The following is a 56980-nucleotide window of genomic DNA, read 5'->3' on the forward strand; positions in this document are numbered from 1 at the left end:
GTGCTCCTCGGCGTACGACTGCTGCACCGTCCCGAGCCAGCGGATCGAGAGCGCGGTCCACACCTCGATGCCCAGGCCCTCCCACGTGTGCAGCAGCACGCTGTTGCCCGAAGCCCGTACCAACTCGCGGTGGAAGCCCACCGTGTGGCGGGTCTGGGCCTCGCCGTCGCCGTCCCTGTCCGCCTCGTACAGGGCCTCGACGTGCGGACGGAGCGCGGAGACGTCGTCCGCCAGCCGCGGCGCCGCCAGCTCCGCGGCGATCTGCTCCAGACCGGCCCGCACCGGATAGATCTCCTCCAGGTCGGCCGCGGTCAACTCCCGCACCCGCACGCCCTTGTTGGGCGCCGACTCGATGATCCGCATCGCCTCCAGCTCGCGCAGCGCCTCGCGTACCGGCGTCTGGCTCACCTGCATCTCGACCGCGATCCGCCGCTCCACGATGCGCTCACCCGGCTTCCAGCGGCCGCTGACGATGCCGTCCACGATGTGCTCGTGGATCTGCTCGCGCAGCGAGTGGACAACGGTCGGAGTCATGCGCGCTCCTCGGAGGCAGGAAAAAGAGGGTGTCTCGACAATAACGGCGCGGCGGAACGACGAAGCCCCCACCCGGAGTTACCGGGCGGGGGCTCCGCGTCACGCCGATGGCCGGGGCACTTACAGTCCCAGCTCGCCCTCGAACTCGCCGGCCTCCAGGCGGGCCTTGACGTCGTTCAGGTAGCGGGCGGCGTCCGCGCCGTCCACGAGCTGGTGGTCGTAGGACAGGGTCAGGTAGACCATGTCGCGCACGGCGATGGTCTCGCCCAGCTCGGGGTGGTTGATGACGACCGGGCGGCGCACGGTGGCGCCGATGCCCAGCTCGGCCACCTGCGGGTAGTTCACGATGATCGTGTCGAACAGGGCGCCGCGGGAGCCCGTGTTGCTGATCGTGAACGTGCCGCCGGACATGTCGTCCGGGCCCAGGCCGCCGTCGCGGACCTTGCCGGCCAGCTCGGCGGTCTTGCGGGCGATGCCCGCGAGGTTGAGGTTCCCGGCCTCCTTGATGACCGGGACCATCAGGCCCTTCTCGGAGTCCACCGCGATGCCGATGTTCTCGACGTCGTGGTAGGTGATCGTGCCGTCGTCGTTCAGACGGGCGTTGACCGACGGGTGGGCCTTCAGGGCCTCGGCCGCGGCCTGCACGAAGAACGGCATCGGCGAGAGCTTGACGCCCTCACGCGACTGGAAGCCCGCCTTGGCGCGCTCGCGCAGCCGCATGATGTTGGTGACGTCCACCTCGACCACGGTGGAGAGCTGCGCCTGGTTGTGCAGCGCCTTCATCATGTTCTCGGCGATGACCTTGCGGATGCGGGGCATCTTCACGGTCTGGCCGCGCAGCGGCGAAGCCTCCAGCTTGGGGGACTTCGGCGCCGAGGAGGCGGCGGGGGCCGAGGGCGCGGCCTGCGCCTGCGACTTGGCGGCCTCGGCCGCGGCGGTGACGTCCTGCTTGCGGATGCGGCCGCCGACGCCGGTGCCCTTGACCGCGGACAGGTCCACGCCCTGCTCGTTGGCCAGCTTGCGGACCAGCGGCGTGACGTACGCGCCGTCGGACTCGCCGACCTGGGCCGGGGCCTGCGGCTGCGGGGCCGGCTGCGCCGGGGCAGCGGTGGCCTGGGCCGCCGGGGCCGGTGCGGCGGGCGCCGCCTGCGGCTGCGGCTGCGGCTCGGGCGCGGGCTGGGCCTGCGCGGCGGGCTGCGGGGCCGGGGCCGGCTCGGGCTGCGGCTGCGGCTCGGGCTGGGCGGCCGGGGCCGGGGCCTCCTGCGCGGGGGCGGCGGCCGGGGCGGCACCGGCGGCGCCGATGACGGCGAGCTTGGCGCCGACCTCGGCGGTCTCGTCCTCGCCGACCACGATCTCCAGCAGGGTGCCGGCGGTCGGAGCGGGGATCTCGGTGTCGACCTTGTCGGTGGAGACCTCGAGCAGCGGCTCGTCCTCGGCCACCTCCTCGCCGACCTGCTTCAGCCAGCGGGTGACGGTGCCCTCGGTGACGGACTCGCCGAGCGCCGGCAGGGTCACGTCGGTGCCCTCGGCGGAACCGGAGGCGGCGGGGGCCTCCTGGGCCGCGGGCTGCGGGGCGGCGGCCGCGGGCTCCGGCTGCGGCTCGGGCTCCGGCTGCGCGGCCGGAGCCTCGGCCTGCGCCGGGGCCTCCTGCGCCGCGGGGGCGCCGGAGCCGTCGTCGATGAGCGCCAGCTCGGCGCCGACCTCGACGGTCTCGTCCTCGGCGACCTTGATGTTGGCCAGGGTGCCGGACGCCGGGGCCGGGATCTCGGTGTCGACCTTGTCGGTCGACACCTCGAGCAGCGGCTCGTCGGCCTCTACGTGCTCACCCTCGGCCTTCAGCCAGCGGGTGACGGTGCCCTCGGTGACGCTCTCGCCGAGCGCGGGAAGGGTTACGGAAACCGCCATGGTTTCTGGTGCTCCTTATTGCGAAGTGCGGAAATGGTCGTGCGTCGCGCCCGACGTACGGTCAGTCGTGGGAGTGCAGGGGCTTCCCCGCGAGGGCCAGGTGGGCCTCGCCGAGCGCCTCGTTCTGCGTCGGGTGGGCGTGGATGAGCTGCGCGACCTCGGCCGGCAGTGCCTCCCAGTTGTAGACCAGCTGGGCCTCACCGACCTGTTCGCCCATGCGGTCACCGACCATGTGGACGCCGACCACGGCACCATCGCGTACCTGGACGAGCTTGATCTCGCCCGTGGTCTTGAGGATCTTGCTCCGGCCGTTGCCCGCCAGGTTGTACTTCAGCGTGACGACCTTGTCCGCGCCGTACACCTCCTTGGCCTTGGCCTCGGTCAGACCGACGGAGGCGACCTCGGGGTGGCAGTAGGTGACGCGCGGAACGCCGTCGTAGTCGACCGGCACCGGGTTCAGGCCCGCGAGCCGCTCGGCGACGAGGATGCCCTCGGCGAAGCCCACGTGGGCCAGCTGGAGGGTGGGGATCAGGTCACCGACGGCCGAGATGGTCGGCACGTTGGTGCGGCAGTACTCGTCGGCCAGGACGAAGCCGCGGTCGGTGGCGACCCCGGCCTCCTCGTAGCCCAGGCCCTGCGAGACCGGGCCGCGGCCGATGGCCACGAGCAGCACCTCGGCCTCGTACTCCTTGCCGTTGGCGAGGGTGACCTTGACGCCGTTCTCGGTGTACTCGGCCTTCTCGAAGAAGGAGCCGAGCTGGAACTTGATGCCGCGCTTGCGGAAGGCGCGCTCCAGCAGCTTGGAGCTGCTCTCGTCCTCGGCGGGGACCAGGTGCGGCAGGCCCTCGACGATGGTCACGTCGGTGCCGAAGGACTTCCACGCGGAGGCGAACTCGACGCCGATGACGCCGCCGCCCAGCACGATCGCGGACTCCGGGACGCGGTCCAGGGTCAGCGCGTGGTCCGAGGAGATGATGCGGTTGCCGTCGATCTCCAGGCCGGGCAGCGACTTCGGGACCGAACCGGTCGCCAGCAGGATGTGGCGGCCCTCGTAGCGCTGGCCGTTCACGTCCACCGAGGTGGGGGAGGACAGCTTGCCCTCGCCCTCGACGTACGTCACCTTGCGGGAGGCGACCAGGCCCTGGAGACCCTTGTACAGGCCCGAGACGACCTCGTCCTTGTACTTGTGGACGCCCTGGATGTCGATGCCCTCGAAGGTGGTCTTCACGCCGAACTCGGCGCCCTCGCGGGCCTGGTCGGCCAGCTCACCGGCGTGCAGCAGCGCCTTGGTGGGGATGCAGCCGTTGTGCAGGCAGGTACCGCCCAGCTTGTTCTTCTCGATCAGGGCGACGTCGAGACCCAGCTGCGCGCCGCGCAGCGCCGCGGCGTAGCCGCCGCTGCCGCCACCGAGGATCACTAGGTCGAAAACGGTGCTGGCGTCGTTCGCCACGTCACGTCCTCCATGCATGGGTACGCCGGAGCCGGTCTGCTGTGACCGGGCGGCTGTAGGTTCGGCCGCTGTTCTTCCTCGGCCCTGGACTCGGCTTGTGGTGAAGCCGCGCGCTGGGGCCCTGTCCTGCCGGTCATCCATCTTGTCACTTGTCGCTCGCGGGCGGGACGCCGGGCCGGTCTACCGCGAGGTACGGCCCCGTTCGCCGGTAGCGATCGGGGCCGTACGGTGTTGCGCGGCTCACACGTGCCGTGCTGTGCCGCGCGAGGGCTCGGGCCTGTCGGCCGGGCCCGTCAGCGGTGGCCGCTCAGGCCAGGCCGCCGTCGGCCGCGCGCTCGGCGAGTCCCACCAGGGTGCGCACGCCGGAGCCGGTGCCGCCCTTGGGGGTGTAGCCGTACGCGGCCGAGTCGTTGTAGCCGGGGCCCGCGATGTCCAGGTGGGCCCAGTTCGTACCCGCCGGCACGAACTCCTCCAGGAAGAGGCCGGCGACCAGGCCGCCGCCCATCCGCTCGCCGATGTTGGCGATGTCGGCGGTCGGCGACTCCATGCCCTTGCGCAGGTGCGCGGGCGCCGGCATCGGCCAGGAGTCCTCGCCCGCGGCGGTGGCCAGCTCGTGCACCGTGCCGCGGAATCCCTCGTCGTTGCCCATGATCCCGAAGGTACGGAGGCCGAGCGCGACCATCATGGCGCCGGTCAGGGTCGCCACGTCCACGATCGCGTCCGGCGACTCCTCGCCGGCCCGGGTGATCGCGTCGGCCAGCACCAGGCGGCCCTCGGCGTCGGTGTTCAGCACCTCGACGGTCTTGCCGCTGTACATCGACAGCACGTCGCCCGGGCGGGTCGCGGAGCCCGAGGGCATGTTCTCGGCGAGCGCCAGCCAGCCGGTGACGTTGACCTTGAGCCCGAGCCGCGCGGCGGCCGTGACCGCGGAGAACACCGCGGCGGCGCCGCCCATGTCGCACTTCATGGTCTCGTTGTGGCCCGCGGGCTTCAGCGAGATGCCGCCCGAGTCGTAGGTGATGCCCTTGCCCACGTACGCCAGCGAGGCCTTCGCCTTGGGGTGGGTGTAGGCGACGCGGACCAGCCGCGGCGGGTTCGAGGAGCCCTGGCCGACGCCGATGATGCCGCCGTAGCCGCCCTTGGCGAGCGCCTTCTCGTCCAGCACCTCGACCTTGAGGCCGTGCTCCTTGGCCGCCGCCTGCACGCGGGTGACGAAGGTGGCCGGATTCAGCGCGTTGGAGGGCGTGTTGACCAGGTCGCGCGCCCGGTGCACCTCCTCGGCCAGCACCTGGGCGCGCTCGGCGGCTGCCTTGTGCTCCTTGTCCCGGGGCTTGGCGCCGAGCAGCGCGACCTCGGCGAGCGGCGCCGACTTGTCCTTCTTCTCCTTGCCGGCCTTCTCGCCCTTGTCGCCCTTCTTGGCGCCGTTCTTCGCGGCCTCGCCCTCGGTGCCGCGGAACTCGGTGAAGGCGTACGCGCCGAGCAGCGCGCCCTCGGCGACAGCGGCGACGGCCCCGGCGTCCGCGACCGGCAGCGCGAAGGCGGCCTTCTTGGAGCCGGCCAGCGCGCGGGCGGCGGAGCCCGCGGCACGGCGCAGCGCCTCCGCCTCGTACCCGGCGTTCTTCCCCGGCGCCTCGCCCAGCCCCGCCGCGACCACCACCGGTGCCTTCACGCCGCTCGCCGGTGCCGGGAGCTTGGTGACCTCGCCCTCAGCGCCGCTCGCGCCGAGCGCCTCCAGCGTCGCGGCGAGCTTGCCGCCGTACGCCTTGTCCACTGCCTCGCCGCCGGGCGCGACGACGGGCCCCTTCTCGCCCTTGGCGACGCCCACGACGACGGCGTCCGCGCGCAGCGTGGCGGCGGACGAGGAACTGAGAGTCAGAGCAGACACGTTGGGTGCGACCTTCTTCCGTTGCGGGTCCAGATGGCGTCCGGAGGGCCCGGGCCGCGGGGTGTGCGCGCCGCGGGGCCGGTTTCCGGACAGGCTTCGGGGCATCGTATGCCCCGCTTCGTACGGACGGGCGTGCGGCGCGGATTCGGGTATGCGCCGGGTCGGCCGCTCAGTGGAGCGAGAGCACCACGAGGGCCGCGGTCGCCGCGGTCTCCGCGAGGGCGCCGAAGACGTCGCCTGTGACGCCGCCGAATCTGCGGCGGCAGTGGTGGAGCAGCAACTCGCTTGCGCAGAGCCCGAGTACGACGGCCGCTGCGGCGTACGCGGCTGCCGCGGGGGACAGGGGTACGGCGACGAGCGCGGCCAGCACGGCGACGGCGGCGGCGACTGCGTACGCGGCGCGCACCGGAACCGTTCCGGCCACGGCGGCGCCCAACCCCTCGGGGCGGGCAGCCGGTACGCCGTGCCGGGAGGCGAGGGTCAGCGCGGTGCGGGCGGTGACCGCGGACACCGCGATGCCGAGCGCGCCGTACGCCCAGCCGTCGGGGCGCGCGAACAGTCCTGCCACGGCGGCGACTTGGCCCAGCAGCACGAGCAGCAGCGTCACCACGCCGAACGGGCCGATGTCCGAGCGCTTCATGATGCGCAGCGCGTCCTCGGCCGGCTTGCCGCTGCCGAGGCCGTCGGCGACGTCCGCGATCCCGTCCAGGTGCAGGCCGCGGGTGAGCACGGCGGGCACGGCCACCGCCGCGACGGCCGCCAGCAGGGGGCCGGCGCCGAGCAGTTGGAGCAGCACGCCCAGCACGGCGGCGGCCGCGCCCACGGCGAGGCCCGCGAAGGGGGCGCTCAGCATGCCCTTGCGCGCGGCCGCCCGGTCCCAGCGGTGCACGGTCACGGGCAGCACGGTGAGGGTGCCGAGCGCGAAGCGGAGGCCGTCGGAGGCGGAGCCCTTCTCATCCGGAGCGGTGTTCCCGGTGTCCTCGGTGTTCCCGGTGTTGTCGCTCATCAGGTGGCGTCGTCGAGGTTGTCCTCGACGTGCTCCTCGGTTTTCGCCTCCGGCTCGGACACCGGGAGGTCGGCGGCCAGGCGCGCCGCGCCGCGGATGAGGGGGAGGGCGAGCAGGGCGCCCGCGCCGCCGCCGACGGCGAGGCCCTGTTCCACGAGCGGTTCGAGCGCCATCCGGTCCAGCGCCTTGGCCTGCGCGGGCTCGCCGCTCAGGTGCCCGGCGACCCACCAGTCGGGCGCGCGGAACGCGGCCCGCTGCGCCACCAGCGCGCAGGCCGCCGAGACCACGCCGTCGAGGACGACCGGGGTACGCCGCACCGCTGACTGGAGCAGGAAGCCGGTGATCGCGGTGAGGTCGGCGCCGCCCACGGCGGCCAGGAGCTGGAGCTGGTCGCCGAGTACGGGCCGTGCGCGACGCAGGCCGTCCCGTACGGCCGCGCACTTGCGCATCCACGCCAGGTCGTCGATGTTGCCGCCGCCGCGGCCCGTGACCACGGAGGCGTCGGTGCCGCAGAGCGCCGCGATCAGCGTGGCCGCGGCCGTCGTGCCGCCCACCGACAGGTCGCCGAGCACCACGAGATCCGTACCCGAGTCGGCCTCCTCGTCGGCCACCGCGACCCCGGCGCGGAAGGCGCGCTCGGCCTCTTCCGCGGTCAGGCTGTCCTCGGTGTCCAGCTTCCCGGAGGAGCGGCGCACCCTGTGCCTGGTGACGTCCTCCGGGAGCAGGTCCGGGTCGCAGTCGAGCGACATGTCGACAACGCGGAGCGGGACGCCGTGCGTTGCGGCGAGGATCGCCGCGGGGGAGGCGCCGTCCAGTGCCTCGCGTACGAGGGTGTACGCGGAGCCCGGTGCGTACGCCGACACCTGCTGCTCCGCGATGCCGTGGTCCCCGGCGAACACCACCATCCGCGGCTGCGCGACCGGGCTGACCGGCAGCTTCCCCTGGGCGGCCGCCAGCCACTCGCCGAGCTCGTCGAGCTTGCCGAGGGCCCCTTCCGGCAGCCCCGTACGGGCCCGCCGCTCCTCGGCGTCCCGCCGGAGTCCTCCGTGCGGCCGCTCGATGAGATCGGAGAAGTCATCCAGGTCCAGCGTGCGGTCACTCATGCTCGCGAAGCGTACGGCACAGGGTTCCGCCACGGCGGGACAGGGGCTACTCGCCGCTCACCTCTCGTCCGCCGCGGAATGAGTGCGGCTGCCCCTGGCGCCAGAACCCCCTGTCCGCCGGAGCGGCGAGCAGTCCAGCGGGTCTGGTCGGCGGTTGGAGCGCGGCTGGCGCTGCCACCGCCGACGGCTCCCGCTGGACGGGCGTTCCGCCGCGGCGGGACAGGGGGTTGCTGACCGCCGCTGCGGCGGGGGAGGGGTGTTGGCCGCTGCGGCGGCGACCCCACCGCCAGGTGGGCAGCGTGGCCGCCCGGTGCCAGAACCCCTTGTCCGCCGGAGCAGTGAGCAGCCCAGTGGGGCCGGCCGGCGGTTGGAGCGCTACCCGTGCCGGGCGCAGCCGCGGGGCCGGTGGTGCGACGCGCGGCGTCAGTGCAGCGCGAAGGCGGGGGCGCCCAAAGGTTCAGCGCAGAGGCTGGACCAGGCCCGCTGTCGTCAGGAGCACGGACTCGCATTCCGATGCGAACTCCGCGTTCACCCGGCCCAGTTCGTCGCGGAAGCGGCGGCCCGCGGGGGTCGAGGGGACCACCCCGGAGCCCACCTCGTTGCTGACCGCCACCACCGTGCGGGACGTCGTCCGCAGCGCCCCCACCAGACCCGACACCCGCTCCCGCAGCGCCCGCGGCGCCTCGCCTGCCCGCCACTTCGCGTCGTCCCACGCGCCGACCTCGTCCATGACGTGGGTCAGCCACAGGGAGAGGCAGTCGATCAGGAGCGGCGGGCCCTCCCCGGCGAGCAGCGGCACCAGGTCGCAGGTCTCCTTCGTGCGCCAGGACGGCGGCCGCCGCTCGCGGTGCGCGGCGACACGTTCCGCCCACTCCGGGTCCCCCTCCCGCGTACCCCCGGTCGCCACGTACAGCACCCCGGGGAACGCGGCGAGCCGCCGCTCCGCCTCCGCCGACTTGCCCGAACGCGCCCCGCCCAGCACCAGCGTGCGGCGCGGCACCTCGGGCACCTCGTGGTACTCGCCCACGCCGAGCGAGGCCCCGTCGGGCACGGCGCGCGCCCCGGCCGCCGCCAGCCGCCGGTGCAGCTCGGCACCCGGGTGCACGTCGTGCCCGATGTGCACGGCCAGCACATCGGTCGCCGCGCCCACCGCACCCGAACTCCGCAGCCTGGCCAGCGCGTCGGGCCGCCCCACCACGTCCAGCGCGACCACGTCGTACGGACCCTCGTCCGCCGCGCTCTCCTCGAGACCGGCCGCAGAGGCCCCGGGCGGCAGATACAGCAGCCGCTCCCCGCCGGGCCCGGTCACCAGGTAGCCGGTGCCGGGCGCGTCCAGCGGCACTGCGCGCAGCCGGTGGCCGCTGATCAGGGCCAGTTCCTGGCCGTCGGGCACCCGTACGGGAGCGGGCAGCCCGGCCGGCACCTCCAGCGCCGGGCCCTCGTGCGGGTGGGAGAGCGCGACCTGCCGTACCCCTTGCAGGGTCTGCCCCGCGCGGGCCGCGGCGAAGGCCGGGCCCGGCGTGAGGTCGAGCAGCAGCGCACCGTCGATCAGCAGCGCCGTGGCGGCGCGCGCCTCATCGCCGACGGCGGAGGCGCAGGCCGCGCAGGGGCAGCCGGGGCGGGGGAGACCGGCGGGCGCGCCGGTGCCGAGCAGAGTGAGTTCCACACCACGATCGTCTCGTGTGCGGTCGCCGGGCGCGCACCCAGGACTACTCTGCGGACAGCAGCCACAGCAGCAGTCGATGTCGGGAGGCGCAGATGGCGTGGACGTGGCGGTTCGAGAAGTCCGACGGTACGGAGACGGAACCGGCCGTCCAGCCCGAGGAGTTCCCCACCCAGGGCGACGCCGAGTCGTGGGTCGGCGAGGTCTGGAAGGAGCTCCAGGAGGGCGGCACCGACCAGGTGACCCTGCTGGACGACGGAGCGGTGGTGTACGGCCCGATGAGCCTCCACGCGGAGGAGCCGGCGGAGAGCTGAGGCACCCCGCCGCCCGCACGTGCAGAAAGGTGCCCCCTCCCGGGAGGAGGGGGCACCTTCTTGCTGCGCGCGTACGCCAGGAGGCCGCGGCCGCCTTGCGTGCGTCAGGACGCCGCGGCCGCGGCCTGCCGGGAAGCACAGAGGTGCAGCATCGGGGCCACAGCCCGGTACGGGTCCGTGCGCCCGGCCTGCAACTCCGCCTCCATCTCGGCCTCCTGGAGCCGTTCGTCCCGGTCGTCCCCGGCGGCCCGCGCCTCCTGCGGCGCGGAACCGGAGAAGACCTGCACCCCGTACCACTGCCGCAGCGGCACCCCCAGCCGCGAGAGCAGCGAGGCCAGGTCGTCGAGCCGGAAGGTGCGCTCGGTGAAGCCCAGCGCCGCCAGCGTCGCGTCCCAGTCGCCGGCCCGCGCGGGGATCAGGGCCAGCGCGTCGTCGTTGCGTACGAGCAGGGACAGGAGCCCGCCCGCGTCCAGCACGCGCGCCAGCCCGGCGAGCGTGTTGGAGGGGTCCTGGGCCTCCATGAGGTCGCCGTGCGAGAGCACCAGGTCGAAGCTGCCCGGCAGGAAGTGCGCTCCGGTGGCCTCGCTGCCGCCGGGCACGACCCGTATGCGGCGCCGTATCTCCTTCGGCTCGGCGTCGACCGACTCGCGCGCCAGCTCCAGCAGATCGGGGTCGGATTCCAGGGCGGTCACCCGGTGACCCTCGCGGGCGAAACGTATCGCCCTGTCGGCGCGGTCACGGCCGAGCGAGGTGTCGAGCACGCGCAACTCGCGGCCCACGGGAAAGTGGGCCGCGAGCTGTTCGTCGAGCTGCCGGGAGACCAGCCGCTGCGGCTTCAGGGCCTCTCGCCGCGCTTGACCTGCGGCTTCGGCAGGCGCATGCGGCGCAGCTGGAGGGTGCGCATGAGGGCGTAGCGGACGACCCCGCGGCGGTTCTCCTTCGGGAAGCGCTCGGCCAGGGTGCTCCGCAGCCGCATGCCGGTGACCACCGAGTCGATCACGATCATGACGATCACGAAGACCCAGAGCAGCAGCGAGATGTTCTTCAGCTGGAGCGAGGGCATCATGCTCAGCACCAGGATGATCACCGCGATGGGCAGGAAGAACTCCGCGACGCACCAGCGCGAGTCCACGTAGTCCCGCGCGAAGCGGCGCATCGGGCCCTTGTCGCGCGCGGGCAGATACCGCTCGTCGCCGTTGGCCAGCGCCTCGCGCTGGCGCGCCATGTCGGCGCGCCGCGTCTCGCGCTGGCGCTGGGCCGCCTCCTTGCGGCTGGAGGGCGCCTTCACGGCGGTGCGGCGCTGCGACTGCGCCTCGCTCCGCTTCGGCGTCGGGCGGCCCTTGGGGGCCTGCGGATCGCGGGTCTGCTTGGGCTCGGCCTCGGTCACCGCTGAGGTGTGGGCCTGCCCTTCCTTCGAACGGCTTCGGAACACAACCCCAAGAGTACGGTGTGCGCCCCCGGACCCGGCAGTCCCTCCCCTCGGCCTTTTCGCCGGGGCCCGCGCCGGGGCCCCGCTCCGCACCCCTCCCCGGCACCCGCCACCCGCGCCCCTCCTCCGTACGGCTCCCCGGTACGGCTCCTCCGTGCCGCTCCTCCCTGCGCGGGAGACTCCGCCGCACGATCGTTCTCCAGGAGGACCGCATCCGGTTCCGAACGGTGCGGTAATGGAACCGGGCCCCGTAGGCTGGGGTCTGTACATGTGCGTAAGGCCCAGTCCGTTACGAAAAAGGGGGCGCGCGAGGCCCATGAGCGGTGTCATGAAGCGTATGGGGATGATCTTCCGCGCGAAGGCCAACAAGGCCCTGGACCGGGCCGAGGACCCGCGCGAAACGCTCGACTACTCGTACCAGAAGCAGTTGGAGCTGCTGCAGAAGGTGCGCCGCGGCGTCGCCGACGTGGCCACCTCGCGCAAGCGCCTGGAGCTCCAGCTCAGCCAGCTCCAGGGCCAGTCCTCCAAGCTGGAGGACCAGGGCAAGAAGGCGCTGGCGCTCGGCCGCGAGGACCTGGCGCGCGAGGCGATCTCCCGCCGCGCCGCGCTCCAGCAGCAGGTCTCCGACCTGGAGACGCAGCACCAGACCCTGCAGGGCGAGGAGGAGAAGCTGACGCTCGCCGCGCAGCGCCTCCAGGCCAAGGTGGACGCCTTCCGTACGAAGAAGGAGACCATCAAGGCCACCTACACCGCCGCCCAGGCGCAGACCCAGATCGGCGAGGCCTTCTCCGGCATCAACGAGGAGATGGGCGACGTCGGCATGGCGATCCAGCGCGCCGAGGACAAGACGGCGCAGATGCAGGCCCGTTCCGGCGCCATCGACGAGCTGCTCGCCTCCGGCGCCCTGGACGACCCGTCCGGCATGGCCAAGGACGACATCACCGCCGAGCTCGACCGCCTCTCCGGCGGCGGCGACGTGGAGCTGGAGCTCCAGCGGATGAAGGCCGAGCTGGCCGGGGGCTCATCCGACCAGGGCAGGCAGGCCATCGAGGGCGGCCAGCAGGGGACGCAGCAGGGCCAGGGCGAGTCGGCGGGGCAGCAGAGCCCGGAGACGCCTAGGTTCGACAAGCAGTGAGCCGCGCGCGGCCCACTGCCACACCAGGACGTGAGCCGCAGGGACGAGCCGCACGCCGTGACGCGCATGCCGTGACCCGCACGCCGTGACCCGCGCAGGACCGCCGGACCGGCTCCCCGCCGGAAGGAGAGCGACATGATCGTACGGATCATGGGCGAAGGCCAGGTGAAGCTGGAGGACAGCCACTTCGCCGAGCTGAACAAGCTGGACGACGAGCTGCTCGCCGAGATGGAGGGCGGGGACGAGGCCGGTTTCCGGCGCACCCTCACGGCGCTGCTCGACGCCGTGCGCACGCTGGGCACCGCGCTGCCCGACGACGCGCTGGAGCCCTCGGAGCTGATCCTGCCAGCGCCGGACGCGTCCCTCGGCGAGGTGCGGGAGATGCTCAGCGAGGACGGCCTGATCCCGGGCTGACCCCGGGCCCTCACGGGGCCTGCGCGGTCCCGCGCCCGGGCCGGGGCTCCGTGCGGGACGGGGCACGCGCCAGGACCGGGCCCGCCTCGCGGGTACCGGCTCCCGCGCCCGCACCGGGGAGCCGTAACGTGCCTGAGGTGACGAACAGTTCCGTGACGAACGGTTCAGCGGCGAGCCGTCCGGCCGCCGCGCGGGAGTGGCTGCGGGCGCACCCGTACCTGGTGGACGTGCTGATCGCGCTGGGCGCCCTCGCCGCGGTGCTGGTCGGCGCCTCCACCGAGCCGCACGGCGCGCACGGCGGCCCCGCCGTCGGCCAGCGGCCGCTGACCCCGCACACCGTGGTGCCCGCGCTGCTCGCCTGCGGCGCGCTGGTGCTGCGCCGCAGGGCCGCGCTCCCGGTGCTCTGCTTCACCGTGCTGGTCTGCGTCGTCTCCCTCGTGCTCGACCCGCGCAGCGGCGTGCAGGCCGACCGCCGCGCGCCCGTCGTGGCCGCCGCGGTCATCGCGCTCTACACGGTCACCAACTCAACGGACCGGCTGACCAGTTGGCGGGTGGGCGCGGCCACGGTCGCCGTGCTGACGGCAGCCGGCATGCTCTTCGGCTCGGGCCCCTGGTACGCGCAGGAGAACCTGGGCATCTTCGCCTGGACCGGACTGGCCGCCGCCGCGGGTGAGGCCGTACGCAGCCGCCGGGCCTTCATCGACGCCATGCGGGAGCGCGCCGAACGCGCCGAGCGCACCCGCGAGGAGGAGGCCGGGCGCCGCGTCGCCGAGGAGCGGATGCGCATCGCGCGGGAGCTCCACGACGTGGTCGCCCACCACATCGCGCTGGTCAACGTGCAGGCCGGGGTCGCCTCGCACGTCATGGACCAGCGCCCGGACCAGGCGCGGCAGGCGCTCGCGCACGTACGGGAGGCGAGCAGGCACGCGCTGGACGAGCTGCAGACCACGGTGGGGCTGCTCCGGCAGTCCGGCGAGAGCAGCGCCCCCACCGAACCGGCCCCGGGCCTCGGCGTGCTGGACGAGCTGGTGGACGGCTTCGTACGGGCCGGGCTGACCGTGACCGTGGAGCGCGACGGCCGACCCGGGGACGGCCAATCCGGGGACGGTCAACCCGCCGCCGGGGGAGCGCAGTTGCCCTCCGCCGTGGACCTCACCGCGTACCGGGTCGTCCAGGAGGCGCTGACCAATGTGCAGAAGCACGTGGGCACCGGTGCGCGGGCCGAGGTGCGCATCGCGCGGCAGGCGGCGGACCCGGCGGCCGGGGGCGAGGTCCTGGAGGTGACCGTCACCGACGACGGCGCCGGGGTCGCGGCGCCGGCCGACGCGGGGCCGGGGGAGGGGCGCGGCGGCCACGGGCTGCTGGGCATGCGGGAGCGCGCCGCGGCGCTGGGCGGACGCTGCGAGACGGGGCCCGTCGCGGGCGGCGGCTTCCGCGTACAGGTGCGGCTGCCGCTCCAGCCGCCGCGCACCGCGCCGCCGGCCGGTGCGGACGAGACGGAGACGAAGGAGCCCGCGCAGTGATCAGAGTGGTGCTCGCCGACGACCAGGCCCTGCTGCGCAGCGCCTTCCGCGTCCTGGTGGAGTCCGAGGCGGACATGGAGGTCGTGGGGGAGGCGGCCGACGGCGACGAGGCGGTGCGCCTCACCCGCGAACGGGCCGCCGACGTCGTGCTGATGGACATCAGGATGCCCGGCAGCGACGGCCTCTCGGCGACCCGCGCGATCACGGCCGACCCGCAGCTCGCCGGGGTGAAGGTGGTGATCCTCACGACCTTCGAGGTGGACGAGTACGTGGTGCAGGCGCTGCGCGCGGGCGCCACGGGCTTCCTCGGCAAGGGAGCCGAGCCGGAGGAGCTGCTGAACGCGATCCGCGTCGCGGTGCACGGCGAGGCCCTGCTGTCCCCTGCCGCGACCAAGGGGCTGATCGCCAGCTTCCTCGCGGGCGGCGGCGGCGCGGGCGCGTCCGGGCCGCCGGAGGAGGACGCGCGGCTGGCCGCGCTGACAGGGCGGGAGCGCGAGGTGCTGGCCCAGGTCGCGCAGGGCCGCTCGAACGACGAGATCGCCGAGCGGCTGGCCGTCAGCCCCCTGACCGTGAAGACCCACGTCAACCGCACCATGTCCAAGCTGGGCGCCCGCGACAGGGCGCAGCTCGTGGTCCTCGCGTACGAGACCGGTCTGGTGCGGCCGGGAAGCTGACGGCCGCCCGCGCGGCTGCTTCTACGGCAGCGCGAGCATCCGCTCCAGTGCCTGCTTGGCGAACTTCTCGGTCTCCGCGTCGACTTCGATGCGGTTCACGACCGTGCCCTCGGCCAGCGATTCCAGGGCCCAGACCAGGTGCGGCAGGTCGATGCGGTTCATGGTGGAGCAGAAGCACACGGTGCGGTCCAGGAAGACGATCTCCTTGTCCTGCTCCGCGTACCGGTTCGCCAGCCGCCGTACGAGGTTGAGCTCGGTGCCTATCGCCCACTTCGAGCCGGCCGGCGCCTCGTCGAGCGCCTTGATGATGTACTCCGTCGAGCCCACGTAGTCAGCGGCCTCCACCACCTCGTTCTTGCACTCGGGGTGGACCAGCACGTTCACGCCGGGGATGCGCTCGCGGACCTCGTTCACGGAGTCCAGCGAGAAGCGGCCGTGCACGGAGCAGTGCCCGCGCCACAGGATCATCCTCGCGTCGCGGAGCTGCTCGCGGGTCAGCCCGCCGTTCGGCTTGTGCGGGTTGTAGACGACGCAGTCGTCGAGGGACATGCCCATGTCCCGCACCGCGGTGTTCCGCCCGAGGTGCTGGTCGGGGAGGAAGAGCACCTTCTCGCCCTGCGAAAAGGCCCAGTCCAGCGCCCGTTTCGCGTTGGAGGACGTGCAGATCGTGCCGCCGTGCCTGCCGGTGAACGCCTTGATGTCGGCCGAGGAGTTCATGTACGAGACCGGCACGGTGGTCTCCGCGACCCCCGCCTCGGTCAGCACGTCCCAGCACTCGGCGACCTGCTCGGCGTTGGCCATGTCCGCCATGGAGCAGCCCGCGGCGAGATCGGGAAGGACCACCTGCTGTGCGTCGCTGGTCAGAATGTCGGCCGACTCCGCCATGAAGTGCACGCCGCAGAACACGATGTACTCGGCGTCGGGCCGCGCCGCCGCCTCCCTGGCCAGCTTGAAGGAGTCACCGGTCACATCGGCGAACTCGATGACCTCGTCCCGCTGGTAGTGGTGGCCCAGCACGAAGAGGCGGTCTCCGAGCTTCTCCTTCGCGGCGCGTGCGCGCTCCACCAGATCCGGGTCTGAGGGAGCCGGCAGGTCCCCGGGGCAGTCCACGCCGCGCTCGCTCTTCGGGTCGGCGTCCCGCCCGAGAAGCAGCAGCGCAAGGGGCGTGGGCTGTACGTCGAGTGGCTGGGCGGTCACGGCACCCACCCTTTCTGTAGCGCCGTACCGGCTGGCCGCCGCACGGCTTTTCGTCTAACTGACGTTATCTATCATAGCCGCTTCACGTCAGATTGACGATGGGCATCGCGTCAATGTGACGCACTCCCCGCCGCCGCCTCCGGTGTGCGAGCATGTGGGACGAGAAAGCCGTAAAGACGTGCCAAGCCTGGAATGAATCCGGGAGGCCTCCGGTTGACCCCGGTGGCAGAGCAGTCCGTACAACCCGGGAGAGAAGCAGATGTCCGTTTCGGACGAGACCGCTGTGAGCGAGGGCATCATCCTGTCCGACACCGCCACGGCGAAGGTCAAGAGCCTGCTCGAGCAGGAAGGCCGCGACGACCTGGCGCTGCGCGTCGCCGTCCAGCCGGGTGGCTGCTCCGGCCTGCGGTACCAGCTCTTCTTCGACGAGCGCTCGCTCGACGGCGACGTGGTGAAGGACTTCGACGGCGTGAAGGTCGTCACCGACCGCATGAGCGCCCCCTACCTCGGCGGCGCCTCCATCGACTTCGTCGACACCATCGAGAAGCAGGGCTTCACGATCGACAACCCCAACGCCTCGGGCTCCTGCGCCTGCGGCGACTCCTTCAGCTGAGCCCTCCACCGGGCATCGGCGGTACGGCCTCGCCGTACGACTGAACGGCACGACGGCGGCGGATCCTGCGCGGATCCGCCGCCGTCGTTTCCGTATGCGCGCCCGCTGATCTCCGCCGGCGCGTGCCGCCTGATCAACTGCCGGGCAGCGCCTTGTCGTTGCGCGCGTCCACGACCTTGCGGTCGCCGAGCGGCTTGTCGAGCTCGACCTCGACGGTCTGCTTCTTCGCCATCTTCACGCAGATCTTCTTGGCGTCCGGGTGCTTCGGCTGCACGGTGACCTTCACCTCGTCACCGCTCTCCTCGGCCGTGCCCTTGTACGTGTCGCAGACGCCGCCCCAGAAGGTCAGCTTCAGCGTGCGGCCGTCCGCCTTGTACGTGTTGACCGCCTGCTTCACGGCCTTGCCGATCCCGGCGCCCGCATCGCCCCTGCCGCCGTCGCCGCCCTTGCCGGGCTCGGCGGGCTTCGCGCCGCCGCTCGGCTCGTCGGGCTTGGCGGGGTGCGGGAGCATCGGGCCCTGGCCGGGCGCCGACTCCAGGAACTTCGGCTGGATGGCGGGCTGCGCGACCGGCTCCGCGTTGTCGGAGGCGTCCTTCACCTCGTACAGCCAGGACGGCACCAGGACCGGCTTGCCGTGCGAGCGCTCGACCGCCAGGCCGAGTCGGGCCTTGGACACCTCGGCCGGCTTGGGCTCGTCGGCGCCCTTGGGGAGCTTGGGCCGCTGCTCGTTGAGCTGCTTCAGGGTGTCCTCGGCCGAGAGCAGCGGATAGCTGTCGCCCTTCTCGGTCTGCGCCAGATTGCCGTGCCCGCGCAGCAGTTCGCCCTTCGGGCCGACCGTGAACACGCTGTCCCAGCCCTGCACCGGCAGCCCCTTGATGTGCGGCTGCGCCTCGACCACGCGCTGGCCGCCCATCGTGGCGTCCGCCGAGGTCTTCGCGCCGGGCAGGCCGAGCGCCTCGAGCGCGGGGGCCGCCGCGTCCTCGGCCTTCTTCGCCGAGAGCGGCTCGCCCTCGGTGGAGTCCGCCGCCCTGCCGCCCTTCTCGTACGTCCAGTTGCCCGCCGAGGAGCCGGTGTCCACCGTGAGCGAGGGCTCCTCGCCCTTGCCCGGGGCGCCGACCGTCCAGCGGTCCTGCTCCTTCTTCGGCGTGCCCTTCACCTCGAGCGCCTTGGCCAGCGCGGCGACCTGGCCCTCGCTGATCTTCCCGGACGGGCGGTACACCGCCGCCTTGCCGGGGCCGTCGGGGAGCGCGCCCGGCGCCGCCTTGAAGGGCCGCGCGTTGGTCGGCTCGCCGGGCGCGATGCCGGTCTGTGCGCCTCCGTTCACGCCTCCGTTGACCCCGCCGTTCACGCCGCCCGCGCCCTTGCCGGGGGCCGCGGGGCCGCTCTTGCCGCCCGCGGCGAGGCCGTCGAGGGCGAGCCGGGGCGGCCCGCCGGAAGCGGAAGTGTTCTCGTCACTGCCGGCACCCGCGGCCCAGTACGCGCCTCCGCCGCCGGCCACCAGGACCGCCAGGGCCACGGCCAGTACGGTCCTGCGCTGCCTGCGCCGCTGCTGCGGGTGCCGCTCGTCGGGGGCGTCTGCATCCCCGCCCAGAGCAGGGGACGGTTCCGTGCTCACCTCATCGCTCCTTCTTCGGCTCCGCTCACCATGTGAGGCCCGCCGTGGGAAGGCCGTGCCCCTCATGTGCTGACGCCGATGTGACGGAGCGCCGGAGCGGGCGGTTCCCCGCAGGTGGGCCCGCGGATTTACGGGGTGGCTGCCGCGAAGGGTGTGCGCGCTCGGACCTCGTACCGCTGCGCCGTGCAGTGCCCGGGCCGCGCCGTACGTGGCCCGGTCCGGGTGCCCGCGGTCTCCGTTCCCTCAGTCCCCGTACTCGGACATTCCGTCCAGCAGGCGGGCAGAACGGGCCGGTACGCGCACGCCGTGCAGCTCCTCGGGCCGCGCGGGGACCGCGGGGAGCTCGGCCGCCGAGTCGGTCACCCTCCAGTGCGGGGTCATCAGCGCACAGTCACCCAGAAGTTGCTCGAGGGAATCGTGCTCGGCGCCGTGAAGCGCGGTGTTCTCCATGGATTTGACGCTACGCAGCCGGTGACCTGCCGGGAAGGCCCTACTATCAGGTAGTTCCGTCCTGTTCGTATCTGGGGCCCAAGCGGGTAGCGTGCGCCTGTGCCCTCGGGAAACGAGGGCTGCCCACTAACCGTCTCCTCCCAGGAGCAGATTTAGTCGTGCGTATCGCAGTTGCAGGCTCTATCGCGAACGACCACCTGATGACCTTCCCGGGTCGGATCACCGACCAGCTGGTCGCCGACCAACTCCACACGGTCTCGCTGTCGTTCCTCGTCGACGCCCTCGACGTCCGTCGAGGAGGTGTCGGAGCCAACATCGCCTTCGGCATGGGCCAGCTCGGGGTCACCCCGATCCTGGTCGGCGCGGCGGGCGAAGACTTCGACGATTACCGGGCCTGGCTCGACCGGCACGGTGTGGACACCCAGTCGGTGCACATCTCGGAGACCGCCCACACCGCCCGGTTCACGTGCACCACGGACTCGGAGCACAACCAGATCGGCTCCTTCTACGTCGGTGCCATGGCCGAGGCCAGGAACATCGAGCTGAAGACGGTCGCGGACCGCACCGGCGCCCTCGACCTGGTGCTCATCGGCGCGGACGACCCCGAGGCGATGCTGCGGCACACCGAGGAGTGCCGCTCGCTCGGCATCCCGTTCGCCGCCGACTACTCGCAGCAGATCGCCCGCATGGAGGGCGAGGACATCCGCACCCTGACCAAGGGCGCGAAGTACCTCTTCTCCAACGAGTACGAGCGCGAGCTCATCCTCACCAAGACCGGCTGGACCGAGGAGGAGCTCCTCGAGCAGGTCGAGATGCGGGTCACCACCCTCGGCAAGAACGGTGTGCGCATCGAGCGCAAGGGCGAGGAGCCCATCACCGTCGGCGTCCCGCAGGAGGAGGCCCGCGTCGAGCCGACCGGCGTCGGCGACGCCTTCCGCGCCGGCTTCCTCTCCGGCCTCTCCTGGAACGTGAGCCTGGAGCGCGCGGCCCAGATCGGCTGCATGCTGGCCACCCTGGTGATCGAGACCGTCGGCACCCAGGAGTACGAGCTGCACCGCAGCCACTTCCTGGAGCGCTTCGAGAAGGCGTACGGCCACGACGCCGCCACCGAGGTGCAGGCGCACCTGCCCGCCTGATCCGGCAGGACGAGTACGACGGACGAAGGGGTGCCCCGCACGGGGCACCCCTTCGGCGTGCGGGCCAGTTGTGTGCGCCGGCCGTGCGGGCTACTCCTCTGCGGCTTCGTCCTCCGGGGCCTCGCGCCGGACCCGGTACGCCGTGCCCTCGTGCCCCAGATAGGTGTGCCCGCGCATATGGCACCAGGCGGCGATGTCAAGACCGGCCACCTCGTCGTCGGAGAGCACCGTGACGGTGCCGCCCACCGGCACGTCGCCGATCACCTTCGCCAGCTCGATCACCGGAACGGGGCAGGCCTCGCCCAGCACGTCCACGGTGATCCCCTCCCCGCCGGCCCCGGCCGGCGTGCCGCGCGCGGGCCGGGCGCCGAGCTGCGCCCGCACGCCGCGCACCGCGTCCGGCAGCACGGCGAGGAACCGCTCCACGTCTTCTTCGGCCGTACCGGGCGGCAGGGACACCCGGACGTTCCCCTCCGAGAGCACGCCCATCGCCCGCAGCACATGACTCGGCGTCAGGGTGCTGGACGTGCAGGAGGACCCGGAGGACACCGAGAAGCCCTCGCGGTCCAGCGCGTGCAGCAGGGCCTCGCCGTCCACGTACAGGCAGGAGAAGGTGACCACGTGCGGCAGCCGTCGTGCGGGGTCGCCCGCGACCACCACGTCGGGGACCAGCTCGGGAACCCCCGTCCTGATCCGGTCCACCAGGGCGCGCAGCCGGGCGTCCTCGGCGTCCGCCTCGGCGCGCACCGCGCGCAGCGAGGCCGCGGCCGCGACCACGGCCGGCAGGTTCCCGAAGCCGGGGGAGCGGCCCGACTCCCGTTCGTCCGAGGGCGCGGGCGGCGCGAACCTCGTGCCCTTGCGCACCGCGAGCAGCCCGACGCCCGGGGGACCGCCCCATTTGTGGGCGCTCCCGGTCAGCACCGACCAGCCCGCCTCGGGGGTGCGCCAGGCCAGCGTCTGGGCGGCGTCCACCAGGAGGGGCACCCCCTTCTCCGCGCACACCTCGGCGACCTCGCCGGCCGGCTGCACGGTGCCGACCTCGTGGTTGGCCGACTGGAGGCAGGCCAGCGCGGTGCCGCCCTCCGCCAGTGCCTCCGCGTACGCCGCAGCCGTCACCCTCCCCGTACGGTCCACCGGCACCTCGGCCGCCCTGCCGCCGCGGTCGGTGTGCGCCCCGGCGGCGTGCAGCACGGCCGAATGCTCGACGGCGGAGTGCACCAGGCGGTCGCCCGCACGGCGGCGCCCGGCGAGCGCGCCGGCAATTCCCGTGTGCAGGGCGTGGGTTCCCGAGGGGGTGAAGACCAGCTCGTCCGGGCGGCAGCCCACCGCCTCGGCCGCGGTCTCGCGCGCGGCGTCCAGCAGCATCCGGGCCCGCCGCCCCTCGCGGTGCAGCCGCGCGGGGTCGGCCCAGCCCTCGTCCAGCGAGGCGAGCAGCGCCTGCCGCGCGACGGGGTGGAGGGGGAGCGCTGACGCGGCGTCGAAGTACGGCACGCCCTCACGCTAGCGCGCGGCCTGACACGCCCGGACGGCCCAGTGGGCCAGGCGTTCTCCGCGTACGGGAGGGGCCGGGTGCAGCGAGCGGCGCGCCGCCGTGCGTCGAAGCGTCATATCCCGTGCCGGAACCGGGGGTTCCACCCCTTCGGAGCTGCGCGCGGCGCGTTGGGGACCCTCCTCGCGCGGCCCAAAATCGAGTCCAGTAGGGTTTGGTCCGCATAAACATCCAAACCCCTGCCCGCCGCCAGGGCCCGCGCCCGAGCAGCATCAAGGCCGAGCCCGGGAGGGCGGGCGAGAAGACTCTCGGGAAGGCGCTACGTGAGTCCCAACGGCCCCGACCGCTCGTCGCGGCGCCCGATGCGGCGGAAGCTGCACCAGGCGCTTGCCGCGGGCCTGGTCCTGGCGACCGCGACCGGTTGCACATATAAGGACTTCCCCCGCCTTGGTATGCCCACCCCGACCACGGAAGAGGCTCCGCGGATCCTCTCCCTGTGGCAGGGCTCGTGGGCGGCAGCGCTCGCCGTGGGCGTGCTGGTCTGGGGTCTGATCCTGTGGAGCGTTTTCTTCCACCGGCGTTCCAAGACCAAGGTCGAGGTCCCTCCGCAGACGCGGTACAACATGCCCATCGAGGCGCTGTACACCGTGGTCCCCATCATCATCGTGGCGGTGCTCTTCTACTTCACCGCGCGCGATGAGTCGAAGCTCCTCGAGACCTCCAAGAAGCCGGACCACGTGGTCAACGTGGTCGGCTATCAGTGGAGCTGGGGCTTCAACTACATCGAGGACGTGGACGGGAAGCCCTCGACCTCGAACACCAAGAGCAAGGAACTCGACGCCATCCCGGACCGGATGACGAAGGCGTTCCCCAAGGGCGCGGAGGGTGTCCACGACGTCGGCACCCCCGGCGAGCGGAACCCGCAGAACAACAACCCGGGTCCGACGCTGTGGCTGCCCAAGGGCGAGACGGTGCAGTTCGTGCTGACCTCGCGCGATGTCATCCACTCGTTCTGGGTACTGCCGTTCCTGATGAAGCAGGACGTCATCCCCGGCCATGTGAACCGCTTCGAGGTGACCCCCAACAAGGAGGGCACCTTCAGGGGTAAGTGCGCCGAGCTCTGCGGCGCCGACCACTCCCGGATGCTCTTCAACGTGAAGGTCGTCTCCCCGGAGCGCTACCAGAAGCACCTGGAGGACCTGGCGAAGAAGGGCCAGACCGGATACATCCCGGCGGGTACCGCCACCACGGGCGGCGCCAAGAATGCGGAGACGAATAACCCGTGAGCATCCAAGACGAAACCAGGGGTGCCGCCGCAGCGAAAGCCGAGGCAGCACCCAGCTATCCAAAGAAGAGCCCCGGTGCCGCCGTCGTCGACTGGCTGACGACCACCGACCACAAGAAGATCGGGACGCTCTACTTCGTCACGTCCTTCGCGTTCTTCTGCCTCGGCGGGGTCATGGCGCTCCTCATGCGCGCCGAACTCGCCCGCCCGGGTACGCAGGTGATGTCGAACGAGCAGTTCAACCAGGCGTTCACCATGCATGGCACGATCATGCTGCTGATGTTCGCCACTCCGCTGTTCTCCGGCTTCGCCAACTGGATCATGCCGCTCCAGATCGGCTCGCCCGATGTGGCCTTCCCGCGGCTGAACATGTTCGCGTACTGGCTGTACCTCTTCGGTTCGCTGATCGCCGTGGGCGGGTTCCTCACCCCGAACGGCGCGGCCGACTTCGGCTGGTTCGCCTACTCGCCGCTCTCCGACGCGGTGCACTCGCCGGGCGTCGGCGGCGACATGTGGATCATGGGTCTCGCGCTCTCCGGATTCGGCACGATCCTCGGCTCGGTCAACTTCATCACCACCATCATCTGCATGCGCGCTCCCGGCATGACGATGTTCCGCATGCCGATCTTCACGTGGAACGTGCTGCTCACCGGTGTGCTGGTGCTGCTGGCCTTCCCGGTTCTCGCCGCCGCGCTCTTCGCGCTGGAGGCGGACCGGAAATTCGGGGCGCACGTCTTCGATTCGGCGAACGGAGGGGCGTTGCTGTGGCAGCACCTCTTCTGGTTCTTCGGGCACCCCGAGGTCTACATCATCGCCCTGCCGTTCTTCGGCATCATTTCCGAGGTCATTCCGGTCTTCAGCCGTAAGCCGATGTTCGGCTACATCGGCCTGATCGCCGCCACGATCTCGATCGCGGGCCTCTCGGTCACCGTCTGGGCGCACCACATGTACGTGACGGGCGGCGTGCTCCTGCCGTTCTTCTCGTTCATGACGTTCCTCATCGCGGTGCCGACGGGTGTGAAGTTCTTCAACTGGATCGGCACGATGTGGAAGGGCTCCTTGTCCTTCGAGACGCCGATGCTGTGGACGATCGGCTTCCTGATCACCTTCACCTTCGGTGGTCTGACCGGCGTCATCCTGGCCTCGCCCCCGATGGACTTCCACGTCTCGGACTCGTACTTCGTCGTGGCGCACTTCCACTACGTGGTCTTCGGCACCGTCGTCTTCGCGATGTTCGCCGGATTCCACTTCTGGTGGCCGAAGTTCACCGGCAAGATGCTGGACGAGCGGCTCGGCAAGATCTGCTTCTGGACGCTGTTCATCGGCTTCCACGGCACCTTCCTGGTGCAGCACTGGCTGGGCGCCGAGGGCATGCCGCGCCGGTACGCCGACTACCTGGCTGCCGACGGGTTCACCGCCCTGAACACCATCTCGACGATCAGCTCCTTCCTGCTGGGCCTGTCGATCCTGCCGTTCCTCTACAACGTCTGGAAGACGGCCAAGCACGGCAAGAAGGTCGAGGTCGACGACCCCTGGGGCTACGGCCGTTCGCTGGAGTGGGCGACCTCCTGCCCGCCCCCGCGGCACAACTTCCTCACGCTGCCGCGCATCCGGTCCGAATCCCCGGCGTTCGACCTCCACCACCCGGAGATCGCCGCCCTCGACCAGCTCGGCCACGGTGAGGCCGCCGAGAAGTCGCTGGCCGGCAGCAAGGAGGCCGGAAAGTGAAGATCCAGGGCAAGATGTTCCTCTGGCTGGCGGTCTTCCTGCTGGCCATGGCCATCGTCTACGGGGTCTGGTCCAAGGAGCCGGTGGGCACCACCGGGCTGTTCCTGGCCTTCGGCCTGGCCGTGATGATCGGCTACTACCTGGCGTTCACCGCTCGCCGCGTGGACGCCGGGGCCCAGGACAACAAGGAAGCGGACGTCGCGGACGACGCCGGCGAGCTGGGCTTCTTCAGCCCGCACAGCTGGCAGCCGCTCGCGCTGGGCGCCGGTGGCGCCTTCGCCTTCCTCGGTGTGGCAGTCGGCTGGTGGTTCGTGTACGTCTCGGCGCCGCTGCTGCTCATCGGCCTGTTCGGCTGGGTCTTCGAGTACTACCACGGGGAGAACAGGACCCAGTAGGTCCGCGCTCCCGCAGCTCGCAAGGGTCGGCCCCCGGAAACGCTTCCGGGGGCCGACCCTTTTGCATGCGCTCAACGGGCCCGCGCTGATGGCTCTTCATATTTTGGGCCTCATGAACCACTGGTCGAACACATCGCGCCGCCGGATCGCGCTGAGCGGCGCCCTGGTACTCGCTCCCCTCGCGGGGCTCACCGGGTGCGGCGGCACCGACGCCGACCCGCTGGCCTCCCCTCCGTACGACGCGAGCAACGCGGTCGCGGTCAGTGCCGGCTCGGACGCCAAGTCCGTCGATCCCGCCAAGCCCCTCCAGGTCTCGGCCAAGGGCGAGGGCGAGAAGCTCACCGATGTGATCGCCGTGGACGCCGCGGGCCGCTTCGTGAACGGCGAGCTGTCGGCCGACGGCAGCAGATGGCACTCCACCAGCCCCCTGGCGGCCGGCGTGGAGTACACGGTGCGCGCCAGCACCGAGAACGAGGACGGCGAGCCCGGAAGGCGCACCCTCAACTTCCGCACCAAGCCCGCCGACCAGAAGAAGCTCTCGGTCACCTTCGGCCCCGACAGCGGGACGTACGGGGTCGGCCAGCCCCTCACGGCCGAGCTGAGCCACAAGGTGAAGGACCCGGCGCAGCGGCGGCTGGTGGAGCGCGGGCTGCGGGTGGAGTCACAGCCGCAGGCCGAGGGCTCCTGGTACTGGGTGGACAGCCAGAAGCTGCACTTCCGCCCGAAGGCGTACTGGCCCGCACACGCCACTGTGCGGGTCAGCTCGAAGCTCGCCGGGATGAAGATCCGGGACGGGCTCTACGCGGCGCCCAGCAAGCCGCTGAAGCTGCGCACGGGCGACCGTGTGGAGGCCCTCGCGGACGCCGGGACGCACCAGCTGACCCTGAAGCGGAACGGCAAGGTCGTACAGACCGATCCGATCACCACGGGCAAGGCCGGATTCAGCACCCGCACCGGAACCAAGGTGGTGCTGGGCCAGGAGTCGTTCGTGCGGATGCGCAGCTCTACGATCGGCGTCGCCGAGAGCGGCTCGGAGGGCTACAACCTGCCCGTGCACTGGGCCACACGGCTGACGGACAGCGGCGAATACGTGCACGCCGCGCCCTGGTCGGTGGGTTCGCAGGGCTCGGCGAACGTGAGCCACGGCTGCACCGGCATGAGCACCGGCAACGCGCACGCCTTCTTCAGCGCCGTACGGCCCGGCGACCTGGTCACCCACACCAACACCGGCGGCGAGAAGATGCCCACATTCGGCAACGGCTTCGGCGACTGGAACATGAGCTGGAAGGAGTGGCAGAAGGGGAGTGCGCTCTACTCGGGCGAGAACGGCAGCGAGATGGACAAGTCCGGGCGCACGAACCAGACGCAGCAGGCCGCTCAGGCCAGGCTGCGTCCGGAACTGTAGGGCCGCGTGTCCCCAGGGGCGTGCCGGGCGTGCGGGGTGCGCGGGTGTGAGCGGCGCCTCAGCGGCTCACGCCTGCGCGGGCTCGCGGCTGCCGTTCCGCAGCAGCCCGGCCAGCGCGTCGGCCAGCGCCACCGGGTCCACCGGGTGCGAGACCGTCGCCTCGGCGCGGCTCCAGGTCGCCAGCCAGGCGTCCTGCGGGCGGCCGATCAGGAGCAGCACCGGCGGGCACTCGAAGATCTCGTCCTTGATCTGCCGGCACACGCCCATGCCCCCGGCCGGGGCCGACTCGCCGTCCAGGACGCAGACGTCGACCTCGTACTCCTCCAGAGTGCTGAGGACCGCGGGGAGCGTCGCGCACTCGATGTACTGGATCTTCGGGGCATCCGCGGCCGGCCGCCTGCCCGCCGCGAGCCGCACCTGCTCGCGGGTGTCGGCGTTGTCGCTGTACACCAGCACCGTGGCCGTGCGCTCCATCGTTCCTCCGCGTCGTCGCATCGAGGTCGGGAGCCCGGATGCTACTCCTTCCGACGCCCCGTCAACACCGGTTCGTACGCCTTCGGGAGGAGCCGTTTGAGCTGGACACCGGGCCAGACACACCGAACGGGACCCCCCGAAGTGAGGCCGGGATAAGCGACCGACATAATGTCGGTCGTGGCGACAGCAACAGCAGTAGAAACCGGGCACGCGCACCCGTCGGTCAATAGGCCGAACCTCACCAGCGTCGGAACCATCATCTGGCTGAGTTCCGAGCTGATGTTCTTCGCGGCCCTCTTCGCGATGTACTTCACCCTGCGATCGGTGACCGGCGCCGATTACTGGAAGGAGCACGCCGATGCGCTGAATCTTCCGTTCTCGGCGACGAACACCACGATCCTGGTGCTCTCCTCTCTCACCTGCCAGCTCGGCGTCTTCGCCGCCGAGCGCGGTGATGTGAAGAAGCTCCGGGGCTGGTTCATCCTCACCTTCGTCATGGGTGCGATCTTCATCGGCGGCCAGGTCTTCGAGTACACGGAGCTGGTCACGGGTGAGGGCCTCTCGCTCTCCTCGGACCCGTACGGATCGGTGTTCTACCTGACCACCGGCTTCCACGGGCTCCATGTGACGGGCGGTCTGATCGCGTTCCTGCTCGTACTCGGCAGGACGTACGCGGCAAAGAGGTTCACTCACCAGCAGGCCACTGCGGCCATCGTCGTGTCCTACTACTGGCACTTCGTCGATGTCGTCTGGATCGGCCTCTTCGCCACGATCTACCTGATCAGGTAACTGATCGGGCGTCGGCCGACCGCCACGCGCGGCCGGACGCCGGAGAAGACCAAAGCCAGAAGCATCGACGCAGAAGATCCTGACACCGGGGTAATCCGTGAAAAAGCTCTCCGCACGACGGCGCCATCCGCTGGCGGCGCTCGTCGTCCTCATCTTCGCGCTGGCGGCCACCGGGGGGCTGTACGCCGCGCTCGCCCCTGCGGGCGAGGCGAAGGCCGACCCGGAGAAGTCGAGCCAGTCCCTCGCCATCGAGGAGGGCAAGAAGCTCTACGACGTCGGCTGCTCCTCCTGCCACGGCACCGGGGGGCAGGGCTCCAGTGACGGTCCGAGCCTCGTCGGCGTCGGCGCGGCCGCCGTCGACTTCCAGGTCGGCACCGGCCGCATGCCCATGCAGCAGCAGGGCGCCCAGGCACCGCGCAAGAAGCAGGCGTACAGCCAGGACGAGATCAACCAGCTCGCGGCGTACGTCGCCTCGCTGGGCTCGGGCCCGGCCCAGCCGACCAAGGAGCAGTACGACCCCAACGGGGCCGACATCGCCAACGGCGGCGAGCTGTTCCGCACGAACTGCGCCCAGTGCCACAATTTCACCGGCAAGGGCGGCGCTCTGACGCACGGCAAGTTCGCGCCCACCCTTGAGGACGTGGATCCGAAGCACGTCTACGAGGCCATGCAGACCGGCCCGCAGAACATGCCTTCCTTCCCCGACAGCACGCTGACGGCGGAGGACAAGAAGGACATCGTCGCCTACATGAAGACGGTGAACAGCAAGGACACGAAGCACCCCGGTGGCTTCAACCTCGGTGGCTTCGGCCCGGTGGCCGAGGGCATGTTCGCCTGGGTCTTCGGCATCGGTGCGCTGGTGGGCGTCGCCGTGTGGGTCGCCGCTCGGACCGCAAAGGCCAAGAAGTCATGAGTAGCCAGACTGGATCACACGAGAACGTGTCAGACGAGAACCTGCCCAAAGAGCAGGCAGACGCGCACGGCGCGGTGACGGCGCACGACGATCCGTTCGCCGACCCGGGAGTGCCCCCGCACGAGCACCGGGTGCAGGACATCGACGAGAAGGCCGCACGGCGCTCCGAGCGCACCGTGGCCCTGCTCTTCACGGTCTCCATGCTGGCCACCATCGGCTTCATCGCCTGCTACGTGGCCTTCCCGGTGGACAAGTTCATCACCGTCTGGCCGCTGGGGCACATCAGCGCGCTGAACTTCACGCTGGGCGTCACGCTCGGCATCGCCCTCTTCTGCATCGGCGCCGGCGCGGTCCACTGGGCCCGCACGCTGATGTCGGACGAGGAGATGGTGGACGAGCGGCACGCCGTCGAGGCGGAGCCCGAGGTCCGCGAGAAGGTCATGGCGGACTTCCGGCAGGGCGCGAAGGAGTCGCAGCTCGGCCGCCGCAAGCTGATCCGCAACACGATGTTCGGCGCGATGGCCATGGTGCCGCTCTCCGGCGTGGTGCTGCTTCGCGACCTCGGGCCGCTGCCCGAGAAGAAGCTCACGCACACGCTGTGGGGCAAGGGCAAGATGCTCATCAACGAGAACACGAAGCAGCCGCTGCGTCCCGAGGACATCCAGGTCGGCTCGCTGACGTTCGCGTGGCCCGAGGGTCTGGACGAGAACGACGAGGAGTTCCAGACCGAGATCGCCAAGGCCGCCCTGATGCTGGTGCGTCTCGAGCCCAAGGACATCAAGGACAAGCGCGAGCTCGACTGGTCGCACGAGGGCATCGTCGCGTACTCGAAGATCTGCACGCACGTGGGCTGCCCCGTCAGCCTCTACGAGCAGCAGACCCACCACGTGCTCTGCCCGTGCCACCAGTCGACGTTCGACCTGTCGGACGGCGCGCGCGTCATCTTCGGTCCCGCCGGCCACCCGCTGCCGCAGCTCAACATCAGCGTCAACAAGGACGGTTACCTCGAGGCGCTCGGCGACTTCGAGGAGCCCGTCGGCCCGGCTTACTGGGAGCGCTCCGCATGAGTACTTCAACAGACACCACCGCTGCGAAGCGGAAAGCGCCCGCGGGCGAGCGGGTAGCCGACTGGGCCGACGGCCGGCTGGGCATCTACAGCCTCGCCAAGGCCAACATGCGCAAGATCTTCCCGGACCACTGGTCCTTCATGCTGGGTGAGGTCGCGCTCTACAGCTTCATCATCATCATCCTGACGGGTGTCTACCTGACGCTGTTCTTCCACCCGTCGATGAACGAGATCGAGTACCACGGCTCGTACGTGCCGATGCAGGGCATCAAGATGTCCGAGGCGTACGCGTCCACGCTCGACATCAGCTTCGATGTGCGCGGTGGTCTGCTCGTGCGGCAGATCCACCACTGGGCCGCGCTGATCTTCCTCGCGGCGATGTTCGTGCACATGATGCGCGTGTTCTTCACCGGCGCGTTCCGCAAGCCGCGCGAGGTCAACTGGATCTTCGGCTTCCTGCTGTTCGTGCTCGGCATGTTCACCGGCTTCACCGGCTACTCGCTCCCGGACGACCTGCTCTCCGGCACCGGTGTGCGGTTCATGGAGGGCGCGATCCTGTCGGTGCCGATCGTGGGCACCTACCTGTCGATGTTCCTCTTCGGCGGGGAGTTCCCGGGGCACGACTTCGTGGCGCGGTTCTTCTCGATCCACGTACTGCTGCTGCCCGGCATCATGCTGGGCCTGCTGGTGGCGCACCTGATCCTGGTCTTCTACCACAAGCACACGCAGTTCGCGGGCCCTGGCCGTACGAACAAGAACGTGGTCGGCATGCCGCTGCTGCCGGTCTACATGGCCAAGGCCGGAGGCTTCTTCTTCCTGGTCTTCGGCGTCATCGCGGTCATCTCGGCGGCGTTCACGCTGAACCCGATCTGGGACATCGGCCCCTACCGGCCCGACCAGGTCTCCACCAACGCGCAGCCCGACTGGTACATGGGCTTCTCCGAGGGACTCATCCGGTTCATGCCGGGCTGGGAGATCCATCTGTGGGGCCACACGCTGGTGATGGGCGTGTTCGTGCCACTGATCATCTTCCCGCTGGTGCTGGTGGCCATCGCGGTCTACCCGTTCATCGAGTCCTGGGTCACCGGCGACAAGCGCGAGCACCACATCGCCGACCGCCCGCGGAACGCGCCGACCCGTACGGCGTTCGGCGCGGCCTGGATCAGCTGGTACTTCGTACTGCTGGTCGGCGGCGGCAACGACCTGTGGGCCACGCACTTCCACCTGTCGATCAACGCGATCACGTACTTCGTCCGCATCGGCTTCTTCGTGGTGCCGATCCTGACGTTCATCGTGACCCGGCGGATCTGCATGGGCCTGCAGCGGCGGGACAAGGAGAAGGTGCTGCACGGGCGCGAGTCCGGCATCATCAAGCGGCTCCCGCACGGTGAGTTCATCGAGGTGCACGAGCCCCTGTCGCAGGAGCAGCTGCACACCCTCACCGCGCACGAGCAGGTCAAGCCGCACGAGATCGGCCCGGCGACGGACGCCAACGGCGTCAAGCGCAAGATCTCGCGCATGGAGAAGCTGCGCGCCAAGCTCTCCAAGGGCATGTACGGCTCGAACGCGCAGGTCGAGAAGGCCTCCGCCGAGGAGTACAAGGAGATCAGCAGCGGCCACGGGCACCACTGACCCGACCCGCGAGCTGAGCTGACGCCACACAGCAGCAGAGCGCGCTGCCGCACGAGGGCCCCGTCCACACCGAGTGGGCGGGGCCCTTCGGCGTGTCCGGCCCCGATAGGGTTGGAGCCGATTCCCGTCCGATTGCCAGGAGTGATTCCCATGAGCGCTGCGTTCCCCGCCGGAGGCGACACCACGGCAGCGCGCACCTGGCCGGATGTCCTGGGCACGCTGCTCGCGGGGGAGGACCTGAGCGCGGAGGCGACCGCCTGGGCGATGGACCGGATCATGCGGGGCGAGGCCAGCGACGCGCAGGTCGCCGGGTTCGCGGTGGCGCTGCGGGCCAAGGGCGAGACCGTCGAGGAGATCTCCGGGCTCGTCGACGCGATGTACGCGCACGCCAACACCATCGAGGTGCCGGGCCCCTCGGTGGACATCGTCGGCACCGGCGGTGACCGGGCCAAGACGGTCAACATCTCCACCATGTCCTCGATCGTGGTGGCCGGCACCGGCGCCAAGGTCGTCAAGCACGGCAACAGGGCTTCATCGAGCGCGAGCGGCGCCTCCGACGTGCTGGAGCGGCTCGGGGTGAATCTGGAGCTCACGCCCGCGCGGGTGGCCGAGGTCGCGGCCGAGGCCGGGATCACCTTCTGCTTCGCGGTGAAGTTCCACCCCTCGCTGCGCCATGTGGCCAACGCGCGCAGGGAGTTGGGCGTGCCCACCCCGTTCAACTTCCTGGGGCCGCTGACCAATCCCGCGCGGGTGCGGGCGCAGGCCACCGGCGTGGCCGACGCGCGGATGGCGCCGATCATCGCGGGCGTGCTGGCCAAGCGCGGTTCCTCGGCCCTGGTGTTCCGCGGCGACGACGGGCTCGACGAGCTGACCACGACCGCCACGTCCACGGTGTGGGTGGTGCGGGACGGCACGGTGCGCGAGGAGTCCTTCGACCCGCGGGACGTGGGGCTCGACCTCGTACCCGTGGAGGCGCTGCGCGGGCAGGACGCCGGGTTCAACGCGGAGGTGGCGCGGCGGCTGCTGGAGGGCGAGCACGGTCCCGTACGGGACGCGGTGCTGCTCAACTCGGCCGCGGCGCTGGTCGCGCTGGCGCCGACGGACGCGCCGCTGCCCGAGCAGATCCGCGCGGCGATGGCGCGCGCGGCCGACTCGGTGGACTCCGGCGCGGCGCGTGCGGCGCTGGAGCGGTGGGTGAAGGCCAGCGCGGTCTGAGGCGTCCGCCGGTCCCCTCCGGGCCGTACCCGGTCCCTTCAGGGCTATACGCAGCAGGGTTCTGCTTGAAAGGCTCTGCTGCGTACCGGCGTTGGAGAGAGGGACAGGGATGACTGAGGCGTCGTCGAAGGTGGCCGTGGTGACCGGGGCCAGCAGCGGGATCGGCGCGGCCACCGCGGTCCGGCTCGCCGAGCAGGGCTACCGGGTGGTGCTCGGCGCGCGGCGCGCCGAGCGCCTGGAGCAGGTCGCGGACAAGTGCGGCGGCCGCGCCGAGTCGCTGGACGTGACGGACCCGGCCTCCGTCGAGGCGTTCTGCGCCACCGTGGAGCGCTGCGACCTGCTGGTGAACAACGCGGGCGGCGCGCTGGGCACCGACCCGGTGGCGGAGGCCGACGAGGACGACTGGCTCGCGATGTACGAGTCGAACGTGCTGGGCACGCTGCGGATGACCAAGGCGCTGCTGCCCAAGCTGATCGCCTCCGGCGACGGCCAGGTGATCACGATCGGCTCGATCGCGGGCCAGGAGCCGTATCCCGGGGGCGCGGGCTACAACGCGGCGAAGCACGCGGTGACCGCGCTGACGAAGGTGCTGCGCAAGGAGATGCTGGGGCAGCCGGTGCGGGTGTGCCAGATCGATCCGGGGCTCGTGCACACGGAGTTCGCCAAGGTGCGCTTCGGCGGGGACGAGGAGCGCGCGGAGAAGGTCTACGAGGGCATGACCCCGCTCTCCGCCGAGGACATCGCGGACTGCGTGGGCTGGGTGGCGGCCCGGCCCGCGCACGTGAACATCGACTCCATGCTGGTGCTCGCCAGGGACCAGTCCTCCGCGCAGGTGGTGCACCGCAGGCAGCAGGACTGAGTCAGCGGGACTGAGTCAGCGGAACGGCCCCGGTGAGAGGGCCGGGGCAACACGACTGACGTACGGCCGCAATGTGGCGCAACGTCATGTCAACACTCCTCTGGAATCGTCGCCTCCGGGGTGCGGACGGCACCCCGGAGCTGCGATGAGGACGAGGTAGTGGCGGTAGAGGAGAAGGCGGCCGAGCCCGCGCGGGAATCCGCCGAGGGCGCGAACGGGCTGCGCACGGGGCTCAAGCGGCGCCATATGAACCTGATCGCGCTGGGCGGGGTGATCGGCGCCGGGCTCTTCGTGGGCAGCGGGGTCGTGATCGGCTCGACCGGTCCGGCCGCCGTGGTCTCCTTCCTGGTGGCGGGCGCGCTCACGGTGCTGATCATGCGGATGCTCGCGGAGATGACCGTGGCGCGCCCGGTGCAGGGCTCCTTCTACGTACACGTGCGGGAGGAACTGGGGCGCCGGGCCGGCTTCCTGACCGGGTGGCTCTACTGGTACTTCTTCGTGATCGTGGTCGCCGTGGAGGCGGTGGCCGGGGGACGGATCATCCAATTGTGGCTGCCGGGCGCCCCGTTGTGGGCCGTCAGCCTGGTGCTGATGGTGCTCCTCACGGCCACGAACATGGTCTCGGCGCGTGCGTACGGGGAGTTCGAGTACTGGTTCTCCTCGGTGAAGGTCGCGGCGATCGTGGTGTTCCTCTTCGCCGGCGTGCTCTGGCTCGCGGGGGTGCTGCCCGGCGGGGGCGGCGCGTCGGAGGCGGCCGGGAACCTGGTGGGGCACGGCGGATTCGCGCCGGCGGGGGCGGCGGCCGTACTGGCGGCGGTGGTGCCCTGCATCGGCTTCTTCACCGGCGCGGAGATCGTCACCATCGCGGCCGCCGAGTCGGAGGAGCCCGAGCGCGCGGTGGCCGACGCCATGCGCTCCATCATCCTGCGGGTGGTCGCCTTCTACGTGCTGTCGGTCGCCGTGGTCGTCTCGGTGGTGCCGTGGAACTCGCACGCCGTGCAGGTCAGCCCGTACGGGGCCGTGCTGGGGGCGATGGGGGTCCCGGCGGTGTCCACGGTGATGAACGCCGTGGTGCTGACGGCCGTGCTGTCCTGCCTCAACTCCGCGCTCTACACGTCCTCCAGGATGCTGTTCGCGCTGACCGGCAACGGGGACGCGCCGCGCGGGCTCGCGAAGATCGGGCGGGGCGGGGTGCCGCGCCGCGCGCTGCTGGCCGGGACGGTGGTCGGCTTCGCCTCCACGGTGGCCGCGTGGGCCTCGCCCGACGGGATCTTCCAGTTCCTGATCAACTCCTACGGCGCGGTCGCGCTGTTCGTGTACCTCCTGGTGGGACTGGCGCAGATCAGGATGCGGCGGCGCCTGGAGCGGGAGGACCCCGACCGGCTGCGGCTGCCCATGTGGGGCTATCCGTGGCTGAGTTGGCTCGCCGTCGCGGGGATGGCCGCGGTGCTGCTGGCCATGGCGGTGCTGCCGGACAGCAGGGCGCAGTTCTGGATGAGCGCGGTCACGCTGGCGGTGGTGCTGGCCGGGTACGAGGTGCGGCGGAGGGTGCGCGCCGAGGGCTGAACTCCCGCCCGTACGCGGCCGGACCCCTGCCCGTACACGGCCGAAGTCCCGACCGTACGCGGCCGAGAAGCGCCGCTCCTCGTAACGCGCCGTCAACCTTTACCCGACAATGTGTGGCCGGGGGAGTGGTGTTGCCACACAGGGGAGGGGACTGGCACATGGAGGATCACCTCAGTTCGCTGGATGCGGCCTTCTGGGGCATGGAGTCGCGGGAGGCGCCGCTGCGGCTGGGGGCGCTGGCCGTGTTCGGCGCCGGGGCGCGGACGCGCACGGCTGAGGAGCTGGCGGCGCTGCTCGCCCAACGGGCCTCCGCGCTGCCGCGGTTGCGCCAGGTGGTGCGGCAGGGGTGGAACCCGCTGGAGGCGCCGCGCTGGCACGAGGTGCCCTGGTTCGACGCGCGGGCCCACGTGGAGGTGCGCCACCTTCCGGCCGCCGCACGGGGATTGGAGGCCGCGGCCCTGGAACGTGAGGCGGCGCGGGCCGCCTGCGGGGCGCTGCCGGAGGGGGCGCCGCCGTGGCGGCTGCACCTGTTCACCGGGCGGCGGCCGGAGGAGGGCTTCGCGCTGCTCGCCGAGTTCCACCACGCCTCGGTCGACGGGCTGCGGGCGATGGAGCTGGGCGCCGCGCTCTTCGACCCGATGGAGGTGCGCGGGCGGACGTTCGGCGGCCCGCCCGAGGAGGGCCGGGAGGGCGGCGGCGGGGAGCCCGTCGGGGGAGTGCTGCGGTACGCCGATCCGCGCCGCGCCGTGGACGCCGTACGGGCCATCGCGGGGCTGCCGGGGCGGATACCCGGTCAGGTGGCGAGGACCCGCAGGGCCGCCGAGATCGCCGCGTCCGTCGCGGCCACCGCGGCGGGCAACGCGCTGCATCCGCAGGCCAGTCCGCTGCACGCGGCGGTGGGCCCGGCCGCCTGCGGCCGGGCCTTCGCGTTCCCCGTGCTGCCGCTGGACGCGGTGCACCGGATACGCAAGGCGCACGGCGGCACCGTCAACGACGTGCTGCTCGCGCTGTGCGCCGCCGCGCTGCGCCACCGCATCCAGGCCGCGGGGCACGATCCGGCGGCCCGCCCCGTACGGGTGCTGGTGCCGGTCAGCAGCAGGCGCCGCCCCGGCGACCCCCGGCTCGGGAACCAGCTCTCCGGGCACCTCCTGCGCCTCCCGCTCGGCGAGTCCGACCCGCTGGAGCGGCTGCGCCTGGTGCGCGAGGCGATGCGCGCGCACAAGGAGCGCGGCCCCCGCCGAGGCCCCGGCGCCTTCGCGCTGCTCACCGACCTGGTGCCGCCCGCCGCGCACCGGCTGGCCGGGCCGCTGCTGCGGGAGTCGGCGCCGCTGCTGTTCGACGCGCTGGCCACGAGTGTGCCGTTGCCTGACATCCCGTTCACGCTCGACGGGGCGCCGCTGCGCGCCCTGCACCCGCTCGCCCCGCTGGCCGGAGGACACCAGCTCGCGGTGGCGATGACCCCGTACCGGGGCGCGGTCCACTTCGGGCTGCACGGCTCGGCCGACGGCGCCCTGCCGCCCGCCGCGCTCGCGGGGGCGCTGCACGGGGCGCTGCGGGAGCTGTGCGCACTGTCGTAGCCGCGGGGCTGCGAACCGCGAGCGTGAGCCGTGAGCCGTGAGCCACGAGCCGTGAGCCACGGGCCGCGCGGGACCGGTGGCGTGCGTGCCGCCGGTCCCGCCATACGGACACCCTTGCGGAACGGGCGATCACCTGTGCCATACTCCTGCCCAGGTCACGAGCGACAGCGAAGAAGGCCCCGGCCCGCTGTCCGGCAACCCTCCTGCCGTGGTGGGGTGCCCCGGGTGATGACCAGGCCGCACGACAGCAAGGTCTGCGGCAAGCACGGATCCCTCAGCCAGGGGTCCTGGTCTTCGAGGGAGCTTTCTCGTGAGTCAGCGAATGCGATAGGGCCGCGCCGGTCTCTCCGGTAGCGCCGGCCCTTCTCCGGTTCTCCGCATCCTCAAGCACCGCGTTCCGCGCGCCCGTCGCCCGGGCCGTGCGTCGCCACGCGTGTGTCTCGCCTGCCTTCGTACGGGAGTTTTCCGCCATGTCGTACCTGTCCTCCGCCCAGTCCGCGCCCTCCGCCGTCTCCGCGCCCACCGGCTCCGCCGCGGCCGGGACCGCCGATGCGGAGCCCGCCTGCGCGCCGCTTCCCCTGCCCGTCCTCGGCCGCGACGTCAGCGTCCCGCTGGTCACCGGCGGCGAGGTCAGCTACGCCGCGCTCGACTACGCGGCGAGCGCCCCCGCGCTCCAGCGGGTGTGGGACGACGTGGCCGCCTACGCCCCGTACTACGGCAGCGTGCACCGCGGCGCGGGCTACCTCTCGCAGCTCTCCACCGAGCTGTTCGAGCAGAGCAGGCGCACGGTCGCGGAGTTCACCGGGTGCCGCGAGGGCGACGAGGTGATCTTCACCCGCGCCACGACGGACTCCCTCAACCTGCTCGCCTCCGTACTGCCGCAGGGCACCCGGGTGTTCGTCTTCGAGACCGAGCACCACGCCTCGCTGCTGCCCTGGCGCGGGCACGACACCACGTTCCTCGACGCGCCCCGCTCGCCCGAACAGGCCGTGCACACCCTGGAGGAGGCGCTGCACCAGGCGCCGAAGGGTCCCAAGCTGGTGTGCGTGACCGGCGCATCGAACGTGACCGGCGAGATCTGGCCGGTGCGCGAGCTCGCCGAGGCGGCGCACCGGCACGGCGCGCGCATCGTGGTGGACGCCGCGCAGCTCGCCCCCCACCACCCGGTGAGCCTGGCCGAGTCGGGCGCCGACTGGATCGCCTTCTCCGGGCACAAGCTGTACGCGCCGTTCGGCGCCGGGGTGCTCGCCGGTCGCGCCGACTGGCTGCGCGAGGCCGAGCCCTACCTCGCGGGCGGCGGCGCCAGCCGCAAGGTGTCGCGCACCGCCGAGGGCGGCGTGGAGGTCGAGTGGCACACCACCGCCGCGCGCCACGAGGCCGGTTCGCCGAACGTCATCGGCGCGTACGCCGTCGCCTCCGCCTGCCGCGCGCTGACAGCCGCCGGTTTCGACCGCCTGGTGGAGCGCGAGCGCGAGCTGCTGGAGAAGCTGGAGTCGGGCCTGGCGGGAGTCGAGCAGGTGCGGGTGCTCTCGCTGTTCGGCGAGGGCACCGACAGGGTCGGGGTGCTCTCCTTCGTCGTGGACGGCTGGAACAGCTCGCACTTCGCCGCCGCGCTCTCCGCCGAGTACGGAATCGGCGTACGGGACGGGCTGTTCTGCGCGCACCCGCTGCTGCGCACCCTGCTCGGCGGCGAGGAGAGCGACCCCGGCGAGTGCGGAGCCCCCGAGGCGGCGCCCGGCGAGAAGTCGCTGAACGCGATCCGGGTCAGCTTCGGCGCCGGTACGCCGGACGAGCACGTCGAGCGCTTCGTGCGGGCCGTGCGCGAACTGGTCACCGACGGCGCGCGCTGGACCTACCGCACCGAGGACGGGCGCTGCGTGCCGGACAGGACCGGCGCGGGCTCGGGCTCCTCCGGCTCCGAGGGCTGAGCGGCCTGGGCGCCCGCCGGCCTGAGGCGGGTGCCCAGCAGGACCATGCGCAGGGCGTGTTCGGCGGCGTCGGCGAGGTATTCGGCGCCGCGGTCCAGGGCCTCGGCGAGACCGACGGGCGCGGGCAGTATCGACCGGTAGGCGTCGATGCCCGCGGCCCGCGCCTCGTGCGCGCCCTCGCCGAGGGTTCCGGCCAGCGCGAGTACGGGGCGTCCGTACCGCTTCGCCCTGCGCGCCACCTCGGCCGGCACCTTGCCGCGCGGGGTCTGCCCGTCGAGCGAGCCCTCCGCGGTGATCACCAGATCGGCGCGTGCCAGCCGCGCGTCCAGGCCGAGGCCGTCGAGCCCGAGCCCGTCGAGCAGCACCTCGAAGCGGGGGAGCAGCCGGGCGCCCAGCGCCGCGAGGCCCGCGCCGAGCCCGCCGGAGGCGCCGGTCCCTGGCCCGTACCGCAGGTCGGTCACCGCGCGCGGCCACCCGCGCAGGTCCCGCTCCAGCACCCGGGCCCAGCGCTCGAGCCCGTACGAGAGCCGCTCCGTCTGCGCGGCGGTCGCGCCCTTCTGCGGGCCGAAGACGCGGGCGACGCCGCGGGGGCCGCACAGGACGTTGAACGGGTTGCAGGCGACGAGCAGTCCGGCCTCGCGCAGCCGCGGGTCGAGTCCCGCCGTGTCGATGCGGTCGAGCCGGGCCAGGGCCGCGCCGCCGGGCGGGAGCCGCGCTCCCGAGGCGTCCAGCAGGCGCGCGCCGAGCGCCTCCAGCGCGCCCGCGCCGCCGTCCGAGGTGCCCGAGTCGCCGCAGCCGACCAGGATGCGGCGGGCGCCCGAGTCCAGTGCGGAGCGCAGGAGTTCGCCGACGCCGTACGTGGTCGTCGCGCCGGGATCGCGGAGTTCGCGGGGTACGAGGGAGAGCCCGGCGACGGCCGCCATCTCGACCACGGCGGTGCGGCCCGCCGCGGACGCGCCGCCGCCGAGCAGCGCGAAGTGGGTGTCCACCGGGGCGCCGACCGGGCCCGTCGCGGTGCGCCGCAGGAGCCGCCCGCCGGTCGCCGCCGCCAGCGTCTCGGCGGTGCCCTCGCCGCCGTCCACCAGGGGTACGAGGTCGATGGTCGCGCCCGGTTCGACCCGGCGCAGCCCCTCGGCGATGGCCTCGGCGGCACCCTGGGCCGACAGCGACTCCTTGAAGCCGCTGGGGGCGACGGTGAAGTGGTGCGCGTGCACGGGGAGTTGGGGCGTGAGGTGAGGCATGACGTACTCCTTCGTCCAAAGGGGTGGCGTGCGGCGGTCAGATCACCGGGACGCCGAGCAGCGGCCACACGGCGAGCGCGAACAGCAGCACCAACAGCGCGCTGACCGGCGCCAGCACGGCGGACAGCCGCAGCAGGTCGCGCGGCGCGTAGGTGGGGGTGCCGGGGACGTCGGCGAAGAGGGCGACCGGCTTCGCGGAGGCGGGGAGGGTGTGGCAGAAACCGGCCGCGGCGGTCGAGGCGAGGCCGGCGGCGACGGGGTTGACGCCCGCGCCCGCGGCGGCGGCCACCACCAGCGGCACCAGCACGCTGGACCGCGCCGAACGGGACTGGAGCAGCAGATGCGCCGCCGTGCTCACGCCGACGACCACGGCGAGGAAGGCCCAGGGCGGCAGCGCCTCGCCGGGCAGCCCGGCCACCAGCCAGCGCGCCGCGCCGGATTCCATGAGCGCGACGCCCATCGCCATGGTCGCCGCCATGAACAGGAGCAGCGCCCAGGGGACGGTCTTGAGCGCGTCCTTGAGCGGCACCGTTCCCAGGGCCGGTGAGGCCGCGACGACGGCGCCGATCAGCGCGACGAGTGCGGGGGACACCCCGTGGACGGGCTCGCTGCACCACAGCACGACGACGGTGGCCAGCAGCAGCGCGGCCCGTGCCTCGTGCGGGGTCAGCGGCCCGGTGACCGGGGTGTCGGTGTGCTGCTCGATGTCCTGTGCGGTGACGCGTACGGGGCCGCGGCGGTCGGCGCGCTTCGTGGTGGTCAACAGGACGGCCTCCGCCGCCGCGTGGGAGGTCGCCACTGCGAGGGGCAGGCCGAGGAGCAGCCACTTCGTGAAGCCGATCTGTTCGCCCGTGGTCTCCAGCAGCACCGCGACGGTGATCAGGTGGGCGCCGGCGCCGATCAGCGTGGCCACGGCGGAGAGCAGGATGACGGTGGGGAAGAGGAGCGCGAGCATCACCACCACGCGGGTGCGCCCCGCGAGCGCCTTCGCCAGCGCGAGGAACACCGGGAGGGCCAGCGCGGCCCTGCCGGAGGTCGCCGGGATGGCGAACGCCGAGACCACGAGCGCCGCGGTACTGAGGTGCGCGAGCTGCCGTACGCTGCGGGCCCCGCTCACCAGGAAGGCCGCCGCGCGGGCCGCGAGTCCTGTGCGGGAGACCGCGGCTGCCAGTACGAAGGCGCAGATCAGCAGCCATACGGTGGGGTCGCCGAGCGTCCCGAAGAGCTGCTCGCTGCTGATCACGCCGGTCGCGGCGAGGGCCAGTCCCGCGCCGAGGGCGATGTAGGTGTCGTCGATCGGGGTGCCGATCCAGGCGCAGGTGGCGCAGGCGAAGACGGCGAGGGTCAGCCGTGCGTCGGTGCCGAGGGTGGGGAGGACGCCGGGGACGGCGAGGAGTGCGCACAGGGTGAGCGCGGTGCAGAGTGCGGCGGCGTGGCGTATCGGCATGGTGCCGAGCCTCTTTGGGCGCGGTGAGGGCCCAATGAGCCGTTTATGAAGGTGAGTTCACCTTGTCCGGGGCTGGGCCCCGGGCCCCGTTGGGAGCGGGGTTGCGTGGGAGCAGGGGGCGCGAGTCCGGTTGTGCCCACCCGTTCCGCCCCAGCGGAACGAATGCCCACAACCTCAAAGGGACGCCGATACGGAAGTCGACCACAGGCTTGTGCGGAGCAAGGCTCGGCCGGAGGCGCGGAGCGTCGTAGGGCGGGCCGGAAGGCACAAAGTCGGGCGCAACCACAACCCACATCCCGCCGCAGCGGGAGGCGACCAGAAGCGCACCCGACCGGCGGTCCAAGCGGGACGCTAAGGCAGGCGATACCCCATCCCGCGCACGGTCTCCAGACAGTGCGCACCCAGCTTCTTGCGCAGCGCCCGCACGTACACATCCACGATGTTCGAGCCGGGGTCGAAGTCGTACCCCCACACATGCGACAGGATCTGCTCGCGGGAGAGCACCTGGCCCGGGTGGCGCAGGAACAGTTCCAGCAGGACGAACTCGCGTGCTGTCAGGTCCACCGTCCGCCCGCCCGCACGCGCGCGCCGCGTGCGCAGGTCCAGCGTGAGGTCCCCGTTCCGCAGCACCGTCACCTCCGGCGCGCGGGCCGCGGTGCGCAGCCGCAGCCGTACGCGCGCCAGCAGCTCCTCGAAGCGGAACGGCTTCGTCATCCAGTCGTCGGCCCCGCCCTCCAGGCCCGCCACGGTGTCGCGTACCGAATCCCGCGCGGTCAGCACGATCACCGGCATCGTCACCCGCGCCTCGCGCAGCTCCCGCAGCACGCTGAACCCGTCCCTGCCCGGCAGCCCGATGTCCAGCACGGTCAGGTCGAAGCCGCCGGTGCACGCGTAGTCGAAGGCGGTGTCGCCGTCGGCGGCGACGGTCGTGGTGAACCCGTTGGCCCGCAGGCCCTTCTCGACGAAGGCGGCGATCCGCTCCTCGTCCTCGGCGATCAGGATGCGGTTCAACTCTCTCCCTCTGTCCCTGTCTCCTCGTCGGCGTGCCCCGGATCGCCCTCCACCGGCAGGACCAGCGCGAACGTCGCGCCCCCGCCCTCCGTCGCGCGCAGCTCGGCCCTGCCGCCGTGGCCCTCCACGATGGCCTTCACGATCGACAGCCCGAGCCCGGCGCCGCCGCTGCGCACACCGCGCCGCGCGCTGCCCCGCCGGAACCGTTCGAAGACCAGCGCCGCGTCCTCCGGGCTCACCCCGGGCCCGCTGTCGACCACGTACAGCTCGACCTCGCCCGAGGGGAGCCGCCGCGAACCCAGCCGTACGGTGTCGCCCTCCGCCGTGTGCTGCACGGCGTTCTGCGCGAGCTGCACCATGGCCTGGGTGATCCGCTGCGGGTCCAGGCGCACGGCGCCCTCGGCGACACCGTCCAGCCGCCACGCGCGCTCGCCCAGCGCGCGGGCCTTCACGTACACGTCGGCCGTCAGCTCGGCCAGCTCGACAGGCTCCGGGGTGACGAAGTCCGGGCGCTCGGCCTTGGCGAGCAGCAGCAGGTCCTCGACTATGCGGCTCATCCGGTCGAGTTCCTCGGTGACCAGCCGCACCGTCTCCTCGCGCTCGGCCGGGTCCTCGCCCATCAGCTCCAGGTGGCCGCGCACGATCGTGATCGGCGTGCGCAGCTCGTGCCCCGCGTCGTCCACGAACTGCCGCTGCGCCGCGAACGCCCGCTCCAGCCTGTCCAGCATCGCGTTGAACGTGGCCGCCAGCGCCGCCATGTCGTCCCTGTCCTCCCGCCCGTGCACCGGGATGCGCCGGGTGAGGTCCTGCCCGGTGAGCTGCGCGGCCGTCGTACGGACCAGCCGTACGGGGGCGAGGATGCGGCCCGCGACCGCCCAGCCGATGCACACGGTCATCAGCAGCGCGGCGCCCGAGATGGCCAGCAGCAGCCGGAAGACCTGCTCGGCGCGCTGCTGTTCGCGGTCCACGTGGAAGGCGACCACGAAGGTGCCGCGCGGACCGCTGCCGTCCGGCTCGATGGTGACCTTCGCCCAGCGGACCTCGCTCGCGCCGCCGCCCGGCCGCAGCGTGCCCGAACTGTCCCGGTCCGCCGCGATGTTCCGCAGCGCAGCCTTGTCCCGGTGCAGCGGGTGCGGGCTCGGGATGTCCCTGCGCTGCCGGATCACCGAGTCGCCGACGGCGCCCAGCAGCTCCTCGTCCGGATCGGCGTACTGCCGCTCCAGGAACACCGTGAGCAGCCTGCGCGCCGAGCCGAACGGCCTGCCGGTCTCCGGATCGCGGCCGCGCTCCACGAAGTTGGCGAACTCCCCGGTCTCCTGCGCCAGCAGCCCCGAGGTCCGCTGGTCCACGTCGCGCAGCAGGATCGAGCGCGTGGTGAGGGCGACCGCCGCGAGGGCCACGGCCATGACCGTCAGCAGCCACAGCAGGATGCGCACCCGCGCGGTGACGACCCGCCGCCTGCCGCTCCCGGCCCCGGCGCCCGCGGGCGCTCCGGCCTCCCCCGCGTCCGGCTCCACCTCCTCGTACGCCTCCCGCTCAGTTGTCGTCGCCGCCGGGGCCGTCGTCATCGTCGTCGTCGGCCTTGTCATCGGTGGCCTTCTCGTCGGTGGCGGAGGGCTGCGGTACGGACTCGTCGCCGGGGGTCGCCGAGGGGCTGCCCGAGGGCGTGCCGGTGCCCGGCGTACGCGGCTCGTCGCTCCCCCGCGGCGAGGGGCTCTCGCTCTCCAGCTCCACCTTGGAGGGGGACTTGGGCGGGTCGGGGCTCTCGGTCAGCGCGTAACTGGTGGCCGCGATGCCCAGCGGGATCGCCACCACGGCCGTCAGGGTCGCCATGCGGTGTGTGAACGCCATGGGGGAGAGGCTGGCGTGCGCGGGCGAACGGGCGGATGAAGCCCGGATGAGGAAATCCTCATCGGGGGAGGCCGGTCGCCCTTCGCGATCCGGTTTCCCGGATTCCTCAGGACCGGATTCCTCAGGAATCCAGCCCGATGGCGAAGGCCGACTCCAGGTCGTGCTGCGAATACGTGCGGAAGGCGATGTGCGTCTCGGTCGACTCCACCCCGGGCACCTTGCTGATCCGGCCGGGGATCACGTCGGCCAGGTCGTCGTGGCGCGCCACCCGCACCATCGCGATCAGGTCGTGCGCCCCCGTGACCGAGTAGACCTCGCTGACGCCCTCCAGCGCCGCGATCTGCTCGGCGATCTCGGGGATGCGGTCGGTGCTGGTCTTGATGAGCACGATCGAGGTGATCACGGTGCGGACTCTCCCTTGGTGGCCGGAGCGGGCCCGCCCACCTTATCCGCCCCCGTCACCTCCGTACCGGTGCGCCCGTCCCCGCCCGCGCCCTCGCCCGCCTCCGTACGGCGGACCTCTCCGCGGCGCAGCAGCCAGGCGTACCCGAAGCCCATGGCGAAACCGAACACATGGGCAAGGTGCGCCACCCCGGGGCCGCCCGCCGCGTCGCCGCGCACGCCGCCGCCCTGGATCAGCAGCCAGAACGGGAGCACCAGCCAGGCGGGAAGGCGCAGCGGAAGAAAGAAGAGGAACGGGAAGAGGCTCGTGACCCGCGCCCTGGGAAAGAGGAACAGGAAGGCGCCCAGCACCGCCGAGATGCCGCCCGATGACCCCACGACGGTCTCGGTCGAAGAGGGGTGCACCGCCGCGTAGCAGACCAGCGCCGCACTGCCGGTGACCAGGTAGAAGAGGGCGAACCGCAACGACCCCACGCGCTCCTCCACCCATCCGCCGAACACGAACAGGAAGAGGAGGTTGCCGAGCAGATGCACCCAATTCCCGTGCACGAACAGGGCGGTGACCGGAGTGAGCAGCGGACGCGCGGCCCCGCTCCACAGATCCCTGGGCAGTACGCCCCACTCCGCGAAGTACGCCTCCTGTGCCCGCTCCAGCGCGTGCCCCGTCCCGTACACCCCGAGGAAGCCGGACGCCGGACCGGTGAGGAAGAGCACAGAGCTGACCACGATCACCGCGAGGGTCACGCCCGGCCGGCCGCCGTACGCCCCCGACCTGGGCGGAAAGGGGACCCGGAAGCTCATCGCGCGCACCCCGCCACCGCCTTCCCCGCTCCTCCCGAGCCGCCGTGTCCGCATCTGCGGATCATGACTGCCGGGAAACGGGGCAGGCTCCACGACACACGCGTGTCGGCGGCAGGACTTAGGGTGACCGGATACCGGGGGCACTCCCGGTACCCGTGTGCCCGCGGCCCGGCGGCGGCGCGTGTGGACGAATGATGACGGCAAGGCTCGACTCGACGGCTCACAAGCCCCGTCGGTGACCCCGGAGCCCTCCGGAGTCCGGCGGGAGGATGAGAGAAAAGGACGACACCATGACCGTTTCCGCGCCCACGGCCACGACACGCTGGCGCTGCACGCTCTGCGGCAATCTGACCCGGTTCGATGTGACCCGGTCCAGCAAGGTGGTGGAGTACGTCCATCTGGACCTCGCCGGTGACGCGCAGGTCGAGGAACAGGAAGTGCTCAGTGAGACCATCGAGACCGTGCGCTGCCGCTGGTGCAACGCCGTGGACGAGGTCGAGCTCGTGGACCGGCCGGGCGCACACGTCTGAGGAACGGCAGGTGTGAACGGTGGTTGGACCGACAGGCGGCGAACGCGATCCCGAGCGTGAGCCGCCCGAGGACGTGCCCGGGGAGGAGGCCGCGGACGAGGGCGCCGAGGCGCTCGAAGGACCGCTGCCCGAGAAGGTGCGGCGCCGCGTCGTCGCCCTCACCTCGGACGCGCTCGGCGGCCTGACCATCGCCGAACTCCCGGCCCCGCTGCGCCAGTACGCCCGCTTCACCCCGCAGCGCCGCACCCGCTTCGGCGGCAACGCCATGGCGGCGGCGCTGGCGGGGGACTCGGTGTTCCGGCAGCGGATCGCCGGGCGGCTGCGCGAGCGGCTGCCCGAGCTCACCGAGGTGGTGGAGGGCGGCGACCCGCCGGCCGCCGCCGATCCGGTGGACGTCGCCGCCGTCGCGTATGTGCTGCGCCCCGACGGCTGGGTCAAGCTGGTCGCCGCCGCGGGCGAGGAGGCCCAGCGCGCCCAGGCCGAGCAGGCGGGCGAGGAGGCGCAGCGCGAACTCACCCGGCTCCGCGAGGAGCTGGCCGAGGCCCGCAGGGCGTCCCGCGCCGAGTCCGAGCGCAGCAGGGGCGAACTCGACTCCGTACGCAAGGAGCTGGAGGCCACCCAGCGGAAGCTGCGCAGCGCGCGCAGCGATGTGAAGCGCGGCGAGGCCGAGGTGCGCAAGCTGCGCGCCGAGCTGGAGTCGGTGCGGCAGGGCGCGCAGACCGAGAAGGCCGCGGCCGACAGCGAGGTGCGGCGGCTCAAATCCCGCCTCGCCGAGGCCGAGACGGCGCTGGAGGCCGGGCGCAAGGCGGCCCGCGAGGGCCGCAGCGTCGAGGACATGAGGGTGCGGCTGCTGCTGGACACGGTGCTCGACGCGGCGCAGGGCCTGCGCCGCGAGCTGGCCCTGCCGCCCTCCGAGGGCCGGCCGGCCGACACCGTGGACGCGGTGGAGCCGGGGCGGATGACCCCCAAGGACATCGCGGCGCGCGCGCTCTCGGAGACCGACCCCGCGCTGCTGGACCAGCTCCTGGCGCTGCCGCAGGCCCACCTCGTGGTCGACGGGTACAACGTCACCAAGACCGGTTACCCCACCATGCCCCTGGAAAAGCAGCGACTGCGCCTGCTGGGCGGACTCGCCGTGCTGGCGGCCCAGTCGGGCGCCGAGGTCACCTGCGTCTTCGACGGCGCCGAGCTGGCCGCGCCGGTGCTGCTCGCGCCACCGCGCGGGGTGCGGGTGCTGTTCAGCAAGCCGGGCGAGACGGCCGACGAGCTGATCCGCCGCCTGGTGCGGGCCGAGCCCGAGGGGCGGCCCGTCGTCGTGGTCTCCTCCGACCGCGAGGTCGCCGACGGCTGCGCGGCGGCCGGGGCACGCCCGGTGGCCTCGGCGCTGCTGCTGAAGCGGCTCGCGCGTACGTAGCCTGCCTCTCCGGTACGGGGTCCGGCGCTGCGACACGGGGCCCGGCGCCCCCGCGCAAGGTGCGGCGCCTCGCGCCCGGTTGACGGCGCTTTTCCCAAGTTCCGCGCCCCGTCCGTGAGTTGAAAAACGAGCTGTCCGTAGTGCTCAAGTCGCAATCCGTGGGCGGGGGGTAAAGAATAGGCTTGAGTGACGGGATTTTTGTCAGAGGGATTTGATCCGATCAGTTACGCGTGGCTAGTGTCTGGCCCAACCTTCGCGAGGTTGATCGTCCATCGGGGGCGACGGCGAAGGTCCGCCTAGGTCCGCGGAGCGTTCCAGCGACGCGGAGCCGGAGTGACTGAACCGGCAGGCGGCTGAGGAAGAAGGAGACCGCCCCAGTGGCGTCCCACCGTCGACTGAAGCAGCCGAGCCGCGCCCGCGTCACCGTTTTCACGGCGACCGCCGCGGCAGCCGTAGCGCTCACCTCGCAGGCAGCGCACGCCGACCCGGGGACCTCCAAGAAGAAGGAGGTCAAGGAGAAGGTCGACAAGCTCTACCACGACGCAGAGGCGGCCACCGAGAAGTACAACGGGGCCAAGGAAGACCAGAAGAAGCTCCAGAAGCAGGTCGACGACCTGCAGGACAGCGTCGCGCGGGGTCAGCAGGACCTCAACAAGATGCGCGACAACCTGGGTTCGATGGCCAGCGCCCAGTACCGCACCGGCGGCATCGACCCCTCCGTGCAGCTCTTCCTCTCCTCGCACCCGGACAACTACCTCGACAAGGCCGGTGCCCTGGACCAGCTCAGCACCAAGCAGGCCGGCGCGCTCAAGGAGATCCAGAGCAAGCAGCGCACCCTCGCGCAGCAGCGCAAGGAGGCGCAGGGCAAGCTCGCGGACCTCGCCGACACCCGCAAGGAGCTCGGCGAGAAGAAGAAGGACATCCAGGGCAAGCTCTCCAAGGCGCAGTCGCTGCTCAACTCGCTGACCGCCAAGGAGCGCCAGAAGCTCCAGCAGGAGCAGGCGAAGGCCGACAAGGCCTCGGCGTCCAAGGCCGACCTGGGCGACCTCGGCTCCGCCTCGCAGCGCGCGGTCGCCGCGTTCAACGCCGCCAAGACCAAGATCGGTTCGCCGTACGTCTGGGGCGCCACAGGGCCCAGCTCCTTCGACTGCTCGGGCCTGACCTCCTGGGCGTACAACCAGGCCGGCGTCTCGCTGCCGCGCACCTCGCAGGCGCAGGCCAACGTGGGCACCCGCATCAGCAGCGAGAGCCAGCTCAAGCCGGGCGACCTGGTGTTCTTCAACAGCGACCTCAGCCACGTGGGCTTCTACGCCGGCAACGGCCAGATGCTGCACGCGCCGAAGCCGGGCGCCTCGGTGCGCTTCGAGGCGCTGGAGTTCGGCGGCGACTTCATGTTCGGCCAGCGCGTCGGCTGACACGCGCCGCGCCGGCCGTACGAGCCGAGCCGGCTGACACACCGCGCCGGCGGATCCGCACTGTGCGTGATCCTCCCGGCACCGGGCCTCGTTCGTACGAGTGAAACCCGGAGCCCCGATCTCATAGCCCCGCCCCGCCGGTGACCTGCGTCGTCCGGCGGGGCGGCGGCGTTGCGGGGCCGGCGGCCGACTCCGGGGCGCGGCGCGGTTCTTGGACCCTCCGTGACAACCCCGCTACATTCGCGCGCACTCTCGCCTAGCGGAAGGACAGCGCGCTCCGTGGTCTCTTACCGGTCCTCGTCCCTCACCCTGCTGTCGGCGGCCGCCGGCGCCGCGGTGGTGCTGATCCCCGTGGCCGCCCCGGCGGACGCCGCCCCCGGCGACGACGCGCACTCGCGCTCGGCGCTCAACTCGCGTGTGGACAGGCTGTACCACGAGGCCGAGGTGGCCACGGAGAAGTACAACGGGGCGCGGGAGCGTGCCGGGCGGCTGCGCGAGCAGGCCGAGCACGCGCAGGACCGGCTCGCGCGCGGGCAGGGCGAGGTGAACCGGCTGCGCCGGGCGCTGGGCGCGGTCGCCGGGGCGCAGTACCGCTCGGGCGGCATCGACCCGACCGTCGAGCTGCTGCTCTCCTCCGACCCCGCGGGCTATCTGGAGCGCGCCGCGACCCTCGACCGCATCGGCAGCAACCAGAGCACCAAGCTGGACCGACTGGACGAGGCGCAGCGCGGATTGGCGCGGCAGCGGTCCGAAGCGACCGCGCGGCTGGGTCAGTTGGAGCGGGAGCAGCGGGCGCTGCGGGAGCACAAGCGGTCCGTACGGGAGAAGCTGGGCACCGCGCAGCGGCTGCTCAACCGCATGTCGCCGCGGGAGCGGGCGGAGCGCGAGCGGCCGTCGCGGTCCGGTACGCGGGGTGTGCCGGACTTGTCGGGGGCCGGGGCCTCCTCGGCGCGGGCCGCGTCCGCGGTGGCCGCGGCGCAGTCGGCGATCGGGTCGCCGTACGTGTTCGGGGCGGCGGGGCCCGGGGTGTTCGACTGCTCCGGGCTGATGCAGTGGGCTTATGCGCGGGCCGGGGTCGCGTTGCCGCGTACGTCGCAGGCGCAGGCGGCGGCGGGGCGTTCCGTGCCGTTGTCGGCGGCGCGGCCTGGGGATCTTGTGGTGTACCGCGATGACGCGAGCCACATCGGGATGTACGCCGGGGGTGGGCAGGTGATCCATGCGCCCTATCCCGGGGCGGTGGTCCGCTACGAGTCGGTGAACATGATGCCGGTGCACTCGGTGGTGCGGCCCTAGCCGGGGGCTGGGGCGGCGGGCGAACCGCAGCGAGGCTGGTCGGCGGTCGTAGACCGGCGTTCTTCGCCCCCGCGGGGAAACGTACGATCGCACGTGTGGGTGGTCATAGGTCCTGGCGTGGAGTGGCGAGCTTGCTGTGTGTGGGGGCGCTGCTCGCGGGGGCGGCCGGGTGCGGGCCCCCGGAGGAACCCCATCGCGCGGAACGCGACCACGTGCAGAAGCTCCTGGACCGGCAGGCCCGCGCCGTGCGGGACAAGGACGAGCGGGCCTATCTGGCCAGTGTGTCGCCGGGTCCGGGCGAGCGGGGATACCGGGACGCGCAGCGGGACGTCTTCCGGAATCTGGAGCGGCTGCCCCTCGCCGAGTGGTCCTACCGCGCGAGCGGCGTACAGGTCCCCAGGGACGGCGGCTTCACCGCCCAGGTGCGGCTCTCCTACCGGCTGCGCGGCCACGACCGCGCCCCGGTGACCACCACCGAGCGGCTGGCCTTCGACAAGCGCGGGGGCCGCTGGTACCTCACCGGGGAACTGCCCGGCTCCGCGCCCCAGTTGTGGGAGCAGGGCCGCATCCGCCTCGTACGCGGCGAACGCAGTCTCGTGCTCGGCGTCGGCAGGGACGAGGACGAGCTGCGCTCCCTCGCGCGCGAGGCGGACCGCGCGGTGACCGCCGTCGCGAAGGAGTGGCCGCACCACTGGCCGCACCGTGTCGTGCTCGAAGTGCCGGGCTCGCTGCGGCGGATGGCCGAGCTGCTGGACGCGCCCGCTTCCTCGTACCAGGGCATCGCCGCCGTCACCACGGGTGAGGCCGGGGCGTCCGAGCGCGCGCCGGCCGACCGGATCGTGGTGAACCCGGAGGCGTACGGGCTGCTCGGCGAGTCAGGCCGCCAGGTCGTCATGACCCACGAGACGGTCCACGTGGCCACCCGCACCGCCACCTCGGACGCCACGCCCCTGTGGCTCTCGGAGGGGCTGGCCGACTGGGTCGCGTACCGCGGCGGCGACAGCTCGCCCCGCCAGGTCGCGCCCGAACTCGCCCGCGCCGTGCGCGCCTCGGGCCCGCCCCGCACGCTGCCCTCGGACCGCGACTTCCGGTTCGGCGGCGACCAGCAGACGATGGGGCGCGCGTACGAGGGAAGCTGGCTGGCGTGCCGGATGATCGCCGACCTGTGGGGGACAGGGCGGCTGGCCGCGCTCTACCGCAAGGTGGGGGAGGGCGAGCGCCACGATCCCGCGCGGCTGGACCGCGTACTGCGGGAGGAACTGGGCGTGTCCACCCGCAAGCTCACGGCGTGGTGGCGCGACTATCTGGAGCGGGAGCTCGGCTGAACTCCGCCTGCTCCTGGCCCTGCTCGTGCCCCCGCCTCTGCCCGCGCGCCCGCGCCGAGTCGGGCCCGTGCCGCGGCCGGTACCGGGGCCTGCGGGGCGCGGGCTCGCGCCCGGAGACCGTCGCGCGCCACAGCCGTACGCAGGCGATGAGGGCCGCGGCCGCCAGCAGCCCGTTGCGCACCGCCAGCACCAGCAGCCCCTCCCAGTCGCTCGCCACCACGTGCCCGAACCACAGCGGGAACTCCACCAGCGTCACCCCGGTCGCCAGCACGACCAGCACCGCCGGCAGCGCCATCCGGCTGCCCCGCACGGTGAGGCAGACCGCGGCGACGCCGACCAGCCACACCGTGTACTGCGGCGAGATGACCCGGCTGGTCACCGTGAACAGCAGCACCGCGGTGAACGCCGCGTCCGCAGGGGTGGCCGCCGACCAGGCGCGGGCCCGCAGCCGCCACAGCAGCAGCCAGCCCAGCGCGAGCGCGTTGAGCGCCAGCGCCGCGTTGCTGACCAGGTCGACGTACGGGCCGAGGAACTCCACCGAGCCGTAGTTCAGCAGCACCTGGCCGTCCCAGCCGAAGTGCCGTGCCACGTGGAAGACCAGCGCGCCCAGCGACTCCACCTCGGTGCCGCGGTCGGTCTGGTACGAGAGGAACGCCAGGGCGCCCGGCATGCTCAGCGCGAATCCCGCGGTCAGCGCCGCCGCGGTGAGCACCGCCATGGTCCAGCTCCTGCGGGTGGCCCGGCCGCGCGGCATGCCCAGCAGCACGAGCACGGGCCACACCTTGAGCATCGCGCCGAGCCCGGCGAGCACACCGGCCGTACGGGGACGGCGCGCGGCCGCCAGCAGCGCGGCGACGGCGACGGCGGTGACCATCACGTCGTAGCGCGCGTACGCGGTCGGGCCGAGCAGCGCGATGCCCGCGACCCACACCCAGACGCCCGCGCGGGGTCCGCCGCGGCGGCCCGCGTACAGCAGGAGCGCCATGGTGAGCGCGTCCGCGGCGCAGACCATCACGTAGAAGCCCGCGTCGTAGTGGAGGGAGGGGAGCAGCCCGGGGGAGAGGATGGCGAGCGCGGCGGCCGGCGGATACTGCCAGGTCACGTCGTGCGGCGGGAAGATGCCGCTCTTCAGCGCCTCGAACCAGCCCTGATAGATGATCAGGACGTCGTGGGTCACGTCGGGCCCCGGCACGGTGAACACCTTGAACACGAGCATCAGCAGCACCGCCCGGGTGGCCACCCATGTGGCGAGCGGCGCCGCGAGCGAACCGCGTCTCGCGGGGGCCGCGTGCCCCGCCCCGGAGCCCTCCGCCATGCCCGCCTCACCGCTCCTCTGCTCGCTCACCGCCGCCATGATGCCGAACCGCGCCGCCGCGCGGTCGTCCGGCCCCGGGCCGGACCCGGGCCGAACCCGGGCACCGCCGCCGGGACGTCACCGGGACGCCACCGGGGCCTTTCGCCGGGTACGGACTCGCCGCTGGGCCCGGAGACGTACACGGTACTGTCGGCGGCGATGGACAAGACCTTGATCGTCACCAACGACTTCCCGCCGCGTCCCGGCGGCATCCAGGCGTTCCTGCACAGCATGGCGCTGCGCCTGGACCCGGAGCGGGTCGTCGTCTACGCGTCCACCTGGAAGCGCGGCAGCGAGGGCGCCGAGGCGACCGCGCGCTTCGACGCCGAGCAGCCCTTCCCCGTGGTGCGGGACCGCACCACCATGCTGCTGCCCACGCCGGGCGCGACCCGGCGGGCCACCGAGCTGCTGCGCGAACACGGGTGCAGCTCGGTGTGGTTCGGCGCCGCGGCGCCGCTCGGGCTGATGGCGCCCGCGCTGCGGAAGGCGGGCGCGCGGCGGCTGGTGGCGACCACGCACGGGCACGAGGCGGGCTGGGCGCAGCTCCCCGCGGCGCGGCAGCTCCTGCGGCGGATCGGGGAGAGCACCGACACGATCACGTATCTCGGCGAGTACACCAGGTCGCGGATCGCCCGCGCGCTCACGCCGGAGGCGGCGGCGCGCATGGTCCAACTCCCGCCCGGTGTCGACGAGAAGACCTTCCACCCCGGCTCGGGCGGCGACGCGGTGCGCGAGCGGCTGGGCCTCAGTGAGCGGCCCGTCATCGTGTGCGTGTCACGGCTCGTACGCCGCAAGGGCCAGGACACCCTGATCAGGGCCATGCCGCGGATCCTCGCCGAAGTGCCGGACGCGGCGCTGCTGATCGTGGGCGGCGGTCCGTACGGCGACGAGCTGGAGAAGCTCGCCGCCTCCCTCGGGGTGTCGGAGTCGGTGCACTTCACCGGGCCCGTGCCGTGGGAGGAGCTGCCCGCGCACTACGGCGCGGGCGACGTCTTCGCCATGCCCTGCCGCACGCGGCGGAAGGGGCTCGACGTGGAGGGCCTCGGCATCGTGTACCTGGAGGCCTCCGCGACCGGGCTCCCCGTCGTGTCCGGCGATTCGGGCGGCGCGCCGGACGCGGTGCTGGACGGGGAGACGGGGTGGGTCGTACGGGGCGGCTCCGCCGAGGAGGCCGCGGAGCGGGTCACCGCGCTGCTGCGTGATCCCGAGCTGCGTGCGCGCATGGGGGCGCGGGGCCGCGAGTGGGTGGAGTCCCAGTGGCGCTGGGACTTGCTCGCCGACAAGCTGCGAACGTTGCTGTAATTCGGGGTTTCAGGGCTCAGGGCTCCGGGGGGCTCTCCCCCCCCACGAGCTGTGGGCATTCGTTCCGTCGGGGCGGAACGGGTGGGCACAGCGGACGCAAGCCCCCGCACCCGCCCGGCCCCGCACGCAAAGGGGTCCGGGGCGAAGCCCCGGACCCGACAAGGGTGCGGGTTACGCGTAAAGCCCCTCGATCTCCCCCGCGAAGTCCTTCGCCACCACGCCCCGCTTCAGCTTCAGCGACGGCGTCAGGTGGCCCGAGTCCTCGGTGAACTGCGTGTCCAGGACGCGGAACTTGCGGACCGACTCCGCGCGCGACACCGCCTCGTTCCCGTGGTCGATCGCCCCCTGCAGCTCCGCCATCAGCTCGGGATCGGCGAGCAGCTCGGCGTGCGAGAGCTGGGACTTGCCGTGGTCCTCGGCCCACCGCGGCAGGAACTCCTCGTCCACGGTGAGCAGCGCGCCCACGAAAGGACGCCCGTCGCCGACCACGATGCACTCGGCGATCAGCGCGTGCGAGCGGATGCGGTCCTCGATCACCGCGGGCGCCACGTTCTTGCCGCCCGCCGTCACCAGGATCTCCTTCTTGCGCCCGGTGATGGACAGATAGCCGTCCGCGTCGAGGGTCCCCAGGTCACCGGTGTGGAACCAGCCCTCGGACAGCGCCTCCTTGCTGGCCGGCTCGTTGTTCCAGTACCCGGTGAAGAGGTGCTCGCCGTGCAGCAGCACCTCGCCGTCGTCGGCGATCCGCACCACGGAGCCCGGCAGCGGCTGCCCGACGGTGCCGATCTTCGGCCGGTCGTACGGGTTGAAGGCGGTGGCCGCGCAGGACTCGGTCAGCCCGTAGCCCTCCAGCACGGTGAAGCCGATGCCCCGGTAGAAGTGGCCGAGCCGCTCGCCCAGCGGCGCGCCGCCGGAGATCGCGTGGGTGGCCCGGCCGCCCAGCACCGCGCGCAGCTTGCTGAACACGATCTTGTCGAAGACCTTGTGCTGGAACTTCAGCTTGAGCGAGGGGCCGCCCGGCTCGTCCAGCGCGCGGCTGTAGGCGATCGCGGTGTCGGCCGCCTTGTCGAAGATCTTGCCCTTGCCCTCGGCGGTCGCCTTGGCCCGCGCCGTGTTGTAGACCTTCTCGAAGACGCGCGGCACGCCCAGCACCATCGTGGGCCGGAACGAGCCGAGCTCGTCGGTCAGCGTCTTCACATCGGCGACGTGCCCCAGCTTGATCGGCGCCATCAGCGCGGCGACCTGCACCAGGCGTCCGAAGACGTGCGCGACGGGCAGGAAGAGCAGCACCGAGGACTCCCCGGTGCGGAACATCGGTTTCAGCCGCTCGACCACGTTCCCGCACTCGGCGAAGAACGCCCGGTGGCTGAGTACGCAGCCCTTGGGGCGGCCCGTGGTGCCGGAGGTGTAGACGATCGTGGCGGGCGAGTCGGCGTGCGCCGAGGAGCCGCGCTCCTCGACGGTGCGGTCGTCGATCTGCGCGCCGGCGACGGCGAGTTGGGCGAGCGCGCCGTCCTGGCCCGGGCCCGCGTCGATCTGCCAGACGTGCGCGAGGCCGCCCAGTCTGTCCCGCACCGACTCGACGGCCTTGCTGTGCGCCTCGGTCTCCACCAGGCAGGCCACCGCACCCGAGTCGCCCAGGATCCAGGCGATCTGCTCGGGCGAGCTGGTCTCGTACACCGGCACGGTGACCGCGCCGGCCGCCCAGATCGCGAAGTCGAGCAGGGTCCACTCGTAGCGGGTGCGGGACATCAGGCCGACCCGGTCGCCGGGCTGCACGCCCGCGGCGATCAGACCCTTGGCCGCGCCGGTCACCTCGTCCAGGAAGGCGGCCGCCGTGATGTCCTCCCACGTCCCGTTCCGCTTGCGGGCGACAACGGGAACGTCAGGGTGCTGAGAAGCGTTACGGCGGATGAGATCCGTCAGGTTTCCGTCCGCGGGGACCTCGTAGAGGGCCGGAAGGCTGAACTCGCGCAAGACTGCTGCTCCTCGTCGGCGCCGGACATGGATGGCCGTCGCCGTGCGGCCTCCATTGGCTCTGTCCTCAAGACCACGTGTGATCTTGGGGGTTGACGGCCCGGACGTTACCCATCGGTACAGCTGTCGGGGTAGGGGGTGGCGCAGAGATATGTTGTGCGTCACATGGTTCGGACTGCTCGCAGCAGCGTAGTCCAAGCGTTCGGTGACGCGGAAGTAACCGAGGGCGCATCCCGGCCCCCTCACCGAGCCCTCACCCGGCCCCCGCGGAGGCGCCACCTCCACCGCTTCCCCTGCCGTATCCCTTCCCGGCTCCCGGCCTCCGCGACCTGGCCCGCTGCCCGGTGCACCGATCTAGGGTGTGGGCATGCGAGTCCACGTAGTGAGCGATGTGCACGGCAACAGCCGCGACCTCGCCAAGGCGGGCGACGGTGCCGACGCGCTCGTGTGCCTGGGCGACCTGATCCTCTTCCTCGACTACGCCGACCACTCGCGCGGGATCTTCCCCGACCTGTTCGGCACCGAGAACGCCGACCGGATCGTGGAGCTGCGCACCGCGCGCCGCTTCGAGGAGGCCCGCGAGCTGTCCGCGCGGCTGTGGGCCGGAGTGGACCGGCAGGCGGCCACCGAGGCGGCGGTGCGCAGGCAGTACGCCGAGCTGTTCGCCGCCTTCCCCACCCCGACGTACGCCACGTACGGCAACGTCGACATGCCGCCGCTGTGGCCGGAGTACGCGGGCGAGGGCACCACCGTGCTGGACGGCGAGACGGTGGAGCTCGGCGGGCTCCGCTTCGGCTTCGTCGGCGGCGGCCTGCGCACCCCGATGCGGACCCCGTACGAGATCGACGACGAGACGTACGCGGAGAAGATCGCGGCGCTGGGCGAGGTCGACGTCCTGTGCTCCCATATACCGCCCGAGGTGCCGGAGTTGTGCTACGACGTCGTGGCCCGCCGCTTCGAGCGCGGGAGCCCGGCGCTGCTGGAGGCCATTCACGAGGTGCGGCCCCGTTTCCACCTTTTCGGCCATGTCCACCAGCCCCTGCAGCAGCGGATGCGCGTCGGCGCCACGGAGTGCGTCAACGTGGGGCACTTCAACGCGACGGGCACGCCCTGGGTGCTGGAGTGGTGAGGCCGCGTACGGAGTGGAGCTCGCGGGGCCGGATGTGACCGGAGCGTGCAGACCGCGTACACGGTGCGGTCGTACGCCCCGCCTGCGGGCGAGGTAGCCTGCCAGCCACGGCAGACGGGCC

The 56980-nt window shown here is 72.3% G+C and carries 50 protein-coding genes and 1 riboswitch (1 of these 51 running past the window's edge); of the genes, 27 read left to right on the forward strand and 23 right to left on the reverse strand.

Going from position 1 to position 56980, the window contains the following annotated elements:
- The 7 genes from ABEE00_RS12070 to ABEE00_RS12100 all read right to left on the reverse strand — a co-directional run.
- Positions 1 to 534, reverse strand: the 5' portion of a protein-coding gene (locus ABEE00_RS12070; protein WP_345745350.1) for a GntR family transcriptional regulator. 96 nt of this gene lie to the left of the window's left edge; only the first 534 of its 630 coding nucleotides appear in the window; its start codon is at positions 532 to 534; its stop codon lies beyond the left edge, outside the window.
- A gap of 120 nt (positions 535 to 654) precedes the next feature.
- Complete coding sequence (gene sucB, locus ABEE00_RS12075) at positions 655 to 2439, reverse strand: 2-oxoglutarate dehydrogenase, E2 component, dihydrolipoamide succinyltransferase (RefSeq protein ID WP_345745351.1); 1785 nt, start codon at positions 2437 to 2439, stop codon at positions 655 to 657.
- Between the two features lie 61 nt (positions 2440 to 2500).
- A complete protein-coding gene (gene lpdA / locus ABEE00_RS12080) occupies positions 2501 to 3889 on the reverse strand; it encodes a dihydrolipoyl dehydrogenase (RefSeq protein WP_345745352.1) in 1389 nt (462 codons plus the stop codon).
- Between the two features lie 307 nt (positions 3890 to 4196).
- The gene (locus ABEE00_RS12085) at positions 4197 to 5774 is read right to left on the reverse strand and encodes a leucyl aminopeptidase (protein WP_345745353.1); all 1578 of its coding nucleotides are present in this window, start codon (positions 5772 to 5774) and stop codon (positions 4197 to 4199) included.
- 169 nt (positions 5775 to 5943) lie between these two features.
- Entirely contained in the window at positions 5944 to 6780 is an 837-nt protein-coding gene (locus tag ABEE00_RS12090) for an adenosylcobinamide-GDP ribazoletransferase (protein ID WP_345745354.1), read from the reverse strand.
- On the reverse strand, positions 6780 to 7868 hold the full coding sequence (locus ABEE00_RS12095; protein WP_345745444.1) for a nicotinate-nucleotide--dimethylbenzimidazole phosphoribosyltransferase: 1089 nt from the start codon (positions 7866 to 7868) through the stop codon (positions 6780 to 6782). The genes ABEE00_RS12090 and ABEE00_RS12095 overlap by 1 nt, the downstream gene beginning before the upstream one ends.
- Before the next feature lie 472 nt (positions 7869 to 8340).
- Positions 8341 to 9549: a bifunctional adenosylcobinamide kinase/adenosylcobinamide-phosphate guanylyltransferase gene (locus ABEE00_RS12100; protein WP_345745355.1), complete on the reverse strand. Its 1209-nt coding sequence runs from the start codon at positions 9547 to 9549 to the stop codon at positions 8341 to 8343.
- Positions 9550 to 9641: 92 nt separating this feature from the next.
- On the opposite strand from ABEE00_RS12100, the gene ABEE00_RS12105 reads away from it, so the two are divergent.
- Positions 9642 to 9860, forward strand: coding sequence for a hypothetical protein (locus ABEE00_RS12105; RefSeq protein ID WP_345745356.1), 219 nt, complete (start codon positions 9642 to 9644; stop codon positions 9858 to 9860).
- A gap of 104 nt (positions 9861 to 9964) precedes the next feature.
- Here ABEE00_RS12105 and ABEE00_RS12110 read toward each other — a convergent pair whose 3' ends face one another.
- A complete protein-coding gene (locus ABEE00_RS12110; RefSeq protein WP_345745357.1) occupies positions 9965 to 10639 on the reverse strand; it encodes a class I SAM-dependent methyltransferase in 675 nt (224 codons plus the stop codon).
- Positions 10640 to 10695: 56 nt separating this feature from the next.
- Positions 10696 to 11292, reverse strand: coding sequence for a DUF3043 domain-containing protein (locus ABEE00_RS12115; RefSeq protein ID WP_345745358.1), 597 nt, complete (start codon positions 11290 to 11292; stop codon positions 10696 to 10698).
- Positions 11293 to 11605: 313 nt separating this feature from the next.
- Between ABEE00_RS12115 and ABEE00_RS12120 the strand changes: the two genes are divergently transcribed.
- The 4 genes from ABEE00_RS12120 to ABEE00_RS12135 all read left to right on the forward strand — a co-directional run bounded on the left by ABEE00_RS12120 (position 11606) and on the right by ABEE00_RS12135 (position 15035).
- On the forward strand, positions 11606 to 12424 hold the full coding sequence (locus ABEE00_RS12120) for a PspA/IM30 family protein (RefSeq protein WP_345745359.1): 819 nt from the start codon (positions 11606 to 11608) through the stop codon (positions 12422 to 12424).
- A gap of 135 nt (positions 12425 to 12559) precedes the next feature.
- On the forward strand, positions 12560 to 12838 hold the full coding sequence (gene pspAA / locus ABEE00_RS12125) for a PspA-associated protein PspAA (protein WP_345745360.1): 279 nt from the start codon (positions 12560 to 12562) through the stop codon (positions 12836 to 12838).
- A 137-nt stretch (positions 12839 to 12975) separates the two neighbouring features.
- Positions 12976 to 14361 carry a sensor histidine kinase gene (locus ABEE00_RS12130; RefSeq protein WP_345745361.1) on the forward strand — a complete coding sequence of 462 codons (1386 nt, stop codon included), beginning with the start codon at positions 12976 to 12978 and terminating at the stop codon, positions 14359 to 14361.
- A complete protein-coding gene (locus ABEE00_RS12135) occupies positions 14358 to 15035 on the forward strand; it encodes a response regulator transcription factor (RefSeq protein WP_345745362.1) in 678 nt (225 codons plus the stop codon). The genes ABEE00_RS12130 and ABEE00_RS12135 overlap by 4 nt, the downstream gene beginning before the upstream one ends.
- 21 nt (positions 15036 to 15056) lie before the next feature.
- On the opposite strand, the gene nadA is transcribed toward ABEE00_RS12135, so the two are convergent.
- Positions 15057 to 16232, reverse strand: coding sequence for a quinolinate synthase NadA (nadA, locus tag ABEE00_RS12140; RefSeq protein WP_345745363.1), 1176 nt, complete (start codon positions 16230 to 16232; stop codon positions 15057 to 15059).
- 259 nt (positions 16233 to 16491) lie between these two features.
- Here nadA and ABEE00_RS12145 point away from each other — a divergent pair, with 259 nt between their 5' ends.
- Positions 16492 to 16845 carry a HesB/IscA family protein gene (locus ABEE00_RS12145; RefSeq protein WP_345745364.1) on the forward strand — a complete coding sequence of 118 codons (354 nt, stop codon included), beginning with the start codon at positions 16492 to 16494 and terminating at the stop codon, positions 16843 to 16845.
- Between the two features lie 133 nt (positions 16846 to 16978).
- Here ABEE00_RS12145 and ABEE00_RS12150 read toward each other — a convergent pair whose 3' ends face one another.
- Complete coding sequence (locus ABEE00_RS12150; RefSeq protein WP_345745365.1) at positions 16979 to 18460, reverse strand: hypothetical protein; 1482 nt, start codon at positions 18458 to 18460, stop codon at positions 16979 to 16981.
- 243 nt (positions 18461 to 18703) lie between these two features.
- Positions 18704 to 18910 carry a hypothetical protein gene (locus tag ABEE00_RS12155; protein ID WP_345745366.1) on the reverse strand — a complete coding sequence of 69 codons (207 nt, stop codon included), beginning with the start codon at positions 18908 to 18910 and terminating at the stop codon, positions 18704 to 18706.
- Between the two features lie 158 nt (positions 18911 to 19068).
- Here ABEE00_RS12155 and ABEE00_RS12160 point away from each other — a divergent pair, with 158 nt between their 5' ends.
- Entirely contained in the window at positions 19069 to 20046 is a 978-nt protein-coding gene (locus ABEE00_RS12160; protein ID WP_345745367.1) for a carbohydrate kinase family protein, read from the forward strand.
- Between the two features lie 90 nt (positions 20047 to 20136).
- Here the strand turns inward: ABEE00_RS12160 and ABEE00_RS12165 are convergent, their stop codons facing one another.
- Positions 20137 to 21537 (reverse strand): cysteine desulfurase/sulfurtransferase TusA family protein, encoded by a 1401-nt coding sequence (locus tag ABEE00_RS12165; RefSeq protein WP_345745368.1) that lies wholly within the window; start codon positions 21535 to 21537, stop codon positions 20137 to 20139.
- A 321-nt stretch (positions 21538 to 21858) separates the two neighbouring features.
- Here ABEE00_RS12165 and ctaC point away from each other — a divergent pair, with 321 nt between their 5' ends.
- The 4 genes from ctaC to ABEE00_RS12185 all read left to right on the forward strand — a co-directional run bounded on the left by ctaC (position 21859) and on the right by ABEE00_RS12185 (position 26348).
- Positions 21859 to 22821 (forward strand): aa3-type cytochrome oxidase subunit II, encoded by a 963-nt coding sequence (gene ctaC, locus ABEE00_RS12170; protein WP_345745369.1) that lies wholly within the window; start codon positions 21859 to 21861, stop codon positions 22819 to 22821.
- The gene (gene ctaD, locus ABEE00_RS12175) at positions 22818 to 24548 is read left to right on the forward strand and encodes an aa3-type cytochrome oxidase subunit I (protein ID WP_451918554.1); all 1731 of its coding nucleotides are present in this window, start codon (positions 22818 to 22820) and stop codon (positions 24546 to 24548) included. The genes ctaC and ctaD overlap by 4 nt, the downstream gene beginning before the upstream one ends.
- Complete coding sequence (locus ABEE00_RS12180) at positions 24545 to 24943, forward strand: cytochrome c oxidase subunit 4 (RefSeq protein WP_345745370.1); 399 nt, start codon at positions 24545 to 24547, stop codon at positions 24941 to 24943. The genes ctaD and ABEE00_RS12180 overlap by 4 nt, the downstream gene beginning before the upstream one ends.
- Before the next feature lie 112 nt (positions 24944 to 25055).
- A complete protein-coding gene (locus ABEE00_RS12185) occupies positions 25056 to 26348 on the forward strand; it encodes a L,D-transpeptidase (protein ID WP_345745371.1) in 1293 nt (430 codons plus the stop codon).
- A 66-nt stretch (positions 26349 to 26414) separates the two neighbouring features.
- Here the strand turns inward: ABEE00_RS12185 and ABEE00_RS12190 are convergent, their stop codons facing one another.
- Positions 26415 to 26822, reverse strand: a complete 408-nt coding sequence (locus ABEE00_RS12190) for a hypothetical protein (RefSeq protein ID WP_345745372.1) — start codon at positions 26820 to 26822, stop codon at positions 26415 to 26417.
- 168 nt (positions 26823 to 26990) lie between these two features.
- On the opposite strand from ABEE00_RS12190, the gene ctaE reads away from it, so the two are divergent.
- The 9 genes from ctaE to ABEE00_RS12235 all read left to right on the forward strand — a co-directional run bounded on the left by ctaE (position 26991) and on the right by ABEE00_RS12235 (position 38367).
- Positions 26991 to 27611, forward strand: coding sequence for an aa3-type cytochrome oxidase subunit III (gene ctaE, locus ABEE00_RS12195; protein ID WP_345745373.1), 621 nt, complete (start codon positions 26991 to 26993; stop codon positions 27609 to 27611).
- Between the two features lie 97 nt (positions 27612 to 27708).
- Positions 27709 to 28524 (forward strand): cytochrome bc1 complex diheme cytochrome c subunit, encoded by an 816-nt coding sequence (gene qcrC, locus ABEE00_RS12200; RefSeq protein WP_345745374.1) that lies wholly within the window; start codon positions 27709 to 27711, stop codon positions 28522 to 28524.
- Positions 28521 to 29591 carry a cytochrome bc1 complex Rieske iron-sulfur subunit gene (gene qcrA / locus ABEE00_RS12205; RefSeq protein ID WP_345745375.1) on the forward strand — a complete coding sequence of 357 codons (1071 nt, stop codon included), beginning with the start codon at positions 28521 to 28523 and terminating at the stop codon, positions 29589 to 29591. The genes qcrC and qcrA overlap by 4 nt, the downstream gene beginning before the upstream one ends.
- Positions 29588 to 31222, forward strand: coding sequence for a cytochrome bc1 complex cytochrome b subunit (gene qcrB, locus ABEE00_RS12210; RefSeq protein ID WP_345745376.1), 1635 nt, complete (start codon positions 29588 to 29590; stop codon positions 31220 to 31222). Before qcrA ends, qcrB begins: the two co-directional genes overlap by 4 nt.
- Before the next feature lie 150 nt (positions 31223 to 31372).
- On the forward strand, positions 31373 to 32437 hold the full coding sequence (gene trpD, locus ABEE00_RS12215) for an anthranilate phosphoribosyltransferase (RefSeq protein WP_345745377.1): 1065 nt from the start codon (positions 31373 to 31375) through the stop codon (positions 32435 to 32437).
- 109 nt (positions 32438 to 32546) lie between these two features.
- The gene (locus tag ABEE00_RS12220; protein ID WP_345745378.1) at positions 32547 to 33296 is read left to right on the forward strand and encodes an SDR family NAD(P)-dependent oxidoreductase; all 750 of its coding nucleotides are present in this window, start codon (positions 32547 to 32549) and stop codon (positions 33294 to 33296) included.
- Between the two features lie 159 nt (positions 33297 to 33455).
- A complete protein-coding gene (locus ABEE00_RS12225; protein WP_345745379.1) occupies positions 33456 to 34862 on the forward strand; it encodes an amino acid permease in 1407 nt (468 codons plus the stop codon).
- Positions 34863 to 35020: 158 nt separating this feature from the next.
- On the forward strand, positions 35021 to 36439 hold the full coding sequence (locus ABEE00_RS12230; RefSeq protein WP_345745380.1) for a wax ester/triacylglycerol synthase domain-containing protein: 1419 nt from the start codon (positions 35021 to 35023) through the stop codon (positions 36437 to 36439).
- Between the two features lie 153 nt (positions 36440 to 36592).
- Positions 36593 to 36711: riboswitch (SAM riboswitch) on the forward strand.
- Between the two features lie 198 nt (positions 36712 to 36909).
- On the forward strand, positions 36910 to 38367 hold the full coding sequence (locus ABEE00_RS12235; RefSeq protein WP_345745381.1) for an aminotransferase class V-fold PLP-dependent enzyme: 1458 nt from the start codon (positions 36910 to 36912) through the stop codon (positions 38365 to 38367).
- On the opposite strand, the gene ABEE00_RS12240 is transcribed toward ABEE00_RS12235, so the two are convergent.
- The 7 genes from ABEE00_RS12240 to ABEE00_RS12270 all read right to left on the reverse strand — a co-directional run bounded on the left by ABEE00_RS12240 (position 38292) and on the right by ABEE00_RS12270 (position 45120).
- Positions 38292 to 39608, reverse strand: coding sequence for a glycerate kinase family protein (locus ABEE00_RS12240; protein WP_345745382.1), 1317 nt, complete (start codon positions 39606 to 39608; stop codon positions 38292 to 38294). The two genes, ABEE00_RS12235 and ABEE00_RS12240, sit on opposite strands and share 76 nt — an antisense overlap.
- A 37-nt stretch (positions 39609 to 39645) precedes the next feature.
- The gene (locus tag ABEE00_RS12245) at positions 39646 to 41055 is read right to left on the reverse strand and encodes an SLC13 family permease (RefSeq protein WP_345745383.1); all 1410 of its coding nucleotides are present in this window, start codon (positions 41053 to 41055) and stop codon (positions 39646 to 39648) included.
- Between the two features lie 351 nt (positions 41056 to 41406).
- A complete protein-coding gene (locus tag ABEE00_RS12250) occupies positions 41407 to 42066 on the reverse strand; it encodes a response regulator transcription factor (RefSeq protein WP_345745384.1) in 660 nt (219 codons plus the stop codon).
- Positions 42063 to 43472, reverse strand: coding sequence for a sensor histidine kinase (locus ABEE00_RS12255; protein WP_345745446.1), 1410 nt, complete (start codon positions 43470 to 43472; stop codon positions 42063 to 42065). The genes ABEE00_RS12250 and ABEE00_RS12255 overlap by 4 nt, the downstream gene beginning before the upstream one ends.
- A gap of 130 nt (positions 43473 to 43602) precedes the next feature.
- The gene (locus ABEE00_RS12260; protein ID WP_345745385.1) at positions 43603 to 43917 is read right to left on the reverse strand and encodes a small hydrophilic protein; all 315 of its coding nucleotides are present in this window, start codon (positions 43915 to 43917) and stop codon (positions 43603 to 43605) included.
- A 121-nt stretch (positions 43918 to 44038) separates the two neighbouring features.
- The gene (locus ABEE00_RS12265) at positions 44039 to 44320 is read right to left on the reverse strand and encodes an Lrp/AsnC family transcriptional regulator (protein ID WP_345745386.1); all 282 of its coding nucleotides are present in this window, start codon (positions 44318 to 44320) and stop codon (positions 44039 to 44041) included.
- A complete protein-coding gene (locus ABEE00_RS12270) occupies positions 44317 to 45120 on the reverse strand; it encodes a rhomboid family intramembrane serine protease (RefSeq protein ID WP_345745387.1) in 804 nt (267 codons plus the stop codon). Before ABEE00_RS12270 ends, ABEE00_RS12265 begins: the two co-directional genes overlap by 4 nt.
- Before the next feature lie 290 nt (positions 45121 to 45410).
- Here ABEE00_RS12270 and ABEE00_RS12275 point away from each other — a divergent pair, with 290 nt between their 5' ends.
- The 5 genes from ABEE00_RS12275 (at position 45411) to ABEE00_RS12295 (ending at position 51097) form a co-directional block, all read left to right on the forward strand.
- Positions 45411 to 45650: a hypothetical protein gene (locus ABEE00_RS12275; protein WP_345745388.1), complete on the forward strand. Its 240-nt coding sequence runs from the start codon at positions 45411 to 45413 to the stop codon at positions 45648 to 45650.
- A 73-nt stretch (positions 45651 to 45723) separates the two neighbouring features.
- The gene (locus ABEE00_RS12280; RefSeq protein WP_345745447.1) at positions 45724 to 47064 is read left to right on the forward strand and encodes an NYN domain-containing protein; all 1341 of its coding nucleotides are present in this window, start codon (positions 45724 to 45726) and stop codon (positions 47062 to 47064) included.
- A 377-nt stretch (positions 47065 to 47441) separates the two neighbouring features.
- Positions 47442 to 48479, forward strand: coding sequence for a C40 family peptidase (locus ABEE00_RS12285; RefSeq protein WP_345745389.1), 1038 nt, complete (start codon positions 47442 to 47444; stop codon positions 48477 to 48479).
- Between the two features lie 279 nt (positions 48480 to 48758).
- Positions 48759 to 49772, forward strand: a complete 1014-nt coding sequence (locus ABEE00_RS12290) for a C40 family peptidase (RefSeq protein WP_345745390.1) — start codon at positions 48759 to 48761, stop codon at positions 49770 to 49772.
- Positions 49773 to 49912: 140 nt separating this feature from the next.
- Positions 49913 to 51097 carry a hypothetical protein gene (locus ABEE00_RS12295; protein ID WP_345745448.1) on the forward strand — a complete coding sequence of 395 codons (1185 nt, stop codon included), beginning with the start codon at positions 49913 to 49915 and terminating at the stop codon, positions 51095 to 51097.
- Here the strand turns inward: ABEE00_RS12295 and ABEE00_RS12300 are convergent.
- A complete protein-coding gene (locus ABEE00_RS12300) occupies positions 51054 to 52412 on the reverse strand; it encodes a glycosyltransferase family 87 protein (protein ID WP_451918562.1) in 1359 nt (452 codons plus the stop codon). The genes ABEE00_RS12295 and ABEE00_RS12300 overlap by 44 nt on opposite strands.
- Before the next feature lie 198 nt (positions 52413 to 52610).
- Between ABEE00_RS12300 and ABEE00_RS12305 the strand changes: the two genes are divergently transcribed.
- The gene (locus tag ABEE00_RS12305; protein ID WP_345745391.1) at positions 52611 to 53753 is read left to right on the forward strand and encodes a glycosyltransferase family 4 protein; all 1143 of its coding nucleotides are present in this window, start codon (positions 52611 to 52613) and stop codon (positions 53751 to 53753) included.
- A 171-nt stretch (positions 53754 to 53924) separates the two neighbouring features.
- On the opposite strand, the gene ABEE00_RS12310 is transcribed toward ABEE00_RS12305, so the two are convergent.
- On the reverse strand, positions 53925 to 55730 hold the full coding sequence (locus tag ABEE00_RS12310; protein WP_345745392.1) for an AMP-dependent synthetase/ligase: 1806 nt from the start codon (positions 55728 to 55730) through the stop codon (positions 53925 to 53927).
- A gap of 367 nt (positions 55731 to 56097) precedes the next feature.
- Between ABEE00_RS12310 and ABEE00_RS12315 the strand changes: the two genes are divergently transcribed.
- Positions 56098 to 56859 (forward strand): metallophosphoesterase family protein, encoded by a 762-nt coding sequence (locus ABEE00_RS12315; protein WP_345745393.1) that lies wholly within the window; start codon positions 56098 to 56100, stop codon positions 56857 to 56859.
- The last annotated feature ends 121 nt before the right edge of the window (positions 56860 to 56980 follow it).

Source organism: Streptomyces odontomachicola (assembly GCF_039605595.1).
In the GTDB taxonomy this organism is placed as follows: Bacteria; Actinomycetota; Actinomycetes; order Streptomycetales; family Streptomycetaceae; genus Streptomyces.

Coding starts and splice junctions, on each gene's coding strand:
- qcrB (WP_345745376.1), top strand. CDS start 29,588: ATGAGTACTTCAACAGACACCACCGCTGCGAAGCGGAAAGCGCCCGCG.
- ABEE00_RS12270 (WP_345745387.1), bottom strand. CDS start 45,120: ATGAGCTTCCGGGTCCCCTTTCCGCCCAGGTCGGGGGCGTACGGCGGC.
- ABEE00_RS12260 (WP_345745385.1), bottom strand. CDS start 43,917: ATGGCGTTCACACACCGCATGGCGACCCTGACGGCCGTGGTGGCGATC.
- ABEE00_RS12255 (WP_345745446.1), bottom strand. CDS start 43,472: ATGGCCGTGGCCCTCGCGGCGGTCGCCCTCACCACGCGCTCGATCCTG.
- ABEE00_RS12245 (WP_345745383.1), bottom strand. CDS start 41,055: ATGCCGATACGCCACGCCGCCGCACTCTGCACCGCGCTCACCCTGTGC.
- ABEE00_RS12220 (WP_345745378.1), top strand. CDS start 32,547: ATGACTGAGGCGTCGTCGAAGGTGGCCGTGGTGACCGGGGCCAGCAGC.
- ABEE00_RS12235 (WP_345745381.1), top strand. CDS start 36,910: ATGTCGTACCTGTCCTCCGCCCAGTCCGCGCCCTCCGCCGTCTCCGCG.
- ABEE00_RS12305 (WP_345745391.1), top strand. CDS start 52,611: ATGGACAAGACCTTGATCGTCACCAACGACTTCCCGCCGCGTCCCGGC.
- ABEE00_RS12240 (WP_345745382.1), bottom strand. CDS start 39,608: ATGCCTCACCTCACGCCCCAACTCCCCGTGCACGCGCACCACTTCACC.
- trpD (WP_345745377.1), top strand. CDS start 31,373: ATGAGCGCTGCGTTCCCCGCCGGAGGCGACACCACGGCAGCGCGCACC.
- ABEE00_RS12155 (WP_345745366.1), bottom strand. CDS start 18,910: ATGGAGAACACCGCGCTTCACGGCGCCGAGCACGATTCCCTCGAGCAA.
- pspAA (WP_345745360.1), top strand. CDS start 12,560: ATGATCGTACGGATCATGGGCGAAGGCCAGGTGAAGCTGGAGGACAGC.
- ABEE00_RS12090 (WP_345745354.1), bottom strand. CDS start 6,780: ATGAGCGACAACACCGGGAACACCGAGGACACCGGGAACACCGCTCCG.
- ABEE00_RS12190 (WP_345745372.1), bottom strand. CDS start 26,822: ATGGAGCGCACGGCCACGGTGCTGGTGTACAGCGACAACGCCGACACC.
- ABEE00_RS12300 (WP_451918562.1), bottom strand. CDS start 52,412: ATGGCGGAGGGCTCCGGGGCGGGGCACGCGGCCCCCGCGAGACGCGGT.
- ABEE00_RS12105 (WP_345745356.1), top strand. CDS start 9,642: ATGGCGTGGACGTGGCGGTTCGAGAAGTCCGACGGTACGGAGACGGAA.
- ABEE00_RS12230 (WP_345745380.1), top strand. CDS start 35,021: ATGGAGGATCACCTCAGTTCGCTGGATGCGGCCTTCTGGGGCATGGAG.
- ABEE00_RS12185 (WP_345745371.1), top strand. CDS start 25,056: ATGAACCACTGGTCGAACACATCGCGCCGCCGGATCGCGCTGAGCGGC.
- ctaE (WP_345745373.1), top strand. CDS start 26,991: ATGTCGGTCGTGGCGACAGCAACAGCAGTAGAAACCGGGCACGCGCAC.
- ABEE00_RS12120 (WP_345745359.1), top strand. CDS start 11,606: ATGAGCGGTGTCATGAAGCGTATGGGGATGATCTTCCGCGCGAAGGCC.
- qcrA (WP_345745375.1), top strand. CDS start 28,521: ATGAGTAGCCAGACTGGATCACACGAGAACGTGTCAGACGAGAACCTG.
- ABEE00_RS12275 (WP_345745388.1), top strand. CDS start 45,411: ATGACCGTTTCCGCGCCCACGGCCACGACACGCTGGCGCTGCACGCTC.
- ABEE00_RS12315 (WP_345745393.1), top strand. CDS start 56,098: ATGCGAGTCCACGTAGTGAGCGATGTGCACGGCAACAGCCGCGACCTC.
- sucB (WP_345745351.1), bottom strand. CDS start 2,439: ATGGCGGTTTCCGTAACCCTTCCCGCGCTCGGCGAGAGCGTCACCGAG.
- ABEE00_RS12145 (WP_345745364.1), top strand. CDS start 16,492: ATGTCCGTTTCGGACGAGACCGCTGTGAGCGAGGGCATCATCCTGTCC.